Genomic DNA, 52,305 nt, shown 5'->3' on the forward strand with positions numbered 1-52,305 from the left:
GCCTGAACACCCTTGCGCCGCTGAACGTTCAGTGGAACCTTCATGGCGTCGCCCTGGACGTCGAGGCGTCGTACGCCTGCCTGTCCATCTTGGGACACAGGCATGGAACACCCCCGTTTCCTGCGCGTAAGGTCCAGCCAACGTTGTTCCCTGAACGTTCATTGAAACGAAGGGGTTGCGTGGTGTGGGTACGCGGCGGCGGTCGACTCTGCGGGATGTGGCGCAACGCGCTGGCGTCTCCGTCGGTACCGCTTCCGGCGTGTTCACCAGCAATTCCTCGGTGTCGGACGAAGCGCGGGCGGCGGTCCTGGCCGCGGCCTCGGAAATCGGCTATCACCCACGCCGACGCCAGACGAAGGAGTTCGCGACCGGCATCACGACCTTCGGCCTGCTGGCGAGGGCTGAGCACTACGTCGGCCCGTCGAACCCGTTCTATGGCCCGGTGTTGTACGGCGCGCAGTGGGCGGTCGGCGAGCTCGGCCTGTCGCTGGTCCTGGAGACCTTGCGGGACGAGCCGAGCTCGCACCACCAGATGCCGCTCATCGTCGAGCGTCGACAAGCTCAGGGGCTTCTCCTCGCCGGCTATGTGTCTGCCGAGTACATCACCGCGATCCTGCGTACCGGGACCCCGTGCGTGGTGATCGACCATCATGCCGCCGGTGTCGCGGTGGACAGCGTGTGTGCCGATGACCATCGGGGCGGCTACCTGGCCACTACGCATCTGCTCGAGCTCGGTCACCGGGATCCGCCGCCGGCCATCATCACCGGTCCGTCGACGGCGACGTCCATCGAGGCGCGGTTCGCCGGATATCGGGATGCCCTGACCGAGGCCGGGATCCCGGTCGAGGACGCCTATGTCCGTGAGGGCCGGCTCAGCGCCGAAAGCGGGCGCGACGAGATGCGGTCGTTGCTCGACCTCCCCACGCCACCGACCGCCGTCTTCTGCTGCAACGACAACACCGCCATCGGCGCCATCGATCTCCTGCGTGAGAAGGGGATCGCGGTGCCCGATGAGTTCTCCGTCATCGGTTACGACGACATCGACATGGCCGCGCAAACCGTGCCGCGACTGACGACGATCGCGGTCGACAAGGAACACCTGGGCATGCAGGCGGTCTGGAACCTCGCCCAACGTGTCCGCCATCCGCAGATGGGCGTGCGCGATACCCGCCTGCGCGTCCATCTCGTCGAGCGAAGCTCCACTGCACCACGCACGTAGTCACAGCACCAGCTGAACAAGGAAGTACGACGACCGAAAGGTGCTCCATGCAGTTGACGCGGATGCAGAAAGAGGAGCTGTACAAGAATGGTCTGGTACAGCTCCCCGGCATCGTCCCCGAGGAGTACGTCAACGCTGCCTTGCAGGCGATCAACGCATCGCTCGGTTCGCAGGGAATCCCACCGGACCAGCTGCAGAAGTTCCGCGCCCAGTCGTACACCCCGCAGGTGCAGACCACCTCGGCCATCACCGATCTGCTGACGAAGTCCCCGCTGTGGGAGCTGGCGGAGTCGGCCATCGGTGAAGGAAAGATCGCGCCCGGCGCACGCGGGGCCGGCCAGGTGGCGTTGCGGTTCCCGTCCACCGACCCGCCGCATGAGCCGCATCCGCACATCGACGGGATGTATTCGCCGAACAATGGTGTGCCGAAGGGGGAGATCCGCAATTTCACGGCGCTGGTCGGTGTCTTCCTCAGCGATGTTCCGGGACCGTACTCGGGCAACTTCACCGTCTGGCCGGGTACGCATCGACGCTACGAAAGGTACTTCCGCGAGCACGGCCCGGACGCTCTGCTGCAGGGCATGCCGCCGGTCGAGCTTCCCGAACCACAACAGGTGACCGCCCGGGCGGGCGACGCCGTGCTCGCGCACTACCAGCTGGGCCACGGCATCGCCGGGAACGCGTCCCCACACATCCGTTACGCCATCTTCTTCCGGCTCAGCCATGTCGACCACGAACAGGTCAGGTGGGAGTGCATGACCGACATCTGGCGTGAGTGGGCCGGCATGAGAGACGTCGTCGCGCATGCGGCGGCGAGATGACGACGCGACCGACCGATTCGGAATGGAGGAAGCGCTGTGCCTGGTCTTGAAGTTCGCAACCTCGTCCGGCGACTCGGCGACCATCTCGCGGTCGACGACCTGTCGTTCAGCGTTGCCGAAGGGGAGTTCCTCGTCCTGCTGGGGCCGTCGGGCTGCGGCAAGACCACGACGCTGCGCATCATCTGCGGTCTGGAGCAGCCGGACTCGGGGGAGGTGCTCATCGACGACCGGCCGGTGACGTCGCTGCCGTCGCGGGACCGCAACCTCGGCATGGTCTTCCAGGAGTACGGCCTCTATCCGAGCATGGACGTGTTCGGGAACATGGCGTACGGCCTGCAGGCGCGCGGTGGGGTCGGCCGCAAGGAGATCGAGGAACGCGTCCGGGCCGCGGCCGAGAAGCTCGACCTCACGCCACTGTTGAAGTCTCCGATCACCGATCTGTCCGGTGGCGAGCAGCAGCGAGTCGCCCTCGGCCGGGCGATGGTCAAGGACGCGGATGCGTACCTTTTCGACGAACCGTTGTCGAACCTCGACCCCAAGCTGCGGTACCGCCTGCGCCGCGACATCATGGCGCTGCACCGGGAGAAGGGTAAGCCGAGCGTCTACGTCACCCACGACCAGAGCGAGGCGTTCGCGATGGGTGATGTGGTCGCGGTGGTCGCCAACGGCAAGGTGCAACAGGCCGGTCCGCCGGGCGAGCTGGTCGAACGCCCCGCCAACACGTTCGTCGCCGGCTTCGTCGGCACTCCGCCGATGAACCTGCTCGACGCCCGGCTCCAAAACTCCGATGGTTCCTACGTCGCGGTGGCCGACGACGCCAGCCTGGCGCTGCCCGACAGTTGGCGTCCCGCCCTCGCTCGCTACGGCAAGGAAAAGGTGACGGTCGGCATCCGCCCGGAGGCATTCGTACTCGGACCGGAGAACGGCGCCGGCACTCTCGAGGGCGAGGTGACCGACGTCGAGCCGCTCATCGGCGAGACGGTCGTCCGACTGATGACCCGGGAGAAGAAGCCGCTGGCGGTCGTTTTCCGTGCGGGTGAGGAAGGTGACCTCGGTCCCGGTGATCCGGTACGGGTGGGCGTGGCTGCCGACGGGATGCGGCTCTTCGACGCAGACAGCGCGCAGGCCCTGGTCCCATGAGAACGGCATCGCAGACCTGGCGAAGCGACGACGCCGAACAGGCGTTGCGCGAGCTGCGCGGCGGGTTCGACACCCTCGCGCAGCTCCTGGCCGTGACTCTCGGCCCGGCGCAGGGTGTCGTGCTGAGCGAAGTCGGCCGCGGCTCGGCGGAGAGCCTGGTCGACTCGGCCACGATCGCGCGGCGGATCACCGCGTTGCCAGGTCGCCGCCGCAGCGCGGGCGCCGCGCTCGTCCGCGAGATGGTACGCCGGGTCGGTGGGGGATACGGCGACGGCGGTGCCACGGCGACGGTCCTTGCCCGGTCGATCCTCAGGCATGCCACGCGGGTGGTGGCGGCGGGCGCCAACCCGGTTCTGGTCCGGCGCGGTATCCAGGTCGGTGTCGCCGCCGCGTGCGACGCGCTCAAGGACCAGGCCGCTCCGGTGGCTTCCCTCGACAGGACGCCGGCGTCGGGTCTCGTCGGCCTCGCCGCTGCGGTGACCGGGGACGCCGAGTTGGCCGCGGTCGTGGGGGAGATGCTCGACGTACTCGGGGTCGACGGCGCCGTCCAGATCGAAGAGCACGAGCCGATGACCCTGTCGTATGACTTCATCGACGGCGCACGTTGGCGCGGCAGGCCGGCGGATCCGGACCTGCTGTCTGGGGCGAGTACCGAGCTGACGCTGGTCGATCCGGTCGTGGTGGTCGCCGACGTGGAGCTGAACACAGTCGAGCAGGTGCGTCCGATACTCGAAGCGACGCTGGGCGTCCCCGGTCGCCCGCCGGTGCTCGTGGTCGCGCGCGAGGTGTCCGACGCTGCGCTGGCGATGTTCGGGTTCAACGACCTTCGGGGCACGTTGGTGAGCGCACCTGTCGTGGTCACGACGTCGAAGACGCACCTGTCCGACGACCTGGCCGACATCGCGCTGCTGACCGGCGCGGAAGTGTTGGCGAGCGAGCTGGGTCGGCCGCCGGAGTCGTTCAAACCGGCGTGGTTCGGCCGGCTCCGCCGCGCTGTCGTGCAGAAGGGGTACGTCACGATCCAGGGCGGCGACGGTGACGCGGACGCGATCGCCGAGCGGGCGGCCCGGCTGCGTACCCGCGCGTGGGAGCTCGAGCAGACCACGCAGGCCAAGGAACGCAGCACCCGTGAACGTCTGTGGCTACGACAGGCCCGGCTCTCCGGTCGGGTGGGTGCGCTCCGCGTCGGCGCGGCGACAAGCCAACAGATCGAAGGCCGCAAGGACAATGCCAGAAAGGCCGTACGCCTGTTGCACTCAGCCCTCCGCGACGGCGACGTACCAGGTGGCGGTGTGGCGTTCCTGGACTGCATCCCGCGGGTACGCGCCCACCGGGTCGACTGCGCGACCTCCGACGAGATGCTCGGCATCGACGCCGTGTGTACCGGTCTCGAAGCGCCGTTCCTGCAGATCGTCCACAATGGTGGCCGGCTCGAGCCGAGGGTGGCGTTGAGCAAGGCGCTGGAGCTGGGCCCGGGCCATGGCGTCGACGTGCTGAGGAACACCTTCGTCGACATGCGTTCGGCGGGCATCTGCGATGTCGCCGGTGTCCTGTCGGTCGCGCTGGAGGCCGGGGGCGAGACGGCAGCGCTGCTTGTCTCCGCCGAGGTGGTGTCGGGCCGTGGCTGAGCGATCCCCGTGGCGGCAGCTGCCCGACATCGAGCTGGCCACGCCGGTGCTCGCCCTCGCGGCGGACGGCGATCGGCTGTGGATCGGTGGTGTCGGCGGGCTGGCGCGCCTCGACGGCGGCCCGGGTCCCTGCTCTGGCGGAGACCTGGGCCCCCGCGCAGATCTCCCTGCCGATGCCGCTCCCGGGATCGCGACGGCACTCACCTCGGTCGCGGCCATCTGCCGTAGCGGCAGTTGGCTGGTGGCCGGCGGCGCCGAGGGCATCGTCCGCCACCGCGGCGGCGAAGCCGAACTGGCCAACGTGCAGGGGTCCGGCGCTCCCGTCGCGGCACTCGTCGCGATCCCGCCCGTCGCGGAAGCCGAGCGGGAGGAGGACACGGGGTTCCTGCTCGCCGGCACCCTCGGCGACGGTGTGCTCCGCAGCCTGGATCGGGGCCGTTCGTGGGCCCCGGCAACTTTCGGGCTCGACGACCACGAGGTGAGCACGCTCTGCGTCGGTCCGGGCGGGACCGTGCTGGCGGGGACGGCGGACGGCATCTTCACGGCGACGATGAGTGTGAAGGCGTGGCGCCGATCCGCGGGAACGCAGGGGGTGGCCGTCGCGGCGATCGCGTACGCGGACGTCACCGGCACTCCTGGAGGCGTCCTCGCCGCGGCGAGCGAGTCGGGGCACATCTTCACCTCCCGCGACGGCGGGCGTACCTGGGCACCCGGCGGATCGGTCGACGGTCAGGTCACGGCGATGGTTGCCCTCGACGACGGAACCCTGTTGGTGGGCACCACCGACGCCGGGCTATGGCGTTCGGCCGATGCCGGAGCGACCTGGGCCGCCGCCGACGGCGGCGGGTCCGCGCGGACCGTCCTCTGCCTGGCGGTGCACAACGGGGCGGTGTACGCGGGGACCGTCGGTGGCCTGGTCACGAGCGCCGACGCCGGCGCCACGTGGCGCCCCGCTCACGCCGCACCTACCCACGACCTCGACCGGTTGCTCCTGGTGAACGGACGCCCGGCGGTCGGTGGCGCACGGTCGGGTGTGGTGCGACCGGAAGCCTCCGCCGGAGAGGGCACTACCTGGTCCGCTCTGGCTGACACCCCCTTCCCGCTGACGGCACTCGCGGTCGCGCCTGACGGCGCCCTGGTCGCGTCGGGGCCGGCGGGGCTCTGCCGGAACGCGGGAGGCGACGCCGCCTGGACCGCCGTCGTCGCGGGCGAGGACGGTCATGCGGGAGTCCTGTCGTTCCGGCCAGACGGGTTCGGGCTGGCGGCACCCGCCCGGCACGGCAACCACCTGCTGCGTACGACCGACAACGGTGTGAGCTGGCAGTCGGTCCCGGCGCCGTTCGGAGTCCTCCCGCTCGTCGTCCTGCAGGTCACCGCTGGCACGGTCCTCGCGGCGACCCGCGACCCGCGGATGGGCGCGATCCAGCTCTGGGCTTCGACGGACGAGGGCGTTTCATGGGCGCGGGAAGTACGGGCGGAGACACCGTGGCCGTTCGTCCGATCCGTCGCCGACCCGCCGCTCGTGAGCCTCGGTCGCACGCTGTGCGCGCGGGACCAGCACGGCCACTGGTCCACATGGGCCGCGCTCGACGAGGGGATCCGGGCCGTGGCAGGTGGTCGTGAGGGCCTGGCGGTCCTCACCCGTACCGCGATCTGGTCGGTGGCCGCCACCGGTGAGGTCGGTGTCCGGTGGGACGACGGGTTACCTGTGGCCGATGTCCTCGACATCGCCCTCTCGCGGGGCCGGCTCCACGCCCTGCTCACCGGAGGCCGGGTGTGGTGGCGCGACGTGAAGCTCGGCGCGCGACCGGTGGATGAGCACGACGAGCCAGGTGCCACCTGGCCCGAACTCCTCGACCACACGTCCACGAAGCGGTGAGAAACCCCGGAGGTTCCTACCCCATGACGTTCCACGACGGCATCACCAGTCGGTCGCTGCTCAAGGGCATGGCTGGGGGCGGTGTGGTCGCAGTGGCCGGCGGTGCTCTGGCGTCCTGTACCCGGGACGGTGGTGGATCGGGCGGTGCCGACATCGTGCTGACGACGGGCAACCGTCCGTACGGGCCGATGCCCACGGCGGCGGAGCAGAAGGCCAACCCGACGCTCAAGGCGTACGCCGAGGCGCTTTCGGCCTGGAGCAAGAAGAACCCTGGCATCACGATCAAGCGCCTCGACTATCGCGCGGACCTGATCAAGGAGCAGGGGCTGAAGGAGCCCACGCCCGACTGGACCTGGGGCGACGTACGCGAGCTGGCCAGGGGGCTCACCACGGACAAACGCAAGGGAATCGGGCTGCAGAGCTGGGGTCTCGGCATGCGCATGGCGGCCGACGGTATGGGGATGTTCACCGAGATCCCGGCGCCGGAGACCAGCTGGAACTGGAGGTGGGACTACACCACGAACGCCGACACGTGGGCCCCGCTCGTCGAGGGTGTCCGCGGAATGATCTTCGAGGACAAGTCCGTGCTGGCCGACGTCACGTTGAACGACCCCGACATCTGGAACGCCTTCATCGGCGGCACGGCCGCGATGCACAACAACTCGATGGTCTTCTTCACCAACAGTCCTGACGAGGACACGACCAACGTGGTCATGGAGAAGCGGTTCGACAAGCCACTGGAGGAGCTCGTCGGCTGGATGACGCAGCCCATCGGCACCAACGGCCGGATCGGCACCACTCAAGGTCAGACGGACCTGTTGAGTTATTCGCCCGACCTCGACGAAGACGCGCTCGACGCCGCGGTCAACCTGCACACGTACATGTCCGGTGACGGTTACATCCTGCAGAAGAAGGCGATTTTCGACCAGACGAAAGACCCGCGCCGGATCTACGACTGGGCCAACGTCACACCGATCTTCGCGGGCATCGTCGAGGCGCTGCCCAGCTCTCCGGACGAAGCGAGGGGAACGAAGTTCATGGATGCCGTACGCCATGCCACCCAGATTCCCCTTGTTCCACAGACGTCGTTGTACTTCCCGGCCGAAGAAAACTCCGGACCCACCACCACGGCGTACGACGACGCAACGCAGAAGTGGTATTCCGAGGCCAAGGTCGACATCCGGGCTGACCTCAGAAACCTCGAGCAGACCCGCAACAAGCAGGCTGCGGATTTCACGTCCAGTGCCGCCGACGAGGAGTTCGTCGCGGCCGCGCAGAAGTACTACGGGGATCACGCGACGTACTGGGAGAAGAACGCTCCTGGGTTCTACCAGAACGTCTTCAAGGGTTGGTACGACCAGACCGTCGCTCCCGCGCTGGGCTGAGGTGTCGTACCGACACGGCTTGTTCGAAAGGCCTTATCTCGTAGGACTGGCCTCGTCTCGGAGGAACAAAGGGAGGGCTCGATCATCATGGGACTTTTGGGAAAGACCGTCTCGGCGGGTCAAGCGATGGGTGGTGTGTCGTCGCGTCGCGCTGTCTTGAAGGCGATGGCAGCAGGTGGAGTGGTGGCCTTCGGTGGCGGGGCGCTCGCCTCGTGTTCGAAGGGCGGCGGCAGCGGCGCCGGCGAAGCCGTCGACGTCACCCTGACCACGCATGACGGCTGGCCGTTCGGCGTCATGCCCACCGCGAAGGAACAGAAGGACAACCCCGGCCTGAAGGCATACGCAGGCGTCCTGCGGAAATGGCTGAAGGACAATCCCGGCGTCAAGATCAAGAACTCCGCACTCGACGTCTGGAACCAGGAGGCACTCACGACGGCGATCACCGGTGGCACCGCGCCGTCGGCGTTCCCTGGTGACGTGATCGGCGGATGGAACCGCGCGAACGTCCGCTCGCAGATGATTCAGGGTCTGGTTGCCGAGGTCACCGACTACATCGAGCAGTACAAGGTCCAGGAGAAGCTCGAGGACTACGCCACACCGATCTGGGAGAAGTGGGCGATCGACGGGAAGTTCTACGCCGCCCCGTGGATCTACAACGTGGGGCCGGGCCTGCACTACCGGATCGACCTGATCCGCGAGAAGGGGCTCAAGGAGCCGACGCCCGAGTGGACCTGGGACGACGTCCGCGAGCTCGCCATGGGTCTCACGGAGGGAAAGCGCAAGGGCATCGTCCTGCAGCGATGGGGGCTCGACCTGGGCCTGAACGCCGACGGGATGGACTTCCACAGCACCATTCCGGCGCCGCAGAACGGGTGGAACTGGAAGTGGGACTACAGCGCGAACGCAGATTCCTGGGTCCCGCTCATCGAACGCCTGCGCGCGATGATCTTCGAGGACAAATCCGTCCTCGCCGACGTGAGTCTCGCCGACGGCGACACCCTTTCGGCGTTCGTCCGCGGTGACGCCGCCATGCACAACAACACGGTTGTCTACTTCACCGCTACGGGCGAGACGGCACCGGCGAACCTGGCGAAGAAGCTGGACAAGCCGATCGGTGAGGTGCAGGGCTGGATGACGCAACCGGTGGGCACCAACGGCAGAAGCAACGGCACCCAGGGCCAGGTCGACCTGGTGGGATTCTCGCCCGACCTCGAGGACGACGCACTCGACAAGGCGATGAGCCTGCTGGTCTATCGCCAGCAGGCCGGCTGGATCGCGGAGAAGAACGCCGTCTACGAGGCCACCAAGGACCCCATGCAGATCTACTCCTGGGCCGACTTCATGCCGCTGTACAAGGGGAACCTCGATGCGGTGCCGAGTTCGCCCGAGGAGGCGTGGGGTGAGACGTTCATGAACGAGGTGCGAAGGGCCGGCCAGACACCGATCGCGCCCAACGAGGCGTTCTACTTCCCGCCGGAGCCGAACCCCGCTCCCACCAATACCGCGCGGGAGGACGTGACGTCGCGGTGGACCAGCGAGCGCAGCAACGTCGATCCGCGGGCCGATCTGCAGAAGCTGGACAACACCCGGAACCAGCAGGCACAGAGCTTCTCCTCGGGCGTGGCCGATGAGGAGTTCATCAAGGCCGCAAGCGGCTATTTCGAGGCGCATGCCAGCTACTGGCAGGAGAATGCACCGGACTACTACGAGAACGTGTTCAAGGACTGGTACGAAGGCACCGTGCTTCCGGCGTTGAAGGGGTGAACGTTCGCCTATGAGTAGTCAGCAGCCGACGGTCGGCGCGGGTGACCGCGCCGACCAGGGGGCCGACCAGGGGGCCGACCAGGGGGCCGACCGGCCTGCCGAGGCGGAACGGTCCGGAGACGGCGCCGGCCCGCCGTTGGGGTCACCCGACATCGCGACCGCCGCGCCGACGTCGCACAGGCTGAGCCGTCGGCGCCGGCTCGAGGGAGGACTCTTCGTCGCGCCGGCGTTTCTCTTCCAACTCTCGTGGGGTTGGTATCCGCTGCTGATGGCGTTCGTGATCAGCCTGACCAACGCCCGCTTCCGGGGCCCGATCGAGTTCACCGGGCTGGAGAGCTACCTCCGGATGTGGAACGACCCCCTGGTGGGTCAGGCGTTCAAGGTCACGGCGATCTATGCCGCGTTGAGCCTCGCGCTGACGTTCATGATCCCGATCGTGGTCGCGATCCTGCTGATGGAGATGCCGAAGCGGCACATTCGCTGGATGATGCTGCTGTGGTTCCTGCCGTTGTCGGGCATCGCGAGCACGTTGCTGTTCCGCTACATGTTCAATGCGCAGTACGGCCTCTTCCAGTTCATCGCGACCGAGTGGCTTGGCCTCCCTCCGCAGCCGTTCCTCAACTCCAGTGACCAGGTGCTGTTCTGGCTGGTGTTCCCGGGAATCCTGTTCTTCGGTCCGGGGCTGATCTACATGGCGACGTTGCAGGGAATTCCGGCGTCGTACTACGAGGCGGCCGAAATCGAAGGTGCAGGTTTCTGGCGCAAGGTCTGGACGATTTCGCTGCCTCGGCTGCGCCCGGTCATCTCGATGCTGTTGATCTTCGCCGTCATCGGGTCGTCGCAGGTGTTCGAGTTTCCGTTGATCATGACCAACGGCGGGCCCGGCGGCGCGAGCCGCACGGTCGTCATGTATCTCTACGACCTGCTACGCAGCCTGCGCTATGCGGATGCGACGGCACTCGGCGTGTTCCTGTTCGTCGTGACGATGGCACTGGTGATCATCCAGCGCCGGTTCTTCCGCGAAGATCCCGACACGTAAAGGAGGGGAGACCAAGCGATGCTGTTCCCACGAGTGGGGCGGAAGCAGCCGGTCATCCGGATCGCATGGTGGCTGGTCGTCGCGTTCTTGTGCCTCGGTATCACCCTGCACCTGTTCCCCTTCTACTTCATGCTGATCACGTCGTTCAAGTCCGGTGAGGAGGTCCTGCAGTTCCCGCCGACGTGGTTCCCGCAGGACGCCACCCTCGCCGGCTGGCGGCTGGTCGTGAGCCTGGTCCAGGGCTCCAACACGGCGGCGGAGTCGCTGATGGACGGCCCGTTCTGGCTGTTCTTCCTCAACTCCGTGCAGATCACGTTCTGGACGTTGATCCTCGGCATCCCGATCACGTCCCTTGCGGCGTACGCCAACAGCAAGCTCCAGAAGGGACCACTGGCCAGGTGGTCGTTCCTGTTCTTCATCGGCACGCTGATGATGCCGGCGGCGTTGACGCTGATTCCCAACTTCCTGCTGACCCGGAACTTCCCGTTCGCCTTGCCGGACGTGCCGACCATTCCCGGGACGGACCTGGAGTTCCCGAGCGTGCGCATCTGGGACACGCACTGGGCGGTGATCCTGCCCATCGTGTTCCAGGCGTTCAACTTCCTGCTCTTCAAGGGGTTCTTCGACACGATCCCGGACTCGGTCATCCAGGCGGCACGGGTCGACGGCGGTTCGGAGTTCAACATCTTCCGCCGGATCGTGCTGCCGATGAGTGTGCCCGTCTACGCCGTCGCGATCTGGGGTGCGTTCAGTGGGGCGTGGGATCAGTTCCTCTGGCCACTGATCGTGTTGCAGACGCCGGAGAAGATGCCGGCCTCGGTCGAGATCTACCTGCTCTTACAACGATTTACCCAGGCGGGCGCCACCAATGCCGAACAGGCGTCCGCCCAGGCCCAGCAGATGCAGGAGATCCTGTCCGCGGGCATGTCGTGGAACGGCCTGATGGTGCTGGGCATCCTGCAGTCGCTGCCGGTGTTCATCGCGTTCATCGTCTGCCGCGAGTACCTGCTCAAGGGTATTCGCCTGCGTGGCCTGAAGTGAGGTGAGGTACTCGTGGCGAGAATCGAAGTCGACCAGGCGGTCAAGCGGTATGCCGCCGAGCGGATCGTCGACCTGGAGTCGTCGAAGCAGCGTCCGGCGCTGAACGGTGTCAGTCTCCAGGTCGCCGACGGTGAGACCGTCAGCGTGGTCGGCTCGTCCGGGTGCGGCAAGTCCACCCTGCTCAAGGTGGTGGCGGGCCTGGAGCATCCGGACGCGGGAAGGGTGCTCTACAACGGCTCTGACGTCACCCAGGTACGTCCGCAGGAACGCGGCGTGGGCATGGTGTTCCAGGACTACGCCCTCTACCCGTCGATGAAGGGGCAAGGCAACCTTGCCTACTACTTCGAGGTACGCCACAAGACCGAGGAGGAGAAGGAGCAGCGGCTGCGGGAGACCGCCGAGCGAATGGGCATCGGGTTCGAGCACCTGCTCGGCCGGGTGCCCACCACGCTCTCCGGCGGCGAGCAGCAGCGGGTCGCGATCGCGCGCTGTATCGTGCGTGAGCCGCAGCTGTTCCTCATGGACGAGCCGATCTCGAACCTCGACGCGAAGCTGCGGGAACAGACGAGGATCGAGATCCGGCGCCTGCTGAAGAAGTTCGCGATCACCACTCTCTACGTCACCCACGACCAGCAGGAAGCGATCTTCATGGGTGACCGGATCGCGGTGATGCGCGACGGGGACATCGAGCAGATCGGTACCTTCGACGACCTCTACTACACGCCGGCCAACCTGTTCGTCGCGACGTTCATCGGCTCGCCGCCGATGGCGGTGCTCCCGGCGTACGTCGACGGTGGCGAGGTGACGGTCGGGGGCGGTGCGGCAGCCCGGTGGCAGCTGCCGTTCGAGTTGGCTCAGCAGATCCCGGTCGGGGCGCTCAGGATCGGCGTACGCGCCGAAGGGTGGCTGTTGGACACGCCCGACGGCGCGCGGATGCCGGTGCGGCATCTGGAGCGGATTCCCACCGAGCGGGCCAGCTTCGTCTACGGCAACCTCGACGGTGCCAATGTGGCCGTGACGGCGCCGGTGGACTACCCGGACACGGCGGAGGTACGCATCACCCCGGACTGGGAGCGGGCGTACTTCTTCGCCGCCGACAGCGAGGAACCTGTGCACCTGCCCGGCGTACTCGAACTCTTCTAGGGGGCGTCTCCGTCATGGGTTGCCCGAAGAACTGGCGAGGAGTGAAGCAGTGAACGCGATCGCGGTCGAGGACCTGGTGAAGCAGTTCGACGAGAAGCGTGCCGTCGACCAGGTGAGTTTCGGGATCACCGAGGGCGAGTTGCTGGTTCTCGTCGGGCCGTCCGGGTGTGGCAAGACGACGACTCTCCGGCTGCTCGCCGGGCTCGAGCCGGCGACTGGCGGCGAGATCAGGTTCGGCGACAAGGTGGTCAACGAGATCCGGCCGAAGGATCGCAACGTCGCGATGGTGTTCCAGGACTACGCGATCTTCCCGCACATGACGGTGTTCGAGAACATCGCCTACGGCCTGCGGTCGCGCCGGACACCACGCCGTACGGTGCGTGAACGGGTGCCGGAGGCGGCGAAGACGTTCCGGATCGAGCACCTGCTGGAACGCAAGCCCCGACAGCTCTCCGGAGGTGAGCGCCAGCGGGTCGCGCTGTCCCGGGCGATGGTGCGGCATGCGTCGCTGTATCTCTACGACGAGCCGCTGTCCAATCTCGACGCCCAGCTTCGCTACCAGGCACGCGAGGACATCCTCACCCTCCACCGGGAGAAGCGGAAGCCGACCGTCTACGTTACCCACGACCAGGCCGAGGCGATGGCACTCGGCGACCGGATCGCGGTGATGAACGCCGGCAAGATCCAGCAGATCGGCACCGGGCCGGAGCTCTACGACACGCCGCACAACCTGTTCGTGGCGTACTTCATCGGCACTCCGAGCATCAACCTCTTCGAGCTGGAGTTGGAGGCGGCGCCCGACCGGGACAACGGCATCGTCGCCACCGGTGGCGGTGTCGCGTTGAACCTCCATCCGGACATGACCGAACGGATGCGCCGGCACCTCGGCAGGAAGGTGAAGGTCGGCGTTCGTCCCGAACACCTGCACGTGCCCAGGATGGCGCCGTTCGAGGTCACCGACGACAACACGTTGCGTGGGATCGTCAACCTCGTCGAGCCCACCGCCGCGGGAAGCACGGTCTACCTCAGCACCGCGGAGCAGACCGACTTCGTGGCGACCTTCAAGGTGCGGCTGCCGACCAGCTATCTCGACCAGGAAGTTCCGCTCGGCGTGGACATGAGCAAGGTCCACATCTTCGACGCCGAGAGCGGAGAATCGCTGTCTGGCAAGGCATGAGGGGTCATCGAATGGGCGCCGGCGATGCCGTTTCTGGATGACACGGGTCCGCGCGACGAGCGGCGGGGTCCGATCTGGGCGGCGTTCGCCACCGTCTCGTCGCAGGTCGAACGCCTGGTTGCCGCCAATCTCGGTTGGGCGCTGCAACTGGTGCCCGGCCTGCTGGCGTTGGCGTTTCCGCAACTGCCCGGCTGGTTGCGGATCGTCTTCGCGCTCTACTCCGCGACGGCACTGCCGCCGGCCACTGCCGTGCTCTTCGGGATCGCGGCCGAGGCCTGCCGGGGCCAGCACGTCGACCTGGGACTCGCCGGCGAACTGCTTCGTGAGTACGCCGTACGGAGCGCGCGCACGTTGGCCCCGCTCTACGGCACGTTCGGGATCCTGATCTGGGTGGCGGTGCTCGCCGATGCCCGGGATCTCGCTCCGGTCGTCGTGGTGCTCACGCTGGTCACGCTGCTGTGGTCGGTGTGTGCGACGTACTGGGGTCCGCTGTTCGTCGCGAAGCCCGACCTGTCCATGGTGGCGCTGGCCCGGGAGTCGGTGCGCCTCACCCGGCACCGTCCGGAGGGGACACTGGCGACGTGGGCGATGGTCGGCGTGTCGTGGATCGTCGGTGCCGTGTCGATCGGCGGACTCGTCCTCATCGTGCCGATGTTCGTCGCGACCCTGCAGACCCACCGTTACCGCGAGGCCGCCGGAGTGGCGCCCCGCCGGGCCGGATGAGGGCCGTCGAAGGGGATGGCGATCAGGACTGTCGGTAGCCGCACCTAGTATCCGGTCATGCGTTCGAACTCGCCGTCGGCATAGTGCGAACGGCGGCTTCCCGAGCACGTGCTCAGGTGGCGGCCGCTATGAGTCGGCGGGCAAGGACGTGGAGGGGCTGGCAGGCCAGTGTTCCGACGGGGAGGAGCCCCTGCCATGCGTCATCTCGACCAAGCCCGGGAATACCTGATGTGGTACGAAGCCCATCGCGAACGCTGGGTCGCCGTGCCGGTGAATCGTGAAGGCGGTGTCATCATCGACAGCGAGTACGACCTGGTCGTCGTCCTCGACCTCTGACCCGGGTCCCCGACCCTGCCTGCCCGCGCGCCGCCGCTCCATGGTCCCGGCGTCGCGGCAGGCAGGCGTGGGAGGCTGCGAGTCGACGGCCTCGGCGAACCGGTGGACCCGTCCTCTAAGGAGTGTCCGCAGTGACGACGCGGAGGTAGCCGGGGGCGGACTGTCGGGTGCGCAGGCGGATCGGCAGCACCACATGGTGCATGTCGCGGTAGGGCTCACCGCTCGACATCCGCGTGTGCAGCAGCCGTGCGGCCCGTTCGCCCATCTCCCGCGACGGTAACGCCGCCGCCACCGCGGTGAGCGGGAAGATGTCGAACGGTCCGGCATCGTCCATGCCGGCGAGGTCGATGTCGCCGGGCACGTCATGCCCGAGGGCGACCAGATCCTCGACGGCCTGCGCGAGCGCGAATCCGTTGCCACACAGCAGCACGGTCGGCGGATCCGGGCTGTCCAGGAGCGACGCCACCAGCCCGTCCTCGGTCGGATGGGTGGGGCGTACGTATCTGCGCAGCACGGTGAGCTCGGGTCTCGTCGGGACCTGGTGGTCGCGCAGCGCCTTGAGGTGTCCGGCCAGCCGGTCCCGCACGCTGGTGCAGTCGGTCTCGTCGCACAGCAGCGCGATCCGTTCGTGGCCGAGCTGGATGAGTTTCCTCGTCACCTCGTACCCCACGGCCAGGTTGTCCGCGACGACGGCATCGGTCGCGACGTCAGTGCGGTAGCGGTCGACGGTGACGAGCGGGATGTCCTGCTGCCGGGCCTCCGCGAAGAGGGCGGGGTCGGCCCCTCGCTCGGCGGGATAGAGCACGATGCCGCTCACATCGGCGGCGATCGCGCTGCGGATCGCCTGCGTCTCGCGTTCGCCGGAGTTCTCCGTGTGGGTCAGGAACATCCGGTAACCCAGCTCGTTGCAGGTGGCTTCGAGACCGCCAAGCAGCTGGGTCACGTGAGTGCCGTCGACGTACTGCAGGATGCACGCCACGGTCTTCTGCCGACGCCCGCCTCCCAAGCTGCCCGCGCCCCTCGGGTCTGAGTCGGCGACCGTGTCGGAAGCCGCGTCGGTCCCCATGCCTTCGGCAGGGCCGGGGATCACGGAGTCAGCCCTCATGGATGCCGGCGGCCGGTCAGCCACGAAGGTGCCGCTGCCCTGGCGGCGGACGAGCAGACCGTCTCCGACGAGGGCGTTGAGCGCACGCACAGCGGTGGTCGTGCTGACACCGAAACGCTCGCAGACCTCCCGTTCGGTGAGGAAACGACTACCCGGTGTGTAGGCGTTGTTGCTCAGATTCTCGGCCAGCGCCTGCGTGACCTGTTCGTACAGCGGGATCCGCCCCGCCCCACGTTCCACGGTCATCGATGCCGCATTCTCGCGTGTCCGTTCCGATTTGCCATGTTGACCTTCCGACAGTGGACAGGGATCGGGCCAGCCGCGGCCGACCTCGTTGACATGTTGACACATGAATTTTAGGTTTCGGGCGTCGCTCAGGTTGCCAACGATGCCCACACCGAGAAGAGGGTCCGCTCATGGTCAGCCGTCGTCAATTCCTCTCCGGCGCCGCCGTTCTCGCCACCGTGACCGTCGCCGGCTGTGCAGGCAAGGACGACGGTGCCGGGGGAGGGGACGGGGCCGTCAGCTTCACCTACCTCAGACCGACCTGGGGCCCCGCGACTTATACCAAGGACGGGCCGTTCGAGAAGGCGTTGGAGAAGCAGGGCAAGGCCGACATCGATGTGCAGATCATTCCGGTCATCGACTACGACACGAAGGTCAACACCATCCTCGCCTCGGGCGACATTCCCGATGTCATCTGGGGATCGGGCCCGAGTTCGGCGACGTGGAAGGAAGCGCAGGACGAAGGTGCCTTCCTCCCGATCGACGACTACCTCGAGCAGTATCCCGCCCTGCGTGAGGCCGTGCCGGAGAGCATCTGGGAGATCCTCAAAGACGAGAACGGCGACACTTACTTCATTCCCAACCTGATCTGGCCGCAGGTGCCGTTCTTCCTCTGCTATCGCGAGGATCTGTTCGAGAAGGCGGGCATCGAGCCGCCCACCACCGTGGACGAGTTCGCCCCGACCGTCGCGAAGGTCAAGTCGGCATTCCCCGAACAGGTGCCGTTCACCATGGGGTACGAATGGAGCGCGAAGGAGATCGCCACGTCGTTCGGTGTGAGCATGTTCAGCTGGGAGCCGTCGCCGGCCGACCCGGACCTGCTCATCCCGTGGTACATGAAAGAGCCGGAAGTCGACATGTACTTCTGGTTCCAGGATCTGCACAAGCGCGGTCTGCTCGATCCCGACTACGGCGTCAACAAGGAACCCAACTTCGCCGACGACAAGTTCAAGGCCGGCAAGTCGGTCATGGTGATCTCGCACTGGTCATCGATCCCGGACGCGACGACCCAGCTCAGGACGATCGACAAGTACGCCAAGGTCGGTGTCGTCTCGCCGCTGGGTGAGCTCGGTGGGAACCGTCTCGTCTTCCCGGTCGACCGCGGCTTCTACGTATCCGGGACGATGGAGGATCCCGACGGCTTCTTCCGGTTCCTCAACTGGACGCTCACCGACGGCTCCGAGCTCCGCCGCTGGGGAATCAGGGACAAGACGTTCACCGTCAGCGAAGATGGCAAGGAGCCGATCCCCGACAACGAACGCGAGAAGGCGTTCCAGGGGCCGCAGTTGGAGCCCATGGGCTTTCTCGGTCCGTTCAGCGAGAAGCTCGACTGGGACATCACCAAGCTGGCCTTCGAGGCCGCCAAGATCCCTGACCGCTTCGACTACGTCAAGGGGAAGTTCGACGAGTACTGCGCCCAGGAGTACCCGGACTATCGCGACCCGACGGTCAGGTCGGCGGTGGAGGACAAGAAGGGCACCCAGCTCTACGAGGACTACCTGCAGAAGGTCGCCCAGTCCACGATCATCAACCACGACGTGAGCCGTGACGACTGGCGCAAGGCCGTGGACAAGTGGCGGGCAGCTGGCGGTGATCAGATCATCGACGAGATCAACACCGCGCAGAAGGACAAGTCCAAGCCTTCCTACATTCCCCGATGACGTCGACGATCCGCTCGCCGGCGGGGGCGAGGGTGGCGACCGGACCGCGGCCCCGCGGCGGGCGGCTCCAGCGCAAGGCGACCGAGGTCTGGCGCTACCGCTGGATCTACGCCCTCATTCTGCCGACAGTCCTCTACTTCGTGATCTTCGCGTACCTGCCGATGATCGGGTTGCAGATCGCGTTCAAGGACTACAAGGTCTTCCGCGGTATGTGGGAGAGCCCGTGGGTGGGCCTCGAGCACTTCCAGGCGATGTTCTCCTCGGAGAAGTTTCCCCAGCTCATCAAGAACACCCTGCTGATCAGTTTCTACCGCATCGTATTCGGCTTTCCGGTACCGATCATCTTCGCCCTGCTGCTGAACGAAGTACGCCGGATGTGGTTCAAGCGCGGCGTGCAGACAGTGACGTACTTCCCGCACTTTCTTTCCTGGGTGGTCTTCGCCGGGATCGTCATCAACATCCTCGGGCCCACCGGACTGTTGAACACGTTGATCATCGAATCCGGTGGGGATCGGGTCAACTTCATGACCAACCCCGACACGTTTCGGTCCGTCGTCGTCATCACCGGCATCATGAAGGAGTTCGGCTGGGGCGCGATCATCTATCTCGCCGCACTCTCCGGAATCGACGCCCAGCTGTACGAAGCGGCCCGCGTCGACGGTGCCGGCAAGCTACGACAGATCTGGCATGTGACGCTGCCCGGCCTGCGACCGGTGATGGCAGTGCTTCTCGTGCTGTCACTCGGCAGCCTGCTCGACGCGGGCTTCGACCAGATCTTCCAGTTGCAGAACGCCGCGGTCCTCGAGGTCGGCGACATCATCGACACCTACGTCTACCGGGTCGGGCTGCTCGAGGCGCAGTTCGAACTGGCCACCGCCGTGGGGCTCTTCAAGGGTGTGGTCGGGCTGGTAATGATCGTCACGGCCAACCATGTCCTGCGCCGACTTGGACAGCGGTCCATCTGGTGAGCGAGCGATCGGTGGCCACGGACCTCGCAATGGTGAACGGAGGCAGGAAATGACGACGACTCCGGTGACCGACGCCGACCTCACCTCCGGAAAGGAGGTCGCGCCGCGCCGATCCCATCTCGACCGGAACCCGTGGTGGGCCGATACGACGATCCACGTCGTCCTGATTGTGCTCGGGCTCGTGACGCTGCTCCCGATGGTCAACATCCTGGCGAAGTCGCTGAGTTCGGGCACCGCGATCTCGGCCCACCCGTTGATGTTGCTGCCCAGGTCGCTGACGGTCGAGGCGTATCTCTACATTTTCGAGACTCCGGTCCTCATGCGTTCGTTCGCCATCACGGTCTTCGTCACGGTGGTGGGGACGGCACTCAACCTGTTCTTCACGACGACCGCGGCGTACGGGCTGTCGAAGACCTACATCCCCGGCTACCGCTTCCTGATGTGGCTCGTCATCATCCCGATGCTCTTCGGCGCGGGCCTGATCCCGACCTACCTCCTGCTCAAGGGGCTGGGACTCATTAACAGCATCTGGGTGCTGATCGTCGTCGGGCTGGTGTCACCGTTCAACCTCATCCTGATGCGGAACTTCTTTTGGAGCCTGCCGCCGGAGATCGAGGAGTCCGCACGCATCGACGGTGCGTCGGACCTGCAGGTGCTCTGGCACATCGTGCTGCCGTTGTCGAAACCGGTGATAGCGACGATCGGACTCTTCTACGCGGTCGCCCACTGGAACGACTTCTTCACCGGCCTGTTCTTCCTGACCGACAGCTCGAAATGGCCGCTGCAGGTGGTGATGCGGTCGATCATCATCGACCAGAGCATGCTCGGCATGGGCGGCGGCAACGCACCGACGAACGACCTGCAGAGGCTCATCGTCTCCGCCGACAACATCCGGGCCGCGACGATCATCTTCTCGATCATCCCGATCCTGCTGGCCTACCCGTTCCTGCAGCGGTACTTCGTGAAGGGCATCATCCTCGGCGCCGTCAAGGGCTGAGCCTCCGCGGAAGCCCAGCCCAGGCAGGAAGTCAGCGCTGGCGCCGCCACGGACCGGTGACGGCGAACGTCGTTCCCGGGTTGTAGCAGTTGGCGTAGAGCGTCTGGCCGTCGGCGGAGAAGTCGACACCGGCGAACTCGCCGTACGACGGTGCCTGCGGGGTCCCGACGTTCTGTCGGTTGCGGGCGAGGGGGAACACCTCGCCGCTCCCGGTGACGCCCAGCAGGTGTTGTTCGCCACCGGCATCCTCGGCCAGCATCAACCCGCCGTACGGCGACAGGCAGATGTTGTCCGGGCCCTCACCCGGTGCGTCGTCGTCGGGCTCGTAGCGGAAGATCAGGCTCAGCTCGAGGATGTTGCTGTCGGGGACGTAGCGCCAGACCTGACCATCGTGGTCGGCGGTCGATCCGTCCTCGCTCCTCGCGAAGCTGGCGACGAAGTAGACGCTGTCGTTGCCCCAGTAGCAGCCCTCGAGCTTCTGCGAGTGCGTGATGCCGCCCGGACCGAAGTCCTGGAACCGGATCGGCACGGTCTCGGCCAACGGATCGGGTACGTCCACCCATTCGATGCCGTCGAAGCGCGCACCGACCTCGGTCACCATGGACAGGTCGGTGACGCCAGGCAGCCGCATCGCCTGCAGCGTGCCGCCGGCGCGCAGGCTGCCGTAGCCGCCGAGCGGCTTCTCCGGAAGGAACCGGTAGAACAGCCCGAACGGATGGTCGAAGGCGTCCTCGGTCTCGTAGACGACGCCCGTCCGCGGATCCGTCGCCGTCGCCTCGTGCGCGAAGCGGCCCATCGCCTCCAGGGGAGTGGGGTCGGCGTTGCGGGCGTTGTCGTACGGATCGACCTCGAAGATCCAGCCGTGCGACAGCTCGCTGCCTGCGGGGCTCGCCTCGGTCTCCTCACAGGTCAGCCAGGTCCGCCAGGGCGTGAGGCCCCCGGCGCAGTTGACGAACGAGCCTCCGAGGCTGACGTACTCCTCCTTCAGTTCTCCACGCGCCGAGATCTCCAGCGTGGTGGTGCCACCGGGACCCAACGGGTCGTACGTATGGGAGGCCGGGCCCGGCACACGATGGGCCACGTTCTCGCGACACTCGTGGTTGCGGACCAGGATGGTTCCGCGCCCATAACGGCCGGGAAACGCCGCCTGCCCGTCGAAACGGCTGGGCACGGTGCCGCCACCGGAACGCAGGGGTTCGCCCTCGCGGCTCAGGATGCGGTAGGAGAAGCCGTGGGGGAGATCAAGGAAGCCACGCGGATCCTCCACCAGAGGGCCGTAGCCGGTCGCCGGGCCGCGGCTGCCGGCGGCGGGGTTGGCGGCGAAGAGCGAGTCGACCGCGCCCGCCACGACCACGCCCAGGCCCACACCTCCGGATCGGTTCAGCAAGTCACGTCGCGATATGGCCATGTGCCGCCTCCGCTCGTCGTCGTCCGCCGTTCTGGCCGCGTGCGTCAGCCAAGCACTGGGTCACGTTTGCGCTCGCCGCGAACCAGCCGACGATCGTTCTGCGTGTCCTGCGCAGGATGCTCGCCAACTTTCCTGCTGGCAAGGCGAACCGCTGACCGAACCCTGTCGCCTCCGGCCATTGAGACCCCCAGGTCACCTCCGAGCGGGGCACCGTATCGGGCGACCCCTGCGGAACCACGCATCGAGTCGGCCGGGCGGAAACCTCGTCGGCCGCCGGAAATCTAGTCGGCCGGCGGAAGGAGAAGCGTGTCGACGACGGCGGCCAGGACGTCATCAGGCGCAGCGCCAGTCGGCCGCGGCGAGCGGGCGAAGACGTCTGCGGCTGCCTGGTGGAAGCCCTCCGGTAGACCGGCGGCGGCGAAGGTAGCCGCGATTTCCTCCATTTCGCCGCGCCAGCGCCAGCCCTTGTCGTGAGCGGCCCGAGCGGCTCCGGCACTGCGGTTGACGAGGGCGGACTGCGACTGCTCCCACTCGGCGACGAGGCCGGCGTCGACCCCCTCCCGGGTCGCCACCGCACGGATCGCGAGCAGGAGGGCGCTGGTGCCCTTCGTCCAGGCGGCGTAGCACATCTTGAGTGCGGAGGCGAGTCCGACGTCGTCGCCCACGCTGCGGACGCCGAGAACCGTGCCCTCGAACAGGTCCACGACGGAGTCCGCGTGCGCGCCGGACACGTAGAGGCGGGTCGTACCCACGCGTTCAGGCGGTCCGCCGATGATCCCGCCGTCGACCATGCGTCCGCCGCCCGCCTCGATCAGCGAGCCGACCTCGCGCGCGGTCGTCGGGGACACCGCGTTGGCGTCGACATAGGTGCCGCGGTAGCCGGCGAACTCGCCGGCGACCTCTTTCGCCGCGTGCGGCGGGCAGATCGACAGGACGAACGCACAGTCGCGGGCAAGAGCTGCCGGTGTGGCCGCATCGGTCATTCCCGCCCATTCCGCGCGCGCCCGCGTTTCCGCGCTGCGGCCGCTCGAGGCGTAGAGCACCTCGTGGCCGCGTAGCGCGAGCTGCCGGCCGACGGCTGAGCCCATGTCGCCGGGATGGAGTACGCCGATCGTCACCGTGTCCACGCCGGAACCCTAATGCGTACAGGCGTCCTGGCGGCACCCCCGTGTTGGCTGTTGGATGAGGGCCGCCCCTCATGCGGCGTGCCGTTGGGTGGTGGTGCCCCTCATGCGGCGTGCCGTTGGACAAGAGTGCCCCTCAGTCGGGGTTGCGTACGTACGCAAGGGCGACGGCTCGTGGCGAGGAGCGTCGCTAGGTCCGGTGAGGAACGCTTCGGATGACGGTCTCCAGCGCGAGCTCGGCCATGGTCGCGAACGTCCGCTCGCGTTCCAGCGCGGTCGTCGCCTCGCCGGTGGGGATCTGGTCGCTCACCGTCAGGATCGTGAGCGCTCTGGCCCCGAACTTCGCCGCCAGCGTGTAGAGCAGGTTAGTCTCCATGTCGACCGCGACCACCCCGTGGTCAGCCAGGCGCTGAAGGAGCTCCGGGCGGTCGGAGTAGAACGCGTCGACCGACGCCACGGGCTTCACCTGCGCCGCGACATCCCGCTCGACGGCGAGGTCATAGGCCGTACGCAGCAGGTCGAAGTCCGCTGCCGGGGCAAAGTCGAAACCCTCGAACCGGACCCGGTTCATCGCCGAGTCCGTCGACGCCGTGATCGCGAGCACGATCGCGCGGAGCGGAAGCCAGTCGACCAGGGCGCCGCAGGACCCCACGCGGACAAGGGTGCGTACGCCGTAGTCCGCCATCAGCTCGTGGGCGTAGATCGCCAGCGAGGGGTGACCCATGCCGGTGCCCTGGACCGAGATTCGTTCTCCGGCGTAGTTGCCGGTGAATCCCAGCATGTTGCGTACGGTCGAATAGCACTTCGCGTCCTGCAGGTAGGTCTCGGCGATCCACCGGGCCCGCAACGGGTCGCCCGGCAGGAGGACGGTCTCGGCGATCTCGCCGGGCTTCGCGCCGATGTGGATGCTCATGGCCGGCGATCCTGCCAGAGCGGACCGACCACTCCCACCGGTCAGCCCGGGCGGGGTCACCGATGGTGATCGCTGCCGCGCCGACCGGTTGAGGCCGGTGCCCTCCGTCCACTGGACAAGCGGCGGAGCCATGCCGACCGGGAAGTTACAGTGCACATCGTGCCGCGCCTTGCAGAGCTCGCCCTCGCCCGCTCCACCCTTGATCGCGCGACCGAGCGCCGCCGTAACGCTGCCTGGGTCGACGCGCGGTGGGCGGACCCGCGATGCCGGGTGCTCGTGGTCGTCGACGGCGAGGTCCCCGTCACCGACGACGCGACCGCCCTGGTCTTCACCACGCCCGAGGAACTGGACGACCCGCAGCCGCCGGAGGAGCGGTACCTTCTCGGGCTCGACAGTGAGGGAGTGCCGTACTTCGCCGTGCCGGGTCCTACGCCGGCCGAGCCGAACTCCTCCGCTGGCGGCAGTCGGCGGGCCGGTCTGCGTGACGCCGGCGCGATCCTCTCCGACCGCGACTCGGGTCTCTTCGTCCATGCCGTGGCCCTGGTCAACTGGCACGCCGCCCACCCGTGCTGCGCCCGCTGTGGCGCGGCCACCCGACCGACTGCCGGAGGGCACGTACGCCGCTGCCCGTCGTGTGGCGCTGAGCACTTCCCACGGACGGACCCGGCGATCATCGTGCTCGTCTTCGACGAGGACGACCGCTGTCTGCTCGGCAGGCAGCCCAGCTGGCCCGTGGGCCGCTTCTCCACCCTGGCCGGGTTCGTCGAGCCGGGCGAGCCGCTCGAGCACGCGGTGGCGCGCGAGGTCGACGAGGAGACGGGGATCAAGGTCGTCGATCCGGAGTACGCCGGCAGCCAGCCGTGGCCGTTCCCGTCGAGCCTCATGCTCGGCTTCTTCGCCCGCGCGGTGACGACGCAGATCAAGGTCGACGAGGAGGAGATCGCCGAGGCGCGCTGGCTCTCCCGGGAGGAGCTGCGTACGGCCATCGATTCCGGCGAGCTTCTGCTGCCTGGCAAGGTCTCCATCGCCCGGCGGCTGATCGAGACGTGGTACGGCGGGGAGCTTCCCGGTTCCTGGTGAGGCTGCCGGAGATCGGCCGGGCCTCCCGCGCGCTCTTGGCCCACCTGGTCACGACAAACGAGGATCCGGGAAGAACGCGAAGCTCCGTGGTGTTAGGCAAGCGTCGGGTAACAACGGACGCATGTACCGGGAGGACTCTCGATGACGAACTCCGTCACGATGTACAGCACGCCGTGGTGCGGGTACTGCCGCCGCCTCAAGGGTCAGCTCGAGCGCGCCGGCATCGCCTACACCGAGGTCGACATCGAGCAGCACCCCGACGCGGCCGAACTCGTCGCCAAGGTCAATGACGGCAACAAGACCGTGCCCACCGTCGTGTTCCCAGACGGCTCCGCCCTGACCAACCCGTCGGTCGCGCAGGTCGTCGAGCGCCTCGGCGCCCCCGCCTGATCAAGGGCCGATCATGAAGATTTTGCGGCGCATGGGCTCCGAAAGGCTTCATGATCATGGAACGGGCGCCCGCGCGCCTGCGGTTGTCCGCTGCGGCTGGAATCATGGTCCGGCGTGACTGACGCGAACGCTGCCGCCACGCACCTCACCTTGCTACCCAGCGGCTCGGGCCCGGCTGGCTCCGGGCTGGCCGGCGGCGGGCCGGCCGCCCCTGGAAGAGCGTCTGGCGCGCCATCCCCGGACGCGGTCTTGGCGGCATTGGACCCGGAGCAGCTCGCGGCGGCGACCTCTCTCGAGGGACCGCTCTGCATCCTTGCCGGCGCCGGCACCGGCAAGACCCGCGCCATCACCCACCGGATCGCCTACGCCGTCCTGTCCGGGCAGTGGAAGCCGCAGCGCGTCCTCGCCGTGACGTTCACGACCCGAGCCGCCGGTGAGATGCGCACCCGTCTCCGCGAACTCGGCGTGGCCGGCGTACAGGCGCGCACCTTCCACTCGGCCGCTTTGCGACAGGCGCGCTATTTCTGGCCGCAGGTCTACCGCAGCGAGCTACCGCCGATCGTGGAGAGCAAGCTGCGTTACGTCGCGGAAGCGGCCGGTCGGTGCCGGGTACCCGCCGACCTCGCTGGGCGTCGCGACCTCGCCGGCGAGATCGAATGGGCCAAGGTCAGCAACGTCCGCCCCGACGACTACCCCGTCGCCGCCGCGCAGGCGGGCCGCCAGTTGGCCGGTTACGACGCCGCCACGGTCGCCCGTGTCTTCGCCAGTTACGAGGAAGTACGCCGGGACCGGGGCCATCTCGACCTCGAGGACGTCCTCCTGTGCGCTGTCGCCCTGCTGGCAGACTCGCCCAAGGTCGCCGAGGCGGTGCGGGCGCAGTACCGCCACTTCGTCGTCGACGAGTACCAGGACGTCAGCCCGGTCCAGCAGACGCTGCTCGACCTGTGGCTGGGCGACCGGCCGGACGTGTGCGTGGTCGGGGACGCCAACCAGACGATCTACTCCTTCGCGGGCGCGAGTCCGGCGTACCTCCTCGAGTTCACCCGGCGACACCCCGGGGCGTCTGTCGTACGCCTCGAACGCGACTACCGCTCGACGCCGCAGGTGGTCAAGGTGGCCAACGGCGTCCTGGCCGATGCCCGCGGTGCGGCGAGCAAGCACCGGTTGACGCTGCGGGCCCAGCGACCGGACGGCCCTGAGCCGGTCTTCACCGAGTATCCCGACGAGGTCGCCGAAGCCGAGGGGATCGCCCGCGCGGTCGAACGCCTCGTCGGCCAGGGCACCCCACTCCGCGAGATGGCCGTCCTCTTCCGGGTCAATGCCCAGTCCGCCGCCTTCGAGCAGGCCCTCGCCGAACGCGGGATTCGCTATGTCGTCCGAGGCGCGGAACGGTTCTTCGACCGGCCAGAGGTGCGCGAAGCTCTGGTGCTGCTCCGTGGGGCGGCCCGGGCGGCCAACTCGGCTCCCATCGCGGCCGGCTCCTCGGTAGCCGCCACGCCTGGCTCCGCCGACGCAGAGGCCGCCGCCGACGCAGGCTCGGCACCTGACGCAGGCTCGGCCCCTGACGCAGGCTCGGCCCCTGACGCAGACGCCACCAGCGACGCCGACGCCCCCTCGCCGGCACTGCTCGCGGAAGTGCAGGCCGTCCTCGGCGCCATCGGTTGGACACCAGAACCACCGAGTGGTTCCGGTGCCATGCGCGAACGCTGGGAGTCGCTGGCGGCACTGGCGTCCCTCGCCGGCGACCTGTCGCGCGAGCGGCCGGGCGCTGACCTCGCGGCGTTCCTCGGCGTACTCGACGAGCGCGTGGCCGCCCAGCATGCGCCCGCGGCAGACGGGGTGACGCTGGCGACCCTCCACGCCGCGAAAGGTCTCGAGTGGGACGCCGTCTTCCTGGCCGGCATCCACGAAGGGACAGTCCCGATCACCTACGCCGACACCGCGGACCAGGTGGAGGAGGAACGTCGGCTGCTCTACGTGGGCGTCACTCGTGCCCGCATTCACCTCTCGGTCTCCTGGGCGCTGGCCCGCACGCCGGGCGGCCGGTCGCGACGATCACCGTCGCGGTTCCTCGCCTCCGTCCGTCCGCAGGGGAGCGCGGTCGCCGATCGTCGTGCGGAAGGAACGAATGGTGGGCGGTCGGGCCGCAAGGCCCAGCGCACCGTCGCCCGCTGCCGCACCTGCGATCGCCCGCTCCAGGACGCCAGCGAACGCAAGGTCGGCAGGTGCGGGGACTGCCCTGCGACCTACGACGAGCAGATGTTCGAAAAGCTTCGGGCGTGGCGGCTCGAACAGGCGCAGGAGCAGCGTGTCCCTGCCTACTGCGTCTTCACCGACGCGACCCTGGTCGCGATCGCGGAGACCCGACCCGCCGCGGCCGCCGAGCTGGCGAAAGTCCCGGGCGTAGGTTCGACGAAGCTGGGCCGGTACGCCGAGGACGTCCTCGCGATCTGTGCCGGCAGTTCACCGATGCGGAAGGTGTCGTCCGACGACCCTCCCGCCGTTCAGGGCGAGCTTCTCCCGCCGGAGACCTGAGTCGCCGAGTCCCGTCGCGCCGGACCTCGTGGGCACGAAACGGTAAAGGCTGCAGGTCCCCCCATTAATTGCATTGCTCTCGGCAGGGGGGAGGCGTAGTGTCAGCTCGACCCCACACCGCCGCATCGCGGTTTGGCATGTCCGAGCAGAGGGAGGTGCGCCAGATGATCATGGTGATTCGTCATCGCCGTGAGCTGACGCTCGGTGCTCCCCGCTCGATGACACCTGCTCGGCGGTCCATCTCATACGTCTCGCCCGCGTTCCAGGGGACCAGTCTGCCCACAGGCGGATTCGATTCGTGCGCGCGCGGCCGGAAGGTCTATCGCGATGACACCGCCAGCCAAGGCCACGTGAGCGTTCTTCCGTGGAGCGCGGAGCTTCCGGCGACGCCAGCCGCGCCCACGAGCACTGTCGAGCAGAGCAGTGTTCTCACGACCGGCCGCATTCCTGCCGGTCTTTCCGCCCCGTCCGCCGCCGCCCTTCCGATCAACGTGTCCGTCCCGGCCAACCTGTCCGTTCCGAGCAGCGTTTCGCGGCGTACCACCAAGGGACCCTTGTCGGGTGTCCCAGCCTGGAGCCCTCCGGTCTTATGACAAGACCTGACCGGCCACCAGGGCCGCGGAACCCGACTCGGGATCCGCGGCCCTTTTGTTTGCCCAGTTCGAACGAGATGACCAGCCATGGAAAAGCCCAGCCCATCGAGTTGCCAGTCCGATCGAACCAGCCAGTGCGATGTCGACGACGACAGCCAGGGAGTCAGTCAGGCAGTGAGACACACACCCAACAAGGAAGCCAGCACAACGAGACCAGGCCAGCAGACACAGACCAGGACACAAGGAGGTGACCGGAAAGTGAGTCTCAGCGTCCTCGACGGTGTACCCGAGGTCATCAGCGAGTTCGAACTTCCCTGCCGGTCGTTCGATCCGGAGCTCTTCTTCGCAGAATCACCTGCCGATGTCGAGTTCGCCAAGACCATCTGCGTCGACTGCCCGATCAAGCGCGAGTGCCTGGACGGTGCTCTCGCTCGGCGCGAGCCGTGGGGAGTCTGGGGCGGCGAGCTGTTCATCGCCGGTGTGGTAGTTCCGCGGAAGCGGCCGCGTGGACGTCCTCGCAAGAACGAAGTCGCCGCATGACCACCATCCGACTGAGGACGGAGTCCGGGGAATGCCCGGCCGCCGCCTCCTACCCCACAGAGAACCCGATGACCAGAGACCTCTCGGTCGATACCCCGGCGCGTGCGATTCCGGGCGATGCGGCCACCGATCTGCCAAGGAGCACCTCCGTGCATCTTCTCCACGAAGAGCTGGCACGCGCGCAGATACATGAGCGTGTCAGTAAGTCCAGCAAGACACGACAAGCGACTCAGCTCGTCCGCGCCCGGCGACTGAGCCGTAAGAGCCGGGAAGCCGCGTTGCGGGCCCGCCTCATCCGGGCGCGATTCGGATAGGAATAACCGAGCAGGGTCGGGCATCTCGTGAACACCGCGATGCCCGACCCACTCGTCTCGAACGCGGGTCGGGTACGCGGAAGATCGCCGCCATGCCCGACCCGCGTATCCCGACCGGTGAACGATGCCGGGTACTCCGGGACTTGCCGCGATGCCCGCTCTCGCGCATTCCGACGCGACGGCCGACAAAAGGGCCGCCCTGCGCCTTGTCTGGAATCGCATTCCGTCACAATGTCTGTCGAAATATTCTGCGCTTGCAGGGGCCCGTTTCGAAGCATGTCTGTCCCTCGGCCGTTACACGGTCGCGCGACGATGGTGCGTACGAACGAATCGGCCTACTGGACGGGTTCAAGGCGAGAAAGTGACGGATCAATGATCGAGTGCGACCTTTGCGGCGTTCACGCGCCAACCGAAGACCTGCCGCTCAGCTGGGCGGTGTCGTTCACGCGCGATCTGACGACGAGCTACTACTGCGGGGCGTGCGCTCGCGCCAACCTTCACACCATCGAGGGCCGGCTCGACCCCGCGGGATGGTGAGGAAAGGGCAGGCCTGACATTCAGGCTTCGGCAGCCTCGTCAGCCTCGTCAGCGGAAACGGCTTCTGCGAGGCCCGCCGGCACGTCTGAGAATCCGGGCAACCAACGTTCCAGTTCCTCCCGGAACGGCGCCTCGGCTCCCAGCTGGGCCAACACTCCGATTCCGCCACCCCAGACCCGGTGGATCAGGAGGTACGACGGCGGAAGGTTGAGCCGGAGCGCTGTCCTGGCGCCGTCAGCACGCACGTCGCTGATCCGCTGGAACTGCGTCCGCATCCACTCTCTGGTGAAGCGGAACGTCGCGGTCTGTGCAGGCTCGGTGAACGGCTGAAGGTAGTCGTGCAGGCTCTGTGGATCGATGTCGACGTCCGGCTTGATGAACCCTTCGGCGCGCAGCCCCTCGGTCACCGCGTGGAAGTCGCCGTCGAGGCCGATCCGCAACAGCCGGCCGATCTGTGGCGGGAAGCCGCCGGGGAGCCGGGCTACCAGGCCGTAGTCGACCACTCCGAGGCGCCCGTCCGGGGTGATGCGGTAGTTGCCGGGGTGTGGATCCGCGTGCAGCAGACCCGCCCGCGCCGGACCCGAGAAGAGGAAACGTACGAACAGGAGACCGGCGCGGTCCCGCTCTTCGGTCGTCCCGCTGGCGATGACCTCGCTGAGTGGTGTGCCGTCGAGCCAGTCGGTGACGAGCACTCTCGGGGTGTAGAGCCGCACCGGCGGCACCGCGATCTCGGGGTCGCCGTCGTACGCCGCCGCGAATCCGGCCTGTGCTTCGGCTTCAAGGGTGTAGTCCAGTTCCTCGCCGATGCGGGCCTTGAGCTCTTCGACGAGTGGCTTGATGTCCATGCCGGGAAGCCAGACCGCGAACAGCCGGCTGAGGCGGCCGATCTGGTTCAGGTCCGACCGCAGGGCGTCGGCGGCGCCAGGGTACTGGATCTTGACCGCCACGTCCCGCCCGTCGGACCACCGTGCCCGGTGCACCTGGCCGATCGACGCGGCGGCGGCCGGAGTGTCGTCGAAGCCACGGAGCCGGCGGCGCCAGTGCGGTCCCAGTTCCTCCTCGAGCACCCGGTGCACCGTTGCCGCGGGCATCGGCGGTGCGGCGTCCTGGAGTTTGGTGAGCGTCGCACGGTAGGGCGCCATCAGTTGCTCGGGGAGGGCTGCCTCGAAGATCGAGAGCGCCTGGCCGAACTTCATCGCGCCGCCCTTGAGCTCGCCCAGCACGCGGAACAGCTGATCGGCGGTGCGGCGCTGCAGGTCGGCTGTGACGGCTTCGACCGGCTTGCCGCCCAGCCGCTTGCCGAGGCCGACCGCGGTACGGCCGGCGATTCCCAGGGGCAGGCCGGCCAGCCGGACTGTGCGGGCGAGACCTTTGCGAGGAAGATCGCTCACACGTCCATTGTCCGCTTCCGGGGCAAGTGCCGCGTCCTGCCCGGGGAGTAGATCGCGCTCTCCGGGGTGGGGCTGTCGGTTCGCAGGCGTCGTCACCCGACCGACCCTAGACGGGCGGGGCGTGGGGGTCCCGCACGGAGCCGGCGTTCGGAGGCAGATCGCACCTCGTCCGGGTCCAGGCTCGACCAGTCGGCGTCCAGCCACCAGGTCGCGCCGGCGTCCGCCCATGGCCGGACGATCTCGGCGGCTGCCGCCGGGTCGTCGTGGGGCGTCGTACCCTCCATCACGACGTCGTAGTCGTCCATCGTGAGCCCCTGTGCCGCCCGGTGCGCCCTGATCCAGGCGGTGCCTTCGGCGAGCATGTCGGGCGTGAAGTCGGATCCGGCCGACGTGTCGTGCGGCGCGTAGTGGGGCAACCAGCCGTCCCAGGCAGCCGCTCGGCGCATCGACTTCGGGCGCGGCCAGCCACCGACTACCCAGACCGGGATGCGCGGCTTCTGTACGGGCGGTGGAGCTGCCGGCGGGACCAGCGAGCCGGTGGCGCGCGAGCGGAAATGCTTGCCCGCATAGTCGAATGCTGCGCCCGTCCACAGCTTCGACAGCATCGCGAGACCTTCGTCGAGCCGCTCCGCGCGCACCTTGCGTCCGGGATCTGACTCGAACAGCCACCACCGGTCTTCGCCTGTGACGCCCAGACCCACCGACAGGGTGACCCGTCCGCCGCAGAGGTTGTCGAGGGTGGACGTCTGGCTCGCCAGCTCCCACGGCTGGCGACGGGGGAGCGGTGTGAGCATCGTGCCCAGCCGGATCTGGCTCGTGGTCATGGCGGCAGCGGTGAGGCTCACCCAGGCGTCGATCGCCCAGATGCCCTCCCAGACGAAGAAGCCGTCCCAGCCGTGCTCCTCCGCTATGGCCGCGAGATCGCCGGCTGTGCGGGCATCGCCATAGGGGAGTACGAATCCAAAGCGCATGGACGCGACCCTAGACCCTGGCTCCGACTACTCGCGTTGCGTGAAGGGTGCCCGCATCCAAGCGCCGCCCTCAGGCCGCTGCCATCGGTGACGAGCCTGAACGGCGGTGGGCCGACGAACCGGTGGAGCGCGGAGTCTTCCCGGCGTCTCGCGGACCATCCGACTCGTCGCTGGCGTGCTGTTCCGGGTCGAACTGGCACCCGCACGCGGGATGGGCAGACCACGTACGTCGGCGTACGGAACCGAAAGGCAGGTCCATCTCGATCGTCGCGTCCAGCGACGGCGGCCGGCCGCCCTCGAGGAACGCCAGGACATGCATCACGGCGTGCGACGCGAGCGCGGTCGCGAGGACCACGTCGCAGGCTTCAGCCCCTCGGGGCGCCGCGAGAGCCTGGGAGAGCACGCTCGGCCACCGAGGATCGTGCGCCGTACGCCGCAGGTCGTGGCACCGGATGCACGAGGACACCCCCGGGAGTACGAACGGACCGAGGATCGCCCGCCCCTCGCGCATGCGGACGAAGAGGTGGGGCAGTCCCGCCCGGACGAAGGCGTCCGCCATCCTGCGATCGGGCTCGTCGTCGGGCGCGATCACCGCCAGATCGGGCCGCTCGAGTGGATGGCCGGGACTGACCGCCATGACCTCGGTCGACGGTGCGGCCTGGGCGGCGGCCCGAGCCGCGCCCTCGCCGCGAGGCGTACCGACGTCGGCGGCGACGAGACCGGCCGGCGCCAGGTCACCCGGAGCGGTCGGAGCCTGGTCGTCGACAACGACTTGAGCTACCCCGGAGGACGACACCAGCGTGATGATCGACGCGCCCACCCGCCCGGCGCCGAACACCGCGATGTGCGCTTCGCGCCGGCGGCTCATGGTCGCCACGCCACCGTCGAGCGAACCCTCGGCCACCGAACGCGCCGCCAGGTCGGGCAGGAGACGTTCCCGCTCGGCGGGCCCCAGGCCTGGCACGGCTCCAGCCGCGGCGCGTCCGGCGTCATCGAGCGCGCCGCCTTCCGCGAGCAGGCGAAGGAGCCGCCTGGTATCGGCTCCGCTGCCGCCGTGCGCGACCGCCTGCGTGACGAGCGCGTCCTCGGTGCGTATGCCGGTCAGGGAATCGACCACACCCGCGAGCACCGGATCGAGCCCGGTGAGGACGAGAGCGTGGGCAGGGTCGAGACCGACCTGGAGCGTGTGGGGATCCCGCCATATCCGATGCAGGGCAGGTTTGATTCGTGGCCGCACGATGGTGCCTCCCCGTGTGTGCTGGCGCCAATTGCGGACGCCTCCGCCCGCAGGGGGAGAAGCCTGCCACGTCCGTACGGACGCCCGCGGGCGTCATCCACAGGCGGTGTTAGTGTCGGCCGCGAGGCATCGACGCTGGACGAGAACCACACCGAACGAGGAAGTCGAACCCGACATCATGGACGACGCGCGCACCGAGGCGGAGCAGCCCGCCGCCGCGGCCGCATCGTCCTTCCGCCGGCTGCTCACTCCGCGGTGGATCGCGTTCACGATCACCGTCGTTCTCGCCGTGGCGGCGTTCCTGTTCCTGGCGTGGTGGCAGCTGAACCGCTTCGAGTCGTCGTCTGGCAGCTGGCAGAACTTCGGTTACACGCTGCAGTGGCCCTTCTTCGCGGCGTTCGCGGTCTACCTGTGGTGGAAGCTGCTGCGTGAACCAGCACCTCCGCCGGATCTCGAGTCCCGCCGGGTGGCGGACACAAGCGCACCGGCTGGCCCTGGCCGGGTGGACCCAGCCGCCGTCACGCCACACGACAGCGGAAGCCTGCTCGCCGCCAGTGACGTCTCTTCTGGCGACGACGAGGCGGCGTTGCCACCCCTACCTTCGAAGCGCCCGCTGGGGTCGCCCGTGCCCGACCCGATGGCCCAGGTGGCCGATGATCCTGAGCTCGAGGCGTACAACGACTATCTCGACGCCCTGCACCGCCGGTCGCTCCGCGTCGCGGCGGGGCATGGGAGATCCACGAGCGCGGCGCCACGCGGGGCCGGAGCACCTGGGAGCGGCGCATCTGGGACTGGAGCAACTGGAGCCGGAGCACCTGGGGGCGGAGCAGTCGGAGCCGGAGCACCTGGGGGCGAGGGATGACGGCCGACGCCGACGTACCGGTGACTCCGCCGGCGACATCGCACATGGCGCCCGAACTCCGCGGGCGCCTCGCCCGGTTCCGGGTGATCGCGTACGTCGTGGGGGTGTTTCTGCTGGTTCTCGCGCTCGTCGCGATGCCGATGAAGTACCTGGGCGATGACGCGCGTGCGGTCGCGATTGTCGGGCCGATTCACGGGTTCCTGTACATGGTCTACCTCGTGCTGGGGGCTGATCTCGCCCTCCGGGCCCGCTGGTCGCTGCGGGGGACCCTGGCGGTGCTGGTAGCCGGAACCGTGCCGTTCCTGTCGTTCCTCGCCGAGCGGATCGTCACGCGTCGCACCAGGCGGGGTGAGCGGGTCTAGCCGTGTCCAGCGCCGTCAGCTGGATCTGGGCGTCGCGGAGAACAGGAACCGGCGCGACGCCAGGCAGCCAGAACTCGCCCAGGTGGAACCATGCGGGGCGGCCCATCGTGCGGCCGCCCCTTCGGTGGCCAGATTGCTCAGGCCTTGCCGAGGATCCGGTTGAGGTTGGTGCCGCACTCGGGACAGGTGGCCTTGGCCATCCGCGTGCCCTTGTCGTTCACCTTGACCTCGCCGGTTGCATTCCGCTTGGCCTTGCATTTGACGCAGTAGAACTCGCCTGTGTAGGTCTCCGCCATGACGGCCCTCCTCGCTGTGCTGGGTCGGGGCAGGGCGGGCCCGCCCGGGCCGCCCGATCTCGGGTCACCTTATTCCAGCGCCGTCCACGACTCCGTGCGCGGCACCCCATGGCCATGTCCTGCCCATGGTGTCCCCTTTTATACCCGTGTGTGCGTGATGGTCGCGGGATGTGCTTCCCGGACGGCGCCGTGTCGACGCTACCCGTGGTTGGCGGCGGGTCAAACCCGACCCCCCGAGATCGTCAAAGCCGACAGCCCCGCGATCGCCGCCTCGTCCCCCAGAGCGTGGTGATCGACAGGACGCAGCGATCGACATATCGCCGTGGTCGACAGTGCGGGATCGACAGTGCGGGGTCGACAGTGGGGGATCGACAGTGCGGGACACTCTGGTCGCCGTCGCCCCAGCACGCTGAGTTATCCACGGCTGTGGAAAAGCCTGTGGAGAGCATGTGTACATCTGGGGGATTCCCGGTGGATGACGTGTGTGCACACCTGTGGACGCTTGGCACCTTCTGTCCAGGACTATGAGCCTGACCTGCGAGTTCACCGGCCGGCGGCCTGTGGGAATCCGGCGCTTCGCGCGTGGATGGGGCAGCCCTTGTCGGTTGTTGGGGGTACCTTGCTGGGGTGGCCGAACCGGCGTCGAGGCAGCGGAGCCAGGCGCGCCCGAGTTCACGCATAGACCGGGCGCGTGATGAGCCCTACCACGTGGAGGTGCGCCGCAGCGCCCGCCGCCGCCGCACCGTGAGCGCCTACCGAGAGGGCGACCGAGTAGTGGTCATGGTCCCCGCCCGAATGACCCGCGCCGAGGAGCGCCGCTGGGTCGACGTCATGCTCGACCGGCTCGCCGCGCAGGAGCGTCGCCGGCGGCCGAGTGACGCCGAGCTCCTGACCCGGGCCCAGACGCTGTGCCAGCGCTACCTCGGCGAGGTGTCCGGGCCAGCCAGCGTCCGATGGGTCTCCAACCAGGGCATGCGCTGGGGATCATGTACGCCGAGCGATGGGACGGTCCGGCTGTCCTCGCGGCTGCAGGGCATGCCGGTCTGGGTCGTCGACTACGTACTCATCCATGAGCTCGCACACCTGGTCGAACCCGGGCACACGCCGCGATTCTGGGAGCTCGTACGCCGTTACCCCCAGGCCGACCGCGCTCGCGGTTACCTCGAGGGGGTCTCGGCCGCGGCGCAACTGTCGCTCGCGGAGTGCGAGAACGAGAACGAGAACGAGAGCTAGTCGAGCCCGTGGGTCGGCCCCAGGACGGCCCGGACCGGATTTCACCCTCGACCTGGCGCAGTTTCATCCCCTCCGGACGTGGTCGCACGCACTTCCCTCGTCGAGGCTGACGGTGGAGGGGCCGCGCAGGGGGAGGTGCGGGAATGCTGTGGGTGATCAGCGCTGCCGTGATTGCAGTGCTAAGTCTCGCGATCGCCGTCCTGTGGCGGCGACGTCGTGTGGTGTACGCATCGGGCGTTTTCCGGTGCAGGTTACGAAGCTCGTCGTGGGGTCTCGACACGTTGACGCAACGCTGGTCGAGACACGTTTCCTACGCTGTGTGGGTGCATGACGTCCTTGTCGTGTATCGGGGGATCGCACTGACGCGGGTAGTGCTGTTCGCCTGCCGGTTCGCCGAGGATCTCGAGGACGCGCCTGCCGACCTTCGCCGGTTGGGTCCGTGTCCGCTGCTGCTCAGGCTGCGGCTGGACGACGGGGCCATCGTGGAGGTGGCGGCGCCGAGGCGATCCTGCGGCGATCTGGTGGGGCCGTACGTCGCCGCGCAGTTGCATCCGTCGGAGCGCCGGTCGGGCCGCTGAGCTCACCGGATTCGCGCCGGGCTCACCTGCTCCACCCAGTCATGGGTCGGGTGCGTGGGTCCGGCTCGTTGCCGTGTCTCCATGACGCCGCCGAACGGGCGGGAACTCATCGCGCACGCGCCCGGCCTCGACGCCGTTGCGGTGTGCCCGGAGCACGGTGCCCGGGATTTTGCGCTTGCCCAATCATCCTGCGCGGGTGAGGCCCCCACCCACCCTCCTCGCGGAGACTTTTCGCAGAAGTCTTTTGGGGGAACGACTTTGCGGGGGACGGAATGCTGCTCGACGATGTGTTCTCACTTGCCCGCCGAGTCGCTCCGCGTGGCACCGGTCTTCGCTGGCCGGTCCCGAGGGTACGCAGTCAGGTCACACCGGACCTTGCGCGGACCGATGCGTGCCGGGCCTCGATCGCCACGGATGTCCTGTGCCTCGCGCCGACCCGCGCCCTCGATCACGAGGTCGCCCCTGTGGTGGTCGGCGGCGTTCTGAACCGGGTCGCGGAATGCGATCCGGTTCCCGTTGTCGTCGTCCTCTCCCTCCAGCACACGCCCGAGATCGACGACCGTGCGTGCGAGGGCCTGATCGAGTTGCACTACCGGCTACGGGCCAACGGTGTCCGCCTGTACGTCGGCGCGCTCCGCTCACCGGTCTTCGAGCGTCTTCGGGCGGCCGGCGTGGTGGCCAGGCTCGGTGTCGACGCGGTCTGGCCGAGTTTGCAGACCGCCATGCTCGCGGCATACGGCGAACTGGCTGGTCCCGCGGTGGTCACCCGGGAGGTGGTCGCGGCGCTCGAGTTGCGCATGGTCGCGCTGCCGTTGTGAGTTCGGTCGTAGGACCGGACGGGGTTGATCCTCGCGGGCGTCTGCGGACCAGCCTCCCCGCCTCCGCCGGAACGCTCGCGCTCAGCTCAGATGTACCGCCAGCCCGGGCGTACCGCCAGCCCGGGCGTACCGCCAGCCCGGACGTACTGCCAGCCCAGCCCCCTCCTCAGGCCGGCCACTGCGGGTCGAACTCGTCGGCGACATCCTCTGCCTCCCCGAACAGGTGCCGCCGGGTCCGCTTGGACAGCCGGTCGGCGAAGACGATTCCTTCCAGGTGGTCGGTCTCGTGCTGAAGACAGCGCGCGAGCATCCCCGTGCCGTGGATGACGACGGGCGCTCCGCTGTGGTCGAAGCCTCGGACCGCGGCGCGGTCGGGCCGCGCGCAGGGTGCGTACGCGCCCGGCAGCGAGAGGCAGCCTTCCTCGGAGTCGTCGAGGTGTCGGTCCGCGCCGGTCGGCAGTTCGAGGACCGGATTACAGACAACGCCTTCGACCATGACCTGGTCCTCGTCCGGGCAGCGGAACACGAAGACGCGGAGGTCGACGCCGATCTGGTTGGCGGCGAGTCCCACGCCGTCGGCGGCGACCATCGTGGCGGTCATGTCCGCGACGAGCGCCGCGAGTGCTTCGTCGTACGCCTCGACCGGGCGGCATGGTCGGTGCATGACAGGCTCGCCCCATCGGGTGATCGGTCGGACGGATCCTCCGTCGGGAAGCGTGCCCAACCCCACTCCTTCCGTACGGCGAGCTCGTGCGTTCTCGCCCTGTGCCGTCGCTGGTGCGGAGATACCGTACGGGGTCGGCCGGCATCGGCCACGGGAGCCCTGAAGCCCGGCGTTCTCGGGGCAGGGAAGGATGCACTGCCGCTTTCCGGAATGGGCGGGATGTACGGAATCCCCGATAAGGGTGAACGCCGGTATGGTCTCGGACATGTCGAATGTGAACAGGGGCGACGAGGACCCCGGCGCCAACACGGCCATGTTCCAGCGCTTCGTCGATGACGGTGCGAAGCCGGGAGCCCGACCTCCGTGGGCACCCAAACCCCGGCAGACCGCCCTCAGGATCGCGGCGGTGGTCGGCGTGGTCGTCGTCGCGCTCGTGATCCTCGCGGTCGTCATCCTGGGCTGACCCGCGGTTCAGGGGCTGGAACGCCCTCCCCGCGGGGCCTGCCCCCTACCTCCGGACGCTGGTCAGCGGCTCAGTGCAAGCGCGGCGACCGCGGCCGTGACGCTCTGCGGCACTCCGGAGGCAAGGTCACGCGGCAGGTCAGCGACCGGAAACCAGCGAACGTCACGTGACTCTTCGCTCACCGCGGGTGTCCGATCGGCGGGCGAGATGCCGAGGAACTGGACGTCCAGGTGCGACTCCACACCGCACGGCGCTCCATGGCGGGACAACATGACCGGCTCGCGGCTGCGCGTGAGCTCGTCCAGCCCGGTCTCCTCCCGCGCCTCCCGCAGGGCCGCGGAGCCGAGCGAGACGTCGTCGGGTTCGCAGTGTCCCCCCGGTTGGACCCAGCGGTTCAGCCGGTTGTGAAGGACCAGCGCGGTATGCCGACCGGTGGGGTCAAGGACCACCATGCTGGCGGTGAGATGGGCAGGTGCGCAGCTGCGCCACACCCCATCGGAGTGCCGCGCCAGGTGGGCGAGATAGTCGAGCCGGAGGGCCTCCTGCTCGGCGTCGGGCGCCTTCCACCGGGAGAGCGACGCCACGGCGTCGTCATGCAGCGAGCTCACCGGCCGGATCCAGGCGTGTCAGGCCCCTCCTGGTCGGGCCCGTCTGGGCTTGGGCGGTCGCCGGGACCCTCCGAGCCGGGTTCCTCCGGCGGAGCAGCCGCCCCGCCGCCATCCTCCGGTGGTACGTCGAAGCCCAGGTCGCCGAGATCCATCCGGTCCGGAGATCCGGCCCGCTCGGCGAACCCGCGCGGGTCGTCGAGATCGTCGCCCGACGGCAGCATGTCCGGATGTGCCCACAATGCCTCGCGGCCGGTGATGCCACGGGTCTCCCGCAGCGTCGCCCACAACGTGGCGGCGTCCCTCATCCGGCGCGGACGGAGTTCGAGGCCGACGAGAGTGACGAACGTCTGCTCGGCCGGCCCGCCCTCGGCTCGGCGCCGGCGTACAGCCTCGTGGAGGGAGACCGCGGACGGCATCCGCGGCGCGGCGGCGGCGGTCACCACGTCGTCGACCCAACCCTCGACCAGTGCGAGGGCGGTCTCCAGCCGGGCGAGCGCGGCCTTCTGCCGCGGCGTCTCCTCGGGTTCGAGCAGGCCGCTTCCGAGGGCCTCCTGCAACGCCTCGGGGTTGGCCATGTCGATCCTGCCGGCGAGGTCCTCGAGCTTGCTGACGTCGACGTGCATGCCGCGTGCGTAGTCCTCCACGGCGGAGAACAGATGGGCCGACAGCCACGGCGCGTGGTGGAAGAGCCGCTGGTGGGCACACTCGCGCAGGGTGAGATAGAGGCGTACGTCGTCCTCGGGCAGCCCCAGCCCGGTGCCGAACGCGGCGACGTTGGCCGGGATGAGCACCGGCTGACCGAGTGGACCCAATGGGAGTCCGATGTCGGTCGACCCGAAAACCTCGGTGGCGAGCTGGCCGAGACCCTGCCCGACCTGGGCGCCGAACATCATTCCGCCGACCTGGGTGAGGACGCCGGTGAGCTGGGCGCCCATCGGTCCAGGCTGCTCGGGTAGCGCCTTCTCCATCGCGCCGACGACATGGGTCGCGAGGGGTTCGATCAGCTTCTTCCAGGCAGGAAGGGTGCCCTCCAGCCACTCGACGCGGTTCCAGGCGAGCGCTTCGCCGGCCGAGCCCGCGGGCAGGCTCGTGGCGTCGTCCAGCCAGTGTTCGGCGAGGCGGACCGTCTGGTCGACGGTCGTACGTTCGGCCGCGGTCAGCGAGGCGTCGCCGGCCTGGCGGATCGTCTGGCGGGCAGTTTCTTCGGCGAGCTGCCAGTTGATCGGGCCGCCCTGCCACGAGAACATGCTTTGCAGCTGTCCGAAGATCGCGCTGAGGTCGAACCCCGCCAACGGGTTGTCCGAACCGCCGGGTTGCCGCTTCTCGGGCTCCTCGCCCTCGTGCCCGGCACCGGGCTCGTCGTTGCTCACGGTTGGACCTCCGGCAGGATGAGAGATGGCTGCGTACGGATGATGGTGTGCGGGGGGCTGGTGCACGAGCGCGCCACGGCCGTACGTAGCACTGCGTTCATATCGTCCAACCTAGCCCGGGAGTTTCCAGCTGAACGACGAACCCACCCGCGTTCGTGCCCGGCGGAGCCGCCGCACGACGCGCCGGCCTGCCGTCACGGCGCGCAGGGGCGGCGGACTGGTGGCGGCGGTCACCGGCGCGTCCACGGGAATCGGGCGGGCCCTCGCCGCGCGGCTGGTCGGGCTGCCCGAGATCAAGCGGGTCATCGGGATCGACGAGCGCCGGGGCGACCTCGAGGGTGTCGAATGGCGGGTGCTCGAGGTTCGTGATCCCGCGATCGCGCAGCGCATCTCCCGCTGCGACGTCGTAGTCCACCTCGACCTCGACCGCTCGCCCGACTCCGACCCGCGGCAGCGGAGCGCGCGCAACGTTGGTGGCACGCAGACGGTGTTGACGGCGGCTGCCGCGGCGGGCGTACCCCGGGTGGTGCTGTGTACGAGCGCCATGGTCTACGGCGCCGCCCCGGACAACTCCGTGCCGCTCGACGAGGACGGGCCGCTGCGGGCACGGCCCGAAGGCATCGTGTCGGACATGCTGGAGATGGAGTGGCTTGCCCGGCGCGCGCCGAAGGCGCATCCCGGGTTGTCTGTGACCGTCGTACGCCCGTCGATGCTGGTCGGGCCCGACGTCGACACCTTCCTCACCCGGCACTTCGAGGCGGCCAGGCTCCTGGTGATCCGGGGAAGCAAGCCGAGCTGGCAGTTCTGCCATGTCGACGACCTCGTGAGCGCGCTGGAGTACGCCGTGCTCGGCAAGGTCGACGGTCCGGTCACGGTCGGCTGCGAGGGCTATCTCGAACAGGACGAGGTGGAGATGCTGTTCGGCCTGCCGCGGCTCGAGCTTCCCGAGGGGCTCGCCCTCGGTGCTGCCGAACGCCTGCACCGGTTGGGCCTCACCCCCGCCCCGGCCAGCGATCTCGCCTACGTGAGCCACCCGTGGGTAGTGTCGTCGGCGAAGTTGCTGGCCGCCGGTTGGCAGCCGGCCTATGACAACGTGACGGCCTGCGAGGTCCTGGCGACCGACGTGGCCGGGCGGCACGCGGCGCTCGGTCGGCGGATCGGTCGGCGGGAGACCGCGACGATGGGTGCTGCCGGCGCCACCGTGGCTCTACTTGGCGCCGCCGCCGTCGTACGCAGGGCACGGCGGAGAAGATCGCGAGGCGGGACATGACGCGGGTGGCTTCAAGTTCGACCGGGCCGGTGGCCGATGTGGTCCGGCTGCTCGACGTACGGGAGACGCCGCTGTCGGTCGACGAGGTCCTGGCGGCGATCGCCGATCCTCGGGCCGGCGGGCTGGCGCTGTTCGTGGGAGTCGTACGTGAGGAGGACGGCGGGCGCGGAGTGACCGAGCTCGGGTACGAAGCGCACCCGGCGGCGATCGAGGAACTCCGCCAGGTCGCCTCGGCCGTGGCGGCGGCGCATCCGGTGTGCGCGGTGGCGGCCGTCCACCGGGTGGGTGACCTCGCGGTGGGGGAGGCCGCGGTGATCGTGGGCGTGGCCGCGCCGCATCGGGGTGAGGCGTTCGACGCCTGCCGGCAGTTGATCGACGACCTCAAGGCGCAGGTGCCGCTGTGGAAGCACCAGCGCTTCACCGACGGCTCCGCCGAATGGGTCGGCGCCGGATAACTCGTTCGCCCCGCTCGGCTCAGTTTCCCGGGCTCCCCGTGATCATGTTCGTGATCATGTCGGTGATCATGAAGAATTTTGGGATCTATGGGCCATTTTCCTTTCATGGTCCCGATTCCTTTCATGATCACGAACATGATCACGAACATGACGACCGACATGATCACCGACATGATCACCGGGCTGCGAACCGCGGAGATGATCGCGAGGACCGTCGCGGGTGCTTACGGGACGGTCACCTACGCTGGGGCCCATGTCTCGCCGTGTCGCGACGATGACGCTGACCGCGGTCCTGCTCATCGCCCTCGTAGCCGTCGCCTGGCTGGTTCCTGTGCCGTTCGCCGCGATGAGCCCTGGGCCCACCGAGAACACTCTCGGCACCGTCGACGGCAAGCCCATCGTCCAGATCAGCGGGCACGAGACGTTCAAGACCAACGGCGCGCTCGACCTCACCACCGTCGCGGTGAGCAGCCCTGACCAGAAGCTGGACCTCATCAGCGTCATCGTCGGCTGGATCGACCCACGCGTCGCGGTCGTTCCGTACGACTATCTCTATCCCGGCGACCCCACACCGGAGCAGGTCGAGCAGGAGAACGCCGAGGCGATGCAGACGTCCCAGCAGACAGCCGTCGCGGCCGCGCTGCGCCAGGCGAACGAGAAGGTGACACCGGTCGTCCAGGTGCAGGCCGTCGTCGAGGACACACCGGCCGTCGGCAGGCTGAAGGCCGGTGACGTGATCGTCGCGGTCGACGGTAAGCACGTCACGGGTGCCCAGGATGTCGTCGACATCGTGGGCAGGCACCAGCCGGGCGACCGGATCCAGTTCGCCGTACGTCGGGGCGACAAGGATGTCGACGTCTCCATCACCACGGCGAAGTCACCCCAGGACCCGGGCAAGGCGTTCGTCGGGATCACGCCGTTCGACGGCTTCGAGTTCCCGTTCAAGGTCACCGTCAACCTCGGGCAGGACATCGGCGGCCCCAGCGCGGGCACGATGTTCGCGCTGGCCATCGTCGACAAGCTGACCAAGGGCAGCCTCACCGGCGGACACCACATCGCGGGCACTGGTGCGATCGCGGCCGACGGCACGGTCCAACCCATCGGCGGGATCCAGCAGAAGATCGCCGGGGCGAAGGAGAACGGCGCCGAGACCTTCCTCGTCCCGGCCGCCAACTGCGAGGCGGCCGCGGCGGCCCAGGTCGACGGCATCCGCCTGGTCCGGGTCGACACGCTCCGTGGCGCCGTACAGTCCCTCGAGCGGCTGCGCGACCAGCCGTCGGCGCGTGTCCCGAGCTGTGCGCGATGAAGGCGACGGGCCGCCGACGACGCGACAACGAACCGACCATTGCGGCCATCGGAGCGCGGGGCGTCGCGGGGGAACCCGGGACGTTTTCGCTAAGTTTCCCTTCCAGGGATGATCTGACCAGGCGGCGCCTCAGCCACGGGCGGGAGCCCGACCCAGACCTCCAGGAGCGATGACGACGTGAGCAGTTTCTCCGCACCGCGCGATCCTTTCCGGCGCGGACCCTCGGGCCCTCGCGGCGGCAACGTCCGTACCAGGGCGCTCGTGCCGACGATCATCGTCCTCGTGGTCCTGGCCGCCGTCTTCGCCGTCTTCACGAGCTTCTGGACCGAACGGCTGTGGTTCGGCTCGGTCGACTACTCCCAGGTGTTCACGACCACGCTGCTGACGCGGTTGGGCATGTTCGTCACCTTCGGTGTCGTCCTGGGGGCGGTCGTCTTCGCCAACCTGGCGCTCGCGCACCGGCTCCGGCCGCGCTACCGCACGATGTCCAACGAGCAGCAGACGCTGGACCGCTACCGCGACGTCATCGACCCGCACCGCAAGCTCATCGCCGGTGTGGTGGCGGGTCTCCTCGGCCTGATCGCCGGCTCGAGCGCGTCGGGGCGCTGGGAGACGTTCCTGCAGTGGAGCAACGCGACGAGCTTCGGCACCAAGGATGCGCAGTTCGGTCTCGACGTGTCCTTCTACGTGTTCGGCTATCCGTGGTACCGCTTCCTGATCGGATTCGGCTTCGCGATCATCCTGTTGTCGCTGGTGGCGGCCCTGGTCGCGCACTATCTCTACGGCGGGATCCGGCTGCAGACCCAGGGCCAGAAGGCGTCCGCCGCGGCGCAGGCGCACATCTCGGTGCTCCTCGGGCTGTTCGTTCTGTTGAAGGCCGTCGCCTACTGGTTCGACCGCTACGGCCTGGTGGTCGCGGCGCACCAGATGTCGAACTCGAGTTTCACCGGCATCACCTACACCGACGCGCACGCGGTCGTACCGGCCAAGACCATCCTCACCTTCATCGCGGCGATCTGCGCGGTGTTGTTCTTCGCCAATGTCGTACGCCGCACCTGGATGTTGCCCGGTCTCGGCCTCGGCCTGCTCGTGCTCTCGGCGGCCCTGCTCGGGTGGGCGTGGCCCGCGATCGTGCAGCAGGTCCAGGTCCGTCCCAACGAGCCGGTGCGCGAGGCGAGCTACATCCAGCGCAACATCGACGCGACCCGGAAGGCGTTCGGCGTCTCTGACACCAAGGTCACGAGGTACGAAGCCGAGACGACGACGAGCGAAGGCCAGCTCGCCAACGACGCCGAGACCCTTCCCGGCGTCCGTCTGATCGACCCGGCCATCGTCGGTCCGACGTTCGAACAGCTGCAGCAGGTCCGTGGGTTCTACTCCTTCGCCGAGCCGGCGCTCGACGTCGACCGCTACACCGTCGACGGGGAGACCCGCGACGCCGTGGTCGCGGTCCGCGAGGTCAACCTCGACGGCGTACCCGCCGACCAGCGCAACTGGAACAACGACCACACCGTCTACACCCACGGTCACGGCGTCGTCGCGGCATATGGCAACCAGCGGACCAGCGAGGGCAGTCCGCAGTGGATGGAGGGCGGCATTCCCAGCCGGGGCGATCTCGGGAAGTACGAGCCGCGGATCTACTTCGGTGAGTCGTCCCCGCCGTACTCCATCGTCGGCGCCCCCAAGGGCAGCGAGCCGGTCGAGTTGGACATCCCGGGCGGCAGCGCCGACACCCAGTCGACCAACACCTACCAGGGTGACGGCGGAGTGCCGCTCGGGTCATTCGGCAACCGGCTGCTCTACGCGACGAAGTTCCAGGACTTCAACATCCTGCTCAACCGGTCGCGGATCAACTCCGAGTCGAAGGTCCTCTACGACCGCAACCCCCGGCAGCGCGTGCAGAAGGTCGCGCCGTGGCTCAACGTCGACTCCGACCCCTATCCCGCCATCGTCGGTGGCCGGGTCAAATGGATCGTCGACGGTTACACGATGTCGGAGAATTACCCGCTCTCTCAACGACTGCTCCTCAACGACGCGACTTCCACGTCACTCACGCCGCAGCCGGCGATCGTGGGGCAACCGAGCGAGCGGCTCAACTACGTCCGCAACTCGGTGAAGGCGACCGTCGACGCCTACGACGGAAGCGTGAAGCTGTACGCCTGGGATGAGAAGGATCCCATCCTCCGTACCTGGATGAAGGCGTTCCCCGGCACCGTCGAGCCCAAGGACGCGATGCCCAAGGCGCTGATGGACCACGTCCGCTATCCGGTGGACCTGATGAAGATCCAGCGCGAGGTGCTTGCGCAGTACCACGTGACGGACGCGGGCGCGTTCTACCAGGGCACCGAGCGTTGGAAGGTCCCGGCAGACCCGACGAAGGGCGCGCAGGACGCCACCAAGCAGCCGGCGTACTACCTGTCGGTGCAGATGCCGGGAGCGGACGGGCCGGAGTTCTCGTTGACGTCGACCTACATCTACTTCAACCGGGAGAACCTCGCCGCCTTCGTCGCCGTCAACGCCGACGCCACGTCGAAGAACTACGGCAAGATCCAGGTGCTCCAACTCGACGAGACCCAGATCGACGGGCCGAGCCAGATCGCGAACAAGCTCGACTCCGACACCAGGGTGGCCGACGCCATGTTGCCGCTTACCCGTGGTGACAGCCAGGCCCAGAAGGGCAACCTGCTGACGCTCCCGGTCGGAGGCGGTCTGCTCTACGTCCAGCCGGTCTACGTCCAGCGCGGTTCCGGTGACGCGGCCTATCCGCTGATGCGGCTGGTCCTCGCGTCGTTCGGGGGTGGCATCGGAGTCGGGCCGACACTGCAGGATGCGCTCGACATGGTGTTCGCCGGTAACGCGGGCGCCGACACCGGCGAGAACCCCGGCAGCGAGCAACCGCCGGAGGAGCCTGGCGAGACGCCCGCACCGCCTACCTCCGACGCAGTGGCGCGCGAACTGGCCGCAGCAAATGAGGCATTCGAGGAGGCCGAGGCTGCCCTGAAGGAGGGTGACCTCAGCGCCTACGCCGAAGCCGTGGAACGCGCGCAGGCGGCCGTCGCCCGGGCAGCGGAAGCCCGTCGCGGCGGGCAGGGCGGTGCCGAGGACGGCGCCACCCCCTCGCCCGAAGCACCCGCGACCGGCACGGAGCCACACGAACCGGATGCGGGCTGAGGCAGGCCAGCCGGGGATGGCTGGTGCGGGGATTGACCCGATTTGCTGTTCTCCAGCCATCCCCGTACTCTTGTCCAGGCGACGCGGGGTGGAGCAGTTCGGTAGCTCGCTGGGCTCATAACCCAGAGGTCGCGGGTTCGAATCCCGCCCCCGCTACCAGGCAAAACGCCCCCGGAGACCTGATCTCTCCGGGGGCGTTTTCAGTCTCGATGTGACCAAACTTGTGACCAGGCCCTTGCGGGCGGCCCTAGGTGTACCCGGCCAACAGGTTGGTCACAGTCGGCTGATCGAGGGTAGTCCGCCGAGTGCGCTATGGAGAACGGCGGCCGATCGTGAGGCACTGGCTATGAGGTGCGGATCAGCTCGACGATCTTCCGGCGTATCCGTGGAGGGTCGATGCCGTGGCGTGCCAGGAGCTGCGCCTCAGGGCATCGCTCGTGATCCACTAGTCCGATCAGCATGTGTCCGGAGGTCACCCTGTTGTGGCCAAGGGTGCGCGCTTCCTGTACAGCCCGATCCAGGATCCCGACGACTGTCGCAGGATCCCCGGCTTCATTGGATTCGGTTTGCCTGACGCCCTTGCTCGTGATCTCGTCGGCGACCTCATGGCGGAGGACGGCTGGAGGTACGCCCATGTCGGTCAGCGCCTTGCAGGCTAGGCCATCGTCGATGGCGAGCAGGCCGAGAAGGAGGTGGGCTGCGTCGGCGCGCACCAGGCCATCGGCCTTTGATCGTTCCTCGGCCAGGTACCGAGCCAACCTGGCATCTCTGGTGAAAGTTTCGAACATGCTCGACCGCTTTCAGACAGACGCGATCGGTAGACCGTGATCCCGTCACACGCTACGCCTGCCGCCCAGGCGTCGGACACCTCAGCCGTTCGTTGCTGAAAGGTCCGAATTGTGATACCCGAGGTTGTCGGGACGGTCCGAGCGCTTGGTAGGCAAGGCTCGGGCCATGGTCCTCCGGGCGTGGACCTCGCCGTAGAGGCCGCTGCATTCACGTCGCTCTCCCCAGACCACGGGTGCGATCGAGTTGGCCGGCGTTTCCGGGGCGGCCGTTCGGCCCAGGACACCCCGTACCTGGTCCTCGCCGGATGGCCGCCCCACGGGACTGACCCCCAGTGTGACTCAACGATCTGCAACAGTCGGCGACGGTATCGCGGGGTACTCCCGGCCGCCCCAGCCTCGCCGCTCACACCGGCGATCGAGCTCATCGAGTCTCTCGGCGCCATAGATGTAGGTTTCCTAAGCTGCTCATCCCGGTCGTCGTTGAATGGCGGGATCTGGCCGGGCTAGCGCTGGGAGACAGGGAGGAATGTTCCGGCGGGAATGTGGTCTGAGCGGACGTTGAGCTGGTCGCCGATGTGCATGCCCTCGGAGTCGATGGTGACCTGCCGGATGTGGCGGTCATGGGCGGAGCCGCGGGTCTGGAGCACGGCGATTGCGAGTTGGATCTCGCCGCCGGTCTCGACGTAGCGCAGCATGATCGAGACATCGGCGAGGCTGCCGACCTCCAACGCGGCGGCGGGTGTGAATGTGCGGGCGGTCGGGCTGGGTGGTGCGGAGGTAAGGAGTGTGGTGATCTCGTGCTCGCGCAGCAGCGAGCCAAGCGCTATTACGAAGTCGAGCAGTGCTCGGGGAGTGGCGATCCGTTCCAAGGAGGACAGCGTGTCGATGACCACACGGATCGGGCGCTCCTGCTCGACACTTCGACGGATGGCCAGGAAGTGGTCCTCCAAGGAGGCGAGCTCGGGAGGTTCTGCCCTGACTTGGACGAGTCCGGAGGCCTGCATGGTGTCGAGGTCGAATCCCCAGCCAGCGGCGTTTCGTGCCAGCTGGTCGCGGGTTTCGTCGAACGTGTAGAGGATGCAGTGCTCGCCGGCACGGTAGCCGGTGTCAGTGAAGGTAAGGCTGGTCAGCGTTTTTCCGCTGCCGGTGGGTCCGGTGAGCAGGATGGTCGCGTCTTTGTAGAACCCGCCGCCGCACATCTCGTCGAGTTTGGGGATGCCAGACGAGACCCGCGTCTGCGATGCCCGTTCAGATGGCGCGACGAGCACCAGCGGGATCACCACGATGCCTTCCCGAGCATCGATGGTGAACAGCCATTCGCCGGTCCGGTGGGGCGCCGCGCGGAACTTTACTACCTCGATGGTTCGGCGGCGCCGTTCGGCGTCGAGCACATTCCGCAACAGTACAACGTTGCTGAAGACGAACTCTTCTACGCCGAGCCGGGATATCCCGTTGTAGTCAGCGAGGCGTTCGGATGTGTGTACCGAGGTCACCCCCAGACTGTTCACGCCCTTGATAAACCGCAGCACCTCGTCTCGGACTGTCCGCACATCGGGGTAGCGGGCAAAGACGGCACCGATCGAGTCCAGCGCCACACGCGCAGCCCCAACGCTGCGGACGGCAGCCTCGATCCGCGCCACGACGGGGGTGAGCGTATAGGTTCCCACGGTGCTTGTCGCATCGCTGACTTCGCTGGACACGTCGACGAAGGCCCACTTACCTTCGTCCTCCCACCGTTGGATCGGCATTCCCAGCGAGGACGCCGACTTGCGAATGTCAGCAGGGGTTTCTTCAAAGGTGACGAAGACGGCGTTCTGGTCGAACAGTTCGATACCGCGAGCCAGGAACTGCATCGCGAAAAGTGTCTTACCGCAACCCGTCGTGCCCGCTACCAGGGTTGAACGCCCGGCAGGCAGTCCACCTTGGGCGATCTCATCGAACCCTCTGATGCCGGTGGGAAGCTTCTCGACTAGATCATTCGTCATCTCGATCCTGCCGTCTCGCGATCAACGGATCGGGAAAACCCAGACCCGCAGCGGTGCGTACTTCATCGGACAAGTCACCAATCACCCGCAGCTGCGGCAACGGTCCCGTGCGGACCACCGTGGGCACCACGACAACCCCGTCCTGCTCCGCAACCTCTGGCTGCTCGAACACATCGACGACCTTCAGGTCGTACGGACCTGCAAGGCGGGACTCACACAACCCGCGCAGCTTGACCTCCGCATCCTGCGACTCTCGTGCCTGGCCAGCCATATAGATCGTGAACGAGTAAGTGATCAACGGCACATCAGACACAACCACCACCCAGCCAACGGCTCACCCAGATCGGCGGAGGCCCTACAGCAACCCACGAGGCGTTCGACAGACCGCGCGGTGGTCGGGTGCCACAGGACCCAATCCACCTCCCCCTGCAGATCGAACCGTAAGGCAGCGAAGACCAGCCCGTGCCTTGACCTTAAGTCCGAATGCGTCGTATATATCCAATCTTCCCAGCAGCAGAAGAGCCGCGCGCTCTCACACAAGGCTGCTCGACGAGCTGCCAAGAGAGTGGAGGGCAAAGGTCCCCGCTTTGCTTGGGACAGACCTCGTGCTCATCACCCGGCAGGCTCGCGAGCAGCTGCGCCAGCAAGCAGCCGACCAACGGACCTCGCCTCGAGGCTGCGTAAGGCGGCAGCCGATAGGCGACAACACAGCAGACGGCGCCGGGCGATCCCGATGGAGCAAACTTGTGACCAGTAACCTGGTCACGTCTCCGGATTGCTCGGCAGCTTGATGATCAACCTTGCAAGCATGGCTGCCGCGTCCTTGTCACGCCCCTCGCTGCGCTGAACATATGTCTGCATCGTAAAGCCGACGCTGGAGTGGCCGATCCGCTCGCTGAGGATCTTTGGGTTGATTCCGTTGTCCATCGCGATCGTGGCATAGCTGTGGCGTACGCCGTGCAGGGTGATCCGCGGTAGGCCTGCCCGGTCCACAAGCCGGTTGAACCTTCGCGTGATCGTGTCCGGATGAAGCAACCGCCCGTCCTCGAAGCAGAAGACTTTGCGATGGCTGGGGTAGCTACGTCCCCATGCCTTCCGTTCCTCGTCGACCATGGCGAGGTGCTCCCGCAGGACCGACACTGTGTATGCATCGAGCGAGATAGTCCGCCTACCGCTGTCGGTTTTCCCGTCCTCATCGAGCGGCTTCCCGTCGACCACAACTCGGGTGGGCTCGATTGTCAGTGCCCCCGCGTCAAGGTCCACCAGGTCCCGTTCCACACCCGCAAGCTCCGAGCGTCGCATACCAGTCGTGGCGACCAGGACCCACAGCGCCCGGAAGCGATCCTTGCTCGCCTGGCGCGTCCGCGAGGGGCGGCGCCCGTGGAGGCGGCGGTGGCGGTACTGGACGGACATCGAGGAGTGGGCCAGTCGCCACGAACCTCGTGGCTGGAACGACCGATCATGCCGCTTGTCCGCTCGATCACCCTGATGACAGCGCGTTGAAGCTCAGCCGCGGTGGCTCCGTATCGCATTCACCAGAGGCGTGCGCACGAGTATGTGGGCTGGAGGAGGCAACTCCTCGAGGCCGAACCATGCGATGTCGTCGTGTTCCTCGGGAGCGACGTTCGCTGGCGTTCCCTGCCAGTCACGCACAAGCCAAGCGCTACGCTGAGCGGATCCTCGTGGCTTCTGAGCGTGACTGCGAGACCGGACGAATGGGCACAGGGCCTCCTCCGCGTCCCTGGTGCCGACCGCGCCCGGCGCATGGATGTGAGCCTCGGGAGGTCGGCGAGACGCCCGCGTGGTGGAGCGTGAGTGATGATCAGCTCATCTTGACCGTGGGTTCCCCGGCGTTGCTGGCCGGCGCCATCGGGCTTGCGGGAAGCGCGGCCTGGACGACCCGCAGCGCGCCGAACAGGTTGGTCTCCAGCTGGTCTCGCAGTTGCTGCTCGGTCAGCTCCTCCACGGCGCCGAACAGGCCGGTGCCCGCGTTGTTCACGACGACGTCGAGACGGCCGAAGCGCTCCTTGGCTCGGTTCACGCCCTCGAAGACGGCCACCCTGTCGGTCACGTCCAGCTGAAGCGGAAGAACCGCGTCGCCATACGTGGCGACCAGCTCGTCAAGGCTTGCGCGACTACGGGCGGCCGCGGCCACCTTGTCGCCCCGGGCCAGAGCGGCCTCCGCGAAGCTGCGGCCAAGGCCGCGGGAAGAGCCAGTGAAGAACCAGACCTTGCTCATGAACTTTCCGTCCCTTCTTCCCTTCCGCTTATGGTGAGTTTCCGCCTCCTTGACGAGAGGGGCGTCGCGTACGCAACAACGCGCCCCGATCGACACGACGTCAGGAGCCAGTTGACCGGTTACCGCTGACAACACGGCCCATGAAGGGCCGGGGCAGCGGGTACAGGGCGGCGACTGGCGAGGGCCGAGGGCGTGGCGGTCATCAGCATCAAAGCCCCTCTCCGTCGGCGTGCACGCATGAGCGGTCGGCCTCGCGGGACCGGGGTCGACAGGGTTCCCTTGCTGACCCCCGGTCCGAGACGTGTCGCGTGATCACCGCCGTCCCACGGTCTGATGGGCAACAGAGGACTTGGGCGTGTTCGGTCAGGGAGTCGGGTGGCCGGGGGGATTTTCACCCCCCGGCTCCCACAGATCCCGGCGTGAACCTCTCGGTTCACCGGGCTCTTGTCATCCTGATCACCAGATGCGGGGGGCCCAAGGAACCCATGCCCAG

The 52,305-nt window shown here is 67.9% G+C and carries 48 protein-coding genes and 1 tRNA gene (1 of these 49 running past the window's edge); 33 read left to right on the top strand and 16 right to left on the bottom strand.

Features of this window, described 5'->3' with window-relative positions; genetic code table 11:
* The 14 genes from ABN034_RS06220 to ABN034_RS06285 form a co-directional block, all read left to right on the top strand.
* Positions 1-6, top strand: the end of a protein-coding gene (locus ABN034_RS06220; protein WP_349690005.1) for an ATP-dependent helicase. 3,672 nt of this gene lie to the left of the window's left edge; the window shows 6 of its 3,678 coding nt (coding positions 3,673-3,678); the start codon falls outside the window, past its left edge; it ends in the stop codon at positions 4-6.
* A 211-nt stretch (positions 7-217) separates the two neighbouring features.
* On the top strand, positions 218-1,219 hold the full coding sequence (locus ABN034_RS06225; protein ID WP_349690006.1) for a LacI family DNA-binding transcriptional regulator: 1,002 nt from the start codon (positions 218-220) through the stop codon (positions 1,217-1,219).
* 47 nt (positions 1,220-1,266) lie between these two features.
* Complete coding sequence (locus tag ABN034_RS06230; protein ID WP_349690008.1) at positions 1,267-2,040, top strand: phytanoyl-CoA dioxygenase family protein; 774 nt, start codon at positions 1,267-1,269, stop codon at positions 2,038-2,040.
* Positions 2,041-2,076: 36 nt separating this feature from the next.
* Positions 2,077-3,180, top strand: coding sequence for an ABC transporter ATP-binding protein (locus ABN034_RS06235; RefSeq protein ID WP_349690009.1), 1,104 nt, complete (start codon positions 2,077-2,079; stop codon positions 3,178-3,180).
* The gene (locus ABN034_RS06240) at positions 3,177-4,808 is read left to right on the top strand and encodes a TCP-1/cpn60 chaperonin family protein (RefSeq protein WP_349690010.1); all 1,632 of its coding nucleotides are present in this window, start codon (positions 3,177-3,179) and stop codon (positions 4,806-4,808) included. The genes ABN034_RS06235 and ABN034_RS06240 overlap by 4 nt, the downstream gene beginning before the upstream one ends.
* Positions 4,801-6,687, top strand: coding sequence for a beta propeller repeat protein (locus tag ABN034_RS06245; RefSeq protein ID WP_349690011.1), 1,887 nt, complete (start codon positions 4,801-4,803; stop codon positions 6,685-6,687). Before ABN034_RS06240 ends, ABN034_RS06245 begins: the two co-directional genes overlap by 8 nt.
* 23 nt (positions 6,688-6,710) lie before the next feature.
* On the top strand, positions 6,711-8,072 hold the full coding sequence (locus ABN034_RS06250; protein WP_349690012.1) for a type 2 periplasmic-binding domain-containing protein: 1,362 nt from the start codon (positions 6,711-6,713) through the stop codon (positions 8,070-8,072).
* A 165-nt stretch (positions 8,073-8,237) separates the two neighbouring features.
* Positions 8,238-9,836 carry an ABC transporter substrate-binding protein gene (locus ABN034_RS06255; protein WP_349690013.1) on the top strand — a complete coding sequence of 533 codons (1,599 nt, stop codon included), beginning with the start codon at positions 8,238-8,240 and terminating at the stop codon, positions 9,834-9,836.
* A gap of 10 nt (positions 9,837-9,846) precedes the next feature.
* The gene (locus tag ABN034_RS06260; RefSeq protein ID WP_349690014.1) at positions 9,847-10,875 is read left to right on the top strand and encodes a carbohydrate ABC transporter permease; all 1,029 of its coding nucleotides are present in this window, start codon (positions 9,847-9,849) and stop codon (positions 10,873-10,875) included.
* A gap of 18 nt (positions 10,876-10,893) precedes the next feature.
* Complete coding sequence (locus tag ABN034_RS06265; protein ID WP_349690015.1) at positions 10,894-11,916, top strand: carbohydrate ABC transporter permease; 1,023 nt, start codon at positions 10,894-10,896, stop codon at positions 11,914-11,916.
* A 12-nt stretch (positions 11,917-11,928) separates the two neighbouring features.
* Positions 11,929-13,059: an ABC transporter ATP-binding protein gene (locus ABN034_RS06270; protein ID WP_349690016.1), complete on the top strand. Its 1,131-nt coding sequence runs from the start codon at positions 11,929-11,931 to the stop codon at positions 13,057-13,059.
* A gap of 49 nt (positions 13,060-13,108) precedes the next feature.
* Positions 13,109-14,236: an ABC transporter ATP-binding protein gene (locus ABN034_RS06275; protein ID WP_349690017.1), complete on the top strand. Its 1,128-nt coding sequence runs from the start codon at positions 13,109-13,111 to the stop codon at positions 14,234-14,236.
* Positions 14,237-14,260: 24 nt separating this feature from the next.
* Positions 14,261-14,959 carry a hypothetical protein gene (locus tag ABN034_RS06280; RefSeq protein WP_349690018.1) on the top strand — a complete coding sequence of 233 codons (699 nt, stop codon included), beginning with the start codon at positions 14,261-14,263 and terminating at the stop codon, positions 14,957-14,959.
* 195 nt (positions 14,960-15,154) lie between these two features.
* Positions 15,155-15,295, top strand: a complete 141-nt coding sequence (locus tag ABN034_RS06285; RefSeq protein ID WP_349329779.1) for a hypothetical protein — start codon at positions 15,155-15,157, stop codon at positions 15,293-15,295.
* A gap of 115 nt (positions 15,296-15,410) precedes the next feature.
* Here ABN034_RS06285 and ABN034_RS06290 read toward each other — a convergent pair whose 3' ends face one another.
* A complete protein-coding gene (locus tag ABN034_RS06290) occupies positions 15,411-16,646 on the bottom strand; it encodes a GntR family transcriptional regulator (protein WP_349690019.1) in 1,236 nt (411 codons plus the stop codon).
* Between the two features lie 170 nt (positions 16,647-16,816).
* Between ABN034_RS06290 and ABN034_RS06295 the strand changes: the two genes are divergently transcribed.
* From ABN034_RS06295 to ABN034_RS06305, 3 genes are read left to right on the top strand one after another with little or no spacing between them, the layout of a single operon-like run.
* Entirely contained in the window at positions 16,817-18,346 is a 1,530-nt protein-coding gene (locus tag ABN034_RS06295) for a substrate-binding domain-containing protein (RefSeq protein ID WP_349690020.1), read from the top strand.
* The gene (locus tag ABN034_RS06300) at positions 18,343-19,314 is read left to right on the top strand and encodes an ABC transporter permease (protein ID WP_349690021.1); all 972 of its coding nucleotides are present in this window, start codon (positions 18,343-18,345) and stop codon (positions 19,312-19,314) included. Before ABN034_RS06295 ends, ABN034_RS06300 begins: the two co-directional genes overlap by 4 nt.
* A 49-nt stretch (positions 19,315-19,363) precedes the next feature.
* Positions 19,364-20,311 (top strand): carbohydrate ABC transporter permease, encoded by a 948-nt coding sequence (locus ABN034_RS06305; protein WP_349690022.1) that lies wholly within the window; start codon positions 19,364-19,366, stop codon positions 20,309-20,311.
* A 31-nt stretch (positions 20,312-20,342) separates the two neighbouring features.
* Here ABN034_RS06305 and ABN034_RS06310 read toward each other — a convergent pair whose 3' ends face one another.
* From ABN034_RS06310 to deoD, 3 genes are all read right to left on the bottom strand, one after another.
* On the bottom strand, positions 20,343-21,698 hold the full coding sequence (locus tag ABN034_RS06310; protein WP_349690023.1) for an alkaline phosphatase PhoX: 1,356 nt from the start codon (positions 21,696-21,698) through the stop codon (positions 20,343-20,345).
* Positions 21,699-22,000: 302 nt separating this feature from the next.
* Complete coding sequence (locus ABN034_RS06315; protein ID WP_349690024.1) at positions 22,001-22,846, bottom strand: DUF1932 domain-containing protein; 846 nt, start codon at positions 22,844-22,846, stop codon at positions 22,001-22,003.
* Positions 22,847-23,033: 187 nt separating this feature from the next.
* Positions 23,034-23,756 (bottom strand): purine-nucleoside phosphorylase, encoded by a 723-nt coding sequence (gene deoD / locus ABN034_RS06320; protein ID WP_349690025.1) that lies wholly within the window; start codon positions 23,754-23,756, stop codon positions 23,034-23,036.
* 159 nt (positions 23,757-23,915) lie between these two features.
* On the opposite strand from deoD, the gene nudC reads away from it, so the two are divergent.
* The 5 genes from nudC (at position 23,916) to ABN034_RS34280 (ending at position 29,208) form a co-directional block, all read left to right on the top strand.
* Complete coding sequence (gene nudC, locus ABN034_RS06325; protein WP_349690026.1) at positions 23,916-24,836, top strand: NAD(+) diphosphatase; 921 nt, start codon at positions 23,916-23,918, stop codon at positions 24,834-24,836.
* Positions 24,837-24,977: 141 nt separating this feature from the next.
* The gene (locus ABN034_RS06330; RefSeq protein ID WP_349690027.1) at positions 24,978-25,226 is read left to right on the top strand and encodes a mycoredoxin; all 249 of its coding nucleotides are present in this window, start codon (positions 24,978-24,980) and stop codon (positions 25,224-25,226) included.
* A gap of 114 nt (positions 25,227-25,340) precedes the next feature.
* Complete coding sequence (locus ABN034_RS06335) at positions 25,341-27,761, top strand: ATP-dependent DNA helicase UvrD2 (protein ID WP_502878973.1); 2,421 nt, start codon at positions 25,341-25,343, stop codon at positions 27,759-27,761.
* A gap of 851 nt (positions 27,762-28,612) precedes the next feature.
* On the top strand, positions 28,613-28,894 hold the full coding sequence (locus ABN034_RS06340; protein ID WP_349690028.1) for a WhiB family transcriptional regulator: 282 nt from the start codon (positions 28,613-28,615) through the stop codon (positions 28,892-28,894).
* Positions 28,891-29,208: a putative WhiB-interacting protein gene (locus ABN034_RS34280; protein ID WP_502877597.1), complete on the top strand. Its 318-nt coding sequence runs from the start codon at positions 28,891-28,893 to the stop codon at positions 29,206-29,208. The genes ABN034_RS06340 and ABN034_RS34280 overlap by 4 nt, the downstream gene beginning before the upstream one ends.
* Positions 29,209-29,765: 557 nt before the next feature.
* Here ABN034_RS34280 and ABN034_RS06345 read toward each other — a convergent pair.
* The 3 genes from ABN034_RS06345 to ABN034_RS06355 form a co-directional block, all read right to left on the bottom strand.
* Entirely contained in the window at positions 29,766-31,136 is a 1,371-nt protein-coding gene (locus tag ABN034_RS06345) for an ABC1 kinase family protein (RefSeq protein ID WP_349690029.1), read from the bottom strand.
* Between the two features lie 92 nt (positions 31,137-31,228).
* Positions 31,229-32,107 (bottom strand): LLM class flavin-dependent oxidoreductase, encoded by an 879-nt coding sequence (locus ABN034_RS06350; RefSeq protein ID WP_349690030.1) that lies wholly within the window; start codon positions 32,105-32,107, stop codon positions 31,229-31,231.
* Between the two features lie 70 nt (positions 32,108-32,177).
* Positions 32,178-33,344, bottom strand: a complete 1,167-nt coding sequence (locus ABN034_RS06355) for a ThiF family adenylyltransferase (protein ID WP_349690031.1) — start codon at positions 33,342-33,344, stop codon at positions 32,178-32,180.
* Positions 33,345-33,522: 178 nt separating this feature from the next.
* Between ABN034_RS06355 and ABN034_RS06360 the strand changes: the two genes are divergently transcribed.
* On the top strand, positions 33,523-34,206 hold the full coding sequence (locus ABN034_RS06360) for a hypothetical protein (RefSeq protein ID WP_349690032.1): 684 nt from the start codon (positions 33,523-33,525) through the stop codon (positions 34,204-34,206).
* Positions 34,203-34,568 (top strand): DUF3817 domain-containing protein, encoded by a 366-nt coding sequence (locus ABN034_RS06365; RefSeq protein ID WP_349690033.1) that lies wholly within the window; start codon positions 34,203-34,205, stop codon positions 34,566-34,568. Before ABN034_RS06360 ends, ABN034_RS06365 begins: the two co-directional genes overlap by 4 nt.
* 137 nt (positions 34,569-34,705) lie before the next feature.
* On the opposite strand, the gene ABN034_RS06370 is transcribed toward ABN034_RS06365, so the two are convergent.
* The gene (locus ABN034_RS06370) at positions 34,706-34,864 is read right to left on the bottom strand and encodes a DUF5679 domain-containing protein (RefSeq protein WP_349329759.1); all 159 of its coding nucleotides are present in this window, start codon (positions 34,862-34,864) and stop codon (positions 34,706-34,708) included.
* Positions 34,865-35,578: 714 nt separating this feature from the next.
* Here ABN034_RS06370 and ABN034_RS06375 point away from each other — a divergent pair.
* The 3 genes from ABN034_RS06375 to ABN034_RS06385 all read left to right on the top strand — a co-directional run bounded on the left by ABN034_RS06375 (position 35,579) and on the right by ABN034_RS06385 (position 37,493).
* A complete protein-coding gene (locus ABN034_RS06375; RefSeq protein ID WP_349690063.1) occupies positions 35,579-36,097 on the top strand; it encodes a M48 metallopeptidase family protein in 519 nt (172 codons plus the stop codon).
* 323 nt (positions 36,098-36,420) lie between these two features.
* Positions 36,421-36,675 carry a hypothetical protein gene (locus ABN034_RS06380; RefSeq protein WP_349690034.1) on the top strand — a complete coding sequence of 85 codons (255 nt, stop codon included), beginning with the start codon at positions 36,421-36,423 and terminating at the stop codon, positions 36,673-36,675.
* Between the two features lie 272 nt (positions 36,676-36,947).
* Complete coding sequence (locus ABN034_RS06385; protein ID WP_349690035.1) at positions 36,948-37,493, top strand: STAS domain-containing protein; 546 nt, start codon at positions 36,948-36,950, stop codon at positions 37,491-37,493.
* A 166-nt stretch (positions 37,494-37,659) separates the two neighbouring features.
* Here the strand turns inward: ABN034_RS06385 and def are convergent, their stop codons facing one another.
* Complete coding sequence (def, locus tag ABN034_RS06390) at positions 37,660-38,217, bottom strand: peptide deformylase (RefSeq protein ID WP_349690036.1); 558 nt, start codon at positions 38,215-38,217, stop codon at positions 37,660-37,662.
* A 205-nt stretch (positions 38,218-38,422) separates the two neighbouring features.
* On the opposite strand from def, the gene ABN034_RS06395 reads away from it, so the two are divergent.
* Positions 38,423-38,620, top strand: coding sequence for a hypothetical protein (locus tag ABN034_RS06395; protein WP_349690037.1), 198 nt, complete (start codon positions 38,423-38,425; stop codon positions 38,618-38,620).
* 62 nt (positions 38,621-38,682) lie between these two features.
* Here the strand turns inward: ABN034_RS06395 and ABN034_RS06400 are convergent, their stop codons facing one another.
* Entirely contained in the window at positions 38,683-39,228 is a 546-nt protein-coding gene (locus tag ABN034_RS06400) for an NUDIX hydrolase (RefSeq protein ID WP_349690038.1), read from the bottom strand.
* Positions 39,225-40,598, bottom strand: a complete 1,374-nt coding sequence (locus tag ABN034_RS06405; protein WP_349690039.1) for a zinc-dependent metalloprotease — start codon at positions 40,596-40,598, stop codon at positions 39,225-39,227. Before ABN034_RS06405 ends, ABN034_RS06400 begins: the two co-directional genes overlap by 4 nt.
* 220 nt (positions 40,599-40,818) lie before the next feature.
* On the opposite strand from ABN034_RS06405, the gene ABN034_RS06410 reads away from it, so the two are divergent.
* From ABN034_RS06410 to ABN034_RS06430, 5 genes are all read left to right on the top strand, one after another.
* Positions 40,819-41,868 carry an NAD-dependent epimerase/dehydratase family protein gene (locus tag ABN034_RS06410; RefSeq protein ID WP_349690040.1) on the top strand — a complete coding sequence of 350 codons (1,050 nt, stop codon included), beginning with the start codon at positions 40,819-40,821 and terminating at the stop codon, positions 41,866-41,868.
* 5 nt (positions 41,869-41,873) lie between these two features.
* Positions 41,874-42,323 carry a molybdenum cofactor biosynthesis protein MoaE gene (locus ABN034_RS06415; protein WP_349690041.1) on the top strand — a complete coding sequence of 150 codons (450 nt, stop codon included), beginning with the start codon at positions 41,874-41,876 and terminating at the stop codon, positions 42,321-42,323.
* Between the two features lie 253 nt (positions 42,324-42,576).
* Positions 42,577-43,629, top strand: coding sequence for a YlbL family protein (locus ABN034_RS06420; RefSeq protein WP_349690042.1), 1,053 nt, complete (start codon positions 42,577-42,579; stop codon positions 43,627-43,629).
* Positions 43,630-43,806: 177 nt separating this feature from the next.
* A complete protein-coding gene (locus ABN034_RS06425; RefSeq protein WP_349690043.1) occupies positions 43,807-46,800 on the top strand; it encodes a UPF0182 family membrane protein in 2,994 nt (997 codons plus the stop codon).
* Between the two features lie 82 nt (positions 46,801-46,882).
* Positions 46,883-46,959, top strand: a tRNA-Met gene (locus tag ABN034_RS06430).
* 185 nt (positions 46,960-47,144) lie between these two features.
* Here the strand turns inward: ABN034_RS06430 and ABN034_RS06435 are convergent.
* From ABN034_RS06435 to ABN034_RS06455, 5 genes are all read right to left on the bottom strand, one after another.
* Complete coding sequence (locus ABN034_RS06435) at positions 47,145-47,588, bottom strand: Clp protease N-terminal domain-containing protein (protein ID WP_502878974.1); 444 nt, start codon at positions 47,586-47,588, stop codon at positions 47,145-47,147.
* A 503-nt stretch (positions 47,589-48,091) separates the two neighbouring features.
* Positions 48,092-49,573 carry a circadian clock protein KaiC gene (gene kaiC / locus ABN034_RS06440; RefSeq protein WP_349690045.1) on the bottom strand — a complete coding sequence of 494 codons (1,482 nt, stop codon included), beginning with the start codon at positions 49,571-49,573 and terminating at the stop codon, positions 48,092-48,094.
* A complete protein-coding gene (locus ABN034_RS06445; protein WP_349690046.1) occupies positions 49,563-49,886 on the bottom strand; it encodes a circadian clock KaiB family protein in 324 nt (107 codons plus the stop codon). The genes kaiC and ABN034_RS06445 overlap by 11 nt, the downstream gene beginning before the upstream one ends.
* Before the next feature lie 449 nt (positions 49,887-50,335).
* The gene (locus ABN034_RS06450) at positions 50,336-50,986 is read right to left on the bottom strand and encodes a site-specific integrase (RefSeq protein ID WP_349690047.1); all 651 of its coding nucleotides are present in this window, start codon (positions 50,984-50,986) and stop codon (positions 50,336-50,338) included.
* 409 nt (positions 50,987-51,395) lie between these two features.
* Positions 51,396-51,812 (bottom strand): SDR family NAD(P)-dependent oxidoreductase, encoded by a 417-nt coding sequence (locus tag ABN034_RS06455; protein WP_349690048.1) that lies wholly within the window; start codon positions 51,810-51,812, stop codon positions 51,396-51,398.
* Between the last annotated feature and the right edge of the window lie 493 nt (positions 51,813-52,305).

Origin of the sequence: Actinopolymorpha sp. B11F2 (assembly GCF_040195635.1) — a bacterium.
GTDB lineage: Bacteria > Actinomycetota > Actinomycetes > Propionibacteriales > Actinopolymorphaceae > Thermasporomyces.

What these genes read in the sequence shown, in the direction of transcription:
- ABN034_RS06230 (WP_349690008.1), top strand. Translation starts at nt 1,267, where the DNA reads ATGCAGTTGACGCGGATGCAGAAAGAGGAGCTGTACAAGAATGGTCTG.
- ABN034_RS06240 (WP_349690010.1), top strand. Translation starts at nt 3,177, where the DNA reads ATGAGAACGGCATCGCAGACCTGGCGAAGCGACGACGCCGAACAGGCG.
- ABN034_RS06250 (WP_349690012.1), top strand. Translation starts at nt 6,711, where the DNA reads ATGACGTTCCACGACGGCATCACCAGTCGGTCGCTGCTCAAGGGCATG.
- ABN034_RS06255 (WP_349690013.1), top strand. Translation starts at nt 8,238, where the DNA reads ATGGCAGCAGGTGGAGTGGTGGCCTTCGGTGGCGGGGCGCTCGCCTCG.
- ABN034_RS06260 (WP_349690014.1), top strand. Translation starts at nt 9,847, where the DNA reads ATGAGTAGTCAGCAGCCGACGGTCGGCGCGGGTGACCGCGCCGACCAG.
- ABN034_RS06265 (WP_349690015.1), top strand. Translation starts at nt 10,894, where the DNA reads ATGCTGTTCCCACGAGTGGGGCGGAAGCAGCCGGTCATCCGGATCGCA.
- ABN034_RS06280 (WP_349690018.1), top strand. Translation starts at nt 14,261, where the DNA reads ATGCCGTTTCTGGATGACACGGGTCCGCGCGACGAGCGGCGGGGTCCG.
- ABN034_RS06285 (WP_349329779.1), top strand. Translation starts at nt 15,155, where the DNA reads ATGCGTCATCTCGACCAAGCCCGGGAATACCTGATGTGGTACGAAGCC.
- ABN034_RS06290 (WP_349690019.1), bottom strand. Translation starts at nt 16,646, where the DNA reads ATGACCGTGGAACGTGGGGCGGGGCGGATCCCGCTGTACGAACAGGTC.
- ABN034_RS06295 (WP_349690020.1), top strand. Translation starts at nt 16,817, where the DNA reads ATGGTCAGCCGTCGTCAATTCCTCTCCGGCGCCGCCGTTCTCGCCACC.
- ABN034_RS06300 (WP_349690021.1), top strand. Translation starts at nt 18,343, where the DNA reads ATGACGTCGACGATCCGCTCGCCGGCGGGGGCGAGGGTGGCGACCGGA.
- ABN034_RS06305 (WP_349690022.1), top strand. Translation starts at nt 19,364, where the DNA reads ATGACGACGACTCCGGTGACCGACGCCGACCTCACCTCCGGAAAGGAG.
- deoD (WP_349690025.1), bottom strand. Translation starts at nt 23,756, where the DNA reads ATGAGCATCCACATCGGCGCGAAGCCCGGCGAGATCGCCGAGACCGTC.
- ABN034_RS06330 (WP_349690027.1), top strand. Translation starts at nt 24,978, where the DNA reads ATGACGAACTCCGTCACGATGTACAGCACGCCGTGGTGCGGGTACTGC.
- ABN034_RS34280 (WP_502877597.1), top strand. Translation starts at nt 28,891, where the DNA reads ATGACCACCATCCGACTGAGGACGGAGTCCGGGGAATGCCCGGCCGCC.
- ABN034_RS06350 (WP_349690030.1), bottom strand. Translation starts at nt 32,107, where the DNA reads ATGCGCTTTGGATTCGTACTCCCCTATGGCGATGCCCGCACAGCCGGC.
- ABN034_RS06360 (WP_349690032.1), top strand. Translation starts at nt 33,523, where the DNA reads ATGGACGACGCGCGCACCGAGGCGGAGCAGCCCGCCGCCGCGGCCGCA.
- ABN034_RS06365 (WP_349690033.1), top strand. Translation starts at nt 34,203, where the DNA reads ATGACGGCCGACGCCGACGTACCGGTGACTCCGCCGGCGACATCGCAC.
- ABN034_RS06370 (WP_349329759.1), bottom strand. Translation starts at nt 34,864, where the DNA reads ATGGCGGAGACCTACACAGGCGAGTTCTACTGCGTCAAATGCAAGGCC.
- ABN034_RS06385 (WP_349690035.1), top strand. Translation starts at nt 36,948, where the DNA reads ATGCTGCTCGACGATGTGTTCTCACTTGCCCGCCGAGTCGCTCCGCGT.
- ABN034_RS06395 (WP_349690037.1), top strand. Translation starts at nt 38,423, where the DNA reads ATGTCGAATGTGAACAGGGGCGACGAGGACCCCGGCGCCAACACGGCC.
- ABN034_RS06420 (WP_349690042.1), top strand. Translation starts at nt 42,577, where the DNA reads ATGTCTCGCCGTGTCGCGACGATGACGCTGACCGCGGTCCTGCTCATC.
- ABN034_RS06435 (WP_502878974.1), bottom strand. Translation starts at nt 47,588, where the DNA reads ATGTTCGAAACTTTCACCAGAGATGCCAGGTTGGCTCGGTACCTGGCC.
- kaiC (WP_349690045.1), bottom strand. Translation starts at nt 49,573, where the DNA reads ATGACGAATGATCTAGTCGAGAAGCTTCCCACCGGCATCAGAGGGTTC.
- ABN034_RS06450 (WP_349690047.1), bottom strand. Translation starts at nt 50,986, where the DNA reads ATGTCCGTCCAGTACCGCCACCGCCGCCTCCACGGGCGCCGCCCCTCG.
- ABN034_RS06455 (WP_349690048.1), bottom strand. Translation starts at nt 51,812, where the DNA reads ATGAGCAAGGTCTGGTTCTTCACTGGCTCTTCCCGCGGCCTTGGCCGC.